Source organism: Candidatus Phytoplasma australasiaticum subsp. ipomoeae (assembly GCF_024425275.1).
Taxonomy (GTDB): domain Bacteria; phylum Bacillota_I; class Bacilli_A; order Acholeplasmatales; family Acholeplasmataceae; genus Phytoplasma; species Phytoplasma australasiaticum.
Map to the genome: position 1 here is coordinate 13,711 of NZ_JALQCV010000002.1, position 57,671 is coordinate 71,381.

Here is a 57,671-nt window from a genome sequence, read left to right on the forward strand (position 1 = left end):
TGGCCTACCTTTAACTGACTTTGTCCTAAAGATTTTGAATTATCAGTTTCTGCATGGCCTACCTTTAACTGACCTTGTCCTAAAGATTTTGAATTATCAGTTTCTGCATGGCCTACCTTTAACTGACTTTGTCCTAAAGATTTTGAATTATCAGTTTCTGCATGGCCTACCTTTAACTGACCTTGTCCTAAAGATTTTGAATTATCAGTTTCTGCATGGCCTACCTTTAACTGACCTTGTCCTAAAGATTTTGAATTATCAGATGTTGTTGCATATTCTAAAGGTTTAGCGCTTTGACTTTGACCATCATAATATTGATTTATCTTTTTATCAATATAATCACCTAATTTATTTAGAAGGCCCTTATCAGCGACATTTCCAGCTATATTACCTAACAAATCAATTGTTTTATTTAATGTAGTAGTAGTAGGTGAATCTAATTTTTTATCATCTATTTTATCAGTTTTTTGATTATTAATGTTTGTGTTATATAAAGAATCAGAACTAGATGGTGTTGAAGCAGAAATATATTCTAAAGAATTATCGAAATTAACACTATATTCATCTTGTTCATGTGAATAGAAATAACATAACTCATTTCCATAAATATTTATATAAATTATGTTAAACCCTCACCCAAACCGCACGGGCATATTCCTATGCATACGGCTTTCCGAGTTAAATTATACATTATTATATGTATATTTTCCTCTGTTTTTCTTCCCCTTGTGTAACAGGAATTACCTGCGCCTTGGTAGGACATGACCCCTACGAGTACTATATCGAGATAGATTAAATCGGTTTTTGGAAAGCGAAATTTACGCTTTCATATTCGAAATTAGCCCCTCACGGAACCAGACAAGCAAGTTTCCAAGCATCTGGCGCCTAATATCTTTGTTATTGCTAACTTAAATAAATTATTACTTATTTATTTTATGACATTCACAGATATTTTATTTTTTTATAAATCAAAAAATTTTTATTTATTAAAAGATTATTAATTAATAATATCCACAATATAGAATTTTATGGCAATTGTTAATAATAAAACTTCTAATTTACCCATTTAACAATAAATTATTTATAAATAAATGATTAAAATATTATTTGTAGATTTCTCGAATAAGTTGGGTGGTTTTTTAGTAATTCTGAGAGTTCTAGCTTTTCAAGTATTATTAATCTTTTTAATATTTTCATAAATCATTATTAATTAATATACATCAAAAAATAATATTAATATAGATTTTATATATCATGAATATTTTGAAATTTTTATTTAATTATTTTTAAAAATAATAACTAGACTCATAAAATCAGAAACCAAAATTCCATTCGGTGAATTTTTCTTCATAAACAAGCGTTAGTAATGAATTCATTTTTTGATTGAATCATTCTAGCTTTAATAATTGAGATACCTAACAAAATAAATATTAGTGACCATTTATAATTAAAAATAATTACATTACTTTCGGGTAAATTAGTACAAATTAACAAATTATTATTTAATAGATTTATCATTTTTTTTAATTAAATATATCGATAATTTTTATTATCAACTGTAACCATAAATATTATTATGTTATATTGATTAACTCTCGTTTATATTGGTTTTTTAGAATTTATTTTTTAAAACTATATTAGAGAGATAATTATTAAAATTCCTTTAAATTGCAATTTATTTTTGATCAATAAATATAAAATATTTAGTAGTATTTATAATCTACATCATTAGAGGAAGTTATTTAAGAATGTCAAAGATATTGAAACTCTTTCGCCATGTAAAGGTTATTACCCTTCGCCGTGGTCAGGTTCTTCTAAAATATTCCAATTCTAGAATTAAACTGACGACTACTGTAAGTTTCGCTTTTCCCTTGAGCCTAACAGCTGTTAGTTTTAACCCTTTGGTGGTGCTTTTAGGGAGATCAAAGTTACGACATAATTCTACGAGAAGTGTTAGGTGCAGTTTACAATTGTTGCCAATTGGAGCATTCATAAAAATATTAATAACAATATTTTAATGAAATTAGTGTAGAAAAGGGTTAGTTTTTTAACCATATTGATAATATATATAATACCAAAAAAAATATCATATATCTTTCCTAATCCTGGTGTCAATACCTTACCAGAATGTTTACAGATTACCACGCTACCTAACCGCTTAGGGATTTTCACCTTCTCCTTAACTTCTGGTCTGGCGCTGACTTATTGACTAGATATTTCGTCTCATCGCGCTTGCGTGCTTTTGCTGTTATTAATTACTCTTTCGAGACAATTAATCAAGCCCACCTTACAGTGTTTACGTGACCTCTGGAGATTATCACTCCAGGCTATGCGTTAAATAGCGGAATTATGCGCATCTTTTGCGCCCAAAAACTCTGTAAGCATTTATAAAATATCTAAGATGAATAAAAATGATTGGGCATAAATGCTCAAATCTAAATTAATAAATACCTTATTAAAAAAAGATATTTGTAAAAAAATCTTAATTACATTTTTATAAGAAACTTATCCAAGGTAGCTATTTAATTATTGGTAAGTGTTAAAGATCGCATGGCTTTAAATAAATCATCTCATTATATTTTTATATTGGTAAAAATATACGAAAAACGTTAAAAAAATACGTTTTAAAAATAAATCATATTTTTTCACGGATAGAACTTAATTGTAAGATAAAGATAATACAATTAACGCGCTAAATATGTCATTAACAAAAAATAATTAATTCAAAATATTTTTTTAAGAATAAACATATTTTGCTGATTTATTTAATTTGTAGCTTTAATTCAAGAAAAACTTCATGCTTATTTTAACTTCGCCTTGCATATAATTTTAATAAATGTTTACATTATATTAAAAATAATCATGCTTCTTGAATATGCTATTTTCCCTTAATGAATTTTCATTCTCAGGTAAATTCAACGGCTTAGCATGCTATCCCTATGCTAGGAGGACCATAATCTCCTAAATTAAACGCCCGAACTTGCGCACCTTATCCTGTGATTGTGTTAATTCTGGAGAATCCAAAATAGATTCGCCTTCTAAGTTTATATCTTCTGATGAACCAACTTCATATGAACTTTCAAAAACACCGGAACAAAACATGATCAAAGGGACTATTAAAACAGAAAATATCAAAAGAGACAAACCTATAAATTTTTTATTAAAATTTAATGGTTTTTTCAAATATAGTTAACCCCTTATTCATTAATTTAATTTTTTTTACAACATTTACTGCATTAAAATAAAATAATTACAATAAATTAAATTTTTATATTATTTAAAATTTTATTTCGTAAATTTTCAAGTTTTTTAAATTTTCATTTTTTCAAATTCTTAATTTTGATAAAGTATATTTTTTTTAATTTAAATTTTGGGTCTTCTATCTTTCATTATCAAAAAAACAAATTACCCACTAATATTATAACTCAAATAATCTTAAAAATAAACTTGAAAAAAATAAGATCTTAGAATTTGATATATCTATATATTAAATAAAATTAATTTTTATTTAAATTGACTATTATATAAATTATAATAAAAACCTTGTTTAGCAAGTAATTCTTGATGACTACCTTTCTCAACTAACAAACCATTTTGCAAAACTAAAATAACATCTGCATTTATAATAGTAGATAAACGATGAGCAATCACAAAAGAAGTTTTATTTTTCAATAATTTTTGCATAGATTGTTGAAAAAGAATTTCTATTTGAGTATCAACAGAAGCAGTAGCTTCATCTAAAATAACTATAGAAGGATTATTTAAAAAAGTTCTAGCGATAGTAATTAATTGTTTTTCTCCTTGGGAAATATTATCTAATTCTTCGTTAATCATAGTATAATAACCATCTGGTTTAGTCATGATAAAATCATGAACATTAACTTGTTTAGCGGCTTGCACTACCTGTTCTTCTGTAGCATTAAAATTACCATAACGAATATTATCCATAATAGTACCACGAAACAACCATGAATCTTGAACAACTATACCAATAATTTTACGTAAATCACTTTTTTTAATAGTAGAAATATCTATTCCATCAATTGTAATCTTTCCAGAAGTTAAATCATAAAAACGAACCAATAAATTAACTAAACTAGTTTTTCCAGACCCTGTAGGGCCAACAATAGCGACCATTTGATCTTTTTTAATCTCAAAACTAACATCCTTAAGAATAGGTTGATCAATATGATATTGAAAATTAACATGCGAAAACTTAACAAAACCCTCTACATAAGGAAGAGTTAAATCATTTTTTACATCTAATTCTTCACTTTCGGATAAAAAAGTAAAAACACGATTAGCAGCAGAAGAAGTAGATTGTAAAATGACAAACATCTGACTTAAATCTCTTAATGGATTCCCTAAACGCCAAATATATTTCATAAATGATTGAAACATTCCTAATTGAATAGTGCCAAATCCCAATTTAAATAATAAATATGGTATTTCCGTATCTTGATAATTTAACAAAAAATAACCTAATATAACAATAAAAGTCATCACAATATAAGTAAAACTATTAATAATAGGCATAACTAATCCAGAAATCCAATTAGATTTAAAAATAGTAGAAGATAATTGTTTGTTTAAATTTTGAAAATCATTAATATTATTTGCTTGTTGATTATATAAAATAATCTCTTTATGTCCGGTATATTTTTCTTGTAAAAAACCAAAATATTCTCCTGTTTTTTCAAATCTTTGAATAAAAACTGAACGAGCTTTTTTATTAATTAACCAAATCACAAATAAAGAACTCGGTATCATTAAACAAATTAATAAAGCGAATCTTACATTTGCCCAAAACATAATAAAAATAATCATCAAAATACTAAAACAAGAAAGAACAAAAGCTACACAAGATTGTTGTAAACCATTAGAAACTGTTTCCAAATCATTAATAGCAATACTCATAATATTACCTATAGTGTTATTTTCAAAATATGATATAGGTAATCTTAACATCTTTTGATAAACACGTTGTCTAATATTTTTAACAGATTTATGAATAATTACAATAATTAATTTATTATAAATAAATCTAGCTATGATACACAAAATATATAATAACAAATTAATAGATAATAAAAGAAAGATATAACCCATATATTCCGATATATTTTTAAAATAACTTAGAAAATATTTACGAAGAAAATCAAGAATAATATTATCTTTATAGATAATTTTCGAATTATTCTTAAAATTATTTTGAATAAAATTAATAATAACATTACCTTCAAAAATCACAATAAAAGCATCTATAGCAGCCACTAAAAAAATCAAAAAAATGCTAATAAAAATTTCTTTACGAAAAGGTTTTAAAAAATAAAATATTTTTTTCAATTTAGAACCTCTTTTATTTTTTGCGAAAATGCAATATTTTTATAAATTTGACACCTATGCATTAACTCCTCATGCTTACCGATATCAATAATTTTACCATCATCTAAAACAATAATCTTATCAGCATTCAAAATAGAACTCAATCTCTGAGCTACTATAATAATAATAGAATCTTTTCTTAAATAACTTAAATTTTGACGAATAGTTAAATCAGTTTGATAATCTAAAGCAGAAAAAGAGTCATCAAAAATATAAATATCCGGTTTTTTTAATAAAACTTTAGTAATAGCTAATCTTTGTTTTTGTCCTCCAGAAAAATTAGAACCTAATTCGCTAACTGGTTCTTGTAATTTTCCTTTAGTTTTATTAATGAAATCATAAGATTGAGCTATTTTAGCAAATTCCAAAATTTCTTCAGAATCTGCATTCGATTTTCCAAAAGCTAAATTACTTAAAATAGTACCTTTAAATAAAATATTTTTTTGAGAAACTACACCAATCTTATCCCTTAAAGAGGTCAAATTATATAATTTAATATCTACTCCATTAATTAACAAACAACCTTTAGTAGGATCTATCAACCTAGGAATCAAATTAATTAAAGTACTTTTTCCAGAACCCGTAGAACCAACCAAAGCAATTAATTCTGAAGAATGAACTTTAAAATTAATATCTGATAAAATCAATTTATCATTTTGATCATATCTAAAATCAACATTTTTAAACTCCAAACTTACAATAGGCTTAGATAAATCAAAATTATATTGTAAATTATTTTTAATTTCAGATTTAGTATTTAATAAATGTTCTATTTTTCTTAATGATACTAAAGCTTTAGGAAACATAGTGAATAATAATAAAAAATTTAAAATCGAATAAAGTATATGATATTGCAAATTAATACAATTATAAAGACCACCTAAATGAAAATCAGCTGGCATACCTAATTTTAAAATGTAAGCACCAAATCCAGTAGTAAAAATAATAGAAATATTTAATAATAAATAAAATAAAGGTTCCATTGAAAAAATTGAATTAAATAAATTAATATTTAAAAAAGCATATTGAGAATTTATGGCATTAAATTTAGAACATTCATAATTTTCTGTATTTAAAGTTTTAATAACTTTAATACCAGTTAAATTTTCACGTAATTTTGAATTTATTTGTTCTAAAACTTTTTGTTTTTGGGTAGATAAAAAATAATTTTTAAAAATAATACAAACAAAAATAATAACTAAAAACGGTATAATAGCCAAAACAATATATGAAAACACCATATAAATACGATTGATCAAAATCAAACTAATAATTAACATAATAGGAGCTACAATTAAAGCTCTATAAAGGCTAGCCATAAAATTAACAATTTGACCGACACAAGTAATACTACAATTCATTAACAAAGGTACACCGAGTTTTTTCATTTCTATAATTGAAAATGTTTGAATTTTTTCAAAAATATCTGTATTCAAATCTTTAAAAACTAAAGATGCTGTTTTCGCAGAACAAAAATTAATAATTAAATTACCAATAATAGCGCATAAAACCAATAATAATAAAGCACAAGTAATAAATAAAAAATTTTGCGAAGAAACAGGATTATCAATGACATAACGACCTATAATCAAAGGAATTCCAATTTCACCACTCGCTATAAACAAAACTGCCACAACATTTAAAAAAAGTATCATTTTATAACGCATAATATACTTAAAAATTAATTTCATAAAACTGATTTTATACCTTCTTAATTGAATAAAAATCAAAAAATTTTAAATTTTTAATAATCTTTATTCATTTGTTTAAATATCAATAAAAATTCTAACATTTTTTTGATATTTTTATATAAAAAAAAATTAATTCATATTACAAAAAAACAAATAAGTTTTTTTGATGTAATGAATTAATTTTTAAAGAAATATAAATTAATTTATTTAAATATTAAAGTAAATCATTATTCATACTATCGATATTTTGATAATTTTTTTCTAATACTTCTTCAACTACAGCGGCTCCAGTAGTTACCATTACAGATGCAATAGAAGCAGCATTTAAAACAGCTTGTCTAGTAACTGCCGTAGGATCCATAATACCATCTTTTACTAAATCTACAAATTGACCCGTTTCAGCATTAAAACCGAAATTTTCTTTTTGTTCTAATTGTTTTTGAATAATCATAGAAGCATCAAATCCTGCATTAGTAGCAATTTGTTTAGTAGGTTCTAACAAACTTTCTAAAACAATACTATAACCCTTACGAACACTTTCATTGGTAGAATTTAACTGACTTAAAGCAGTTTTATAAATTTCTACTAATGCTTTTCCTCCTCCAGGAACAATACCTTGTTCAATAGCGGCTTTAGTTGCATTTAAAGCGTCTTCGATACGCAATTTTTTTTCTTTTAATTCTGTTTCAGTAGTCGCTCCTACATGAATAATTCCGATACCACCAGTTAATTTAGCTAATCTATTAGTCAAATTATTTAAATCATGTTGATTAAAATCCTTCATAGATTTAATATTCGTGATTTGAGACTTAATCTCTTGAATACGCGATTCTAAAGCAGAAGTTTTATTATCAACTACCAAAGTAGTACTACCTTTTTTAATAATAACTTTATTAACTTTACCTAAAAATTTTTCATCTACATCTTTTAATTTCATATTTAAATCTTTAGAAATAAAAGTAGCCTGAGTTAAAATAGCCATATCTTGTAATAAATCTTTTTGATGATCACCAAAACTTGGAGCTTCCACTGCGACTGCATTTAAATAATTACCTTTTTTATTAGCAACTAAAATACTTACCATTTCATTATCAAAAGATTCTGCAATAATCAACAAAGGAACTCTATTACTTAATGAATATTCTAAAATACGATTAATTTCAAATATACTATTAATCTTATGATCGGTAATCAAAATTGCAGCCTGTTCTAATTCTATTAAAGAATCTTTTTTATTCACAACGAAATAAGGCGAAACGTAACCTTTATCAAATTGCATACCTTCAACAACATCCAATACAGTTTCAAAACTCTTAGATTCATCTACATTAACAACTCCTGTTTTGCCTACTTTTTCAATAGCAGCAGCTACAATTTTTCCTGTTTCCGCACTACCAGATGAAATAGTAGCCACATTTTCAATCTCTTCTTGGGTATTAACAGAACGAGATTTAGCTAAAAGTTGCTTAGCTACCACACGAGAAGCTTCTAAAATTCCTTGTTTCAAAAGAACACCTTTAAAACCGCCTGTGTCAAGAGCTTCAAAACCTTTACGAATCATACTCTGACCTAATAAAACAGCTGTAGTTGTGCCGTCTCCAGAAGCATCATTAGTTCGAGTAGCTATCTCGCATATAGCTTTAGCGCCAGCATTATGATAAGCATCTTTAAAACTAATTTCCTTTGTAATAGTAACGCCATCATTAATAATTAACGGACTACCATATTTTTGCTCTAATAAAACATTTTGACCCTTCGGTCCTAAAGTTATTTTAACTGTATTAGCTAATAAATCTATCCCTTTTAAAATTTTTTTTCTTGCTATTTCACCATAAATAATTTGTTTTGCCATAGTCATTTAATACTCCTTTTTTCTATACAAATTAAATCGTTCCATTTTTTAAATATAATTCAAAAATTAAATAAAAGTTTATTAATAATGAACATTATATATAGATAGATTATTTGCGTTTCAACATTAGGATGGGGTTTTTTATAATATCTATTACAAATAGCCCCCATCTAAACCAGATAAGAAAGTTTCCCAGCATCCATCTTGCCATAATTTATCCTCTTTACAAGGCTCGCTGGGTATTACCACTAATTAATTGTTTATTCTTATCTTTTTAAATTGGGTAATGTCGTGAACTGATTGATTCGTCTCATTTACTAATGACAATTCCTCTACATAATACCAAAATTTGTTTATTTGGCCTTTAAATAGGTTATCGATCATTAGTTTTTGCTACTTAAAGTTCTATTAATAAGATTTACTTTAACAATATAAAATAAAAACTTTTTTCTCAGCAGAAAGGAATAATTTTAGATTTGTCTTTGTTGATTAATCACAACGCTGGTTATTGGTTTTTATTTGTTAGATAACACAAAATATTTAAGCTTCTTCTGATGTACTCATTTTGGCAATAATATTTTCTGATTTAACAATTAAATATTCTTCTTCTTGTAATTGTAATTTTTCTCCAGAATAATTTTTATAAACCACTACGTCATTAACCTTTAAATTAGTTACCTGTGGGCCATAACTAATTACAATACCTAAAGAATCTTCTTTACGAGGGTTAGTGCTAATAATAAGTCCAGAAGAAGTACGTTCATCTTGAAATTTTGGCTTCAAAACAACATAATCATTTAAGGGTTGAATTAAAAAATTTGTCATAAATTTCTCCTTTTATTCTTAAGCAATCAAATTTAAATTTTTTTACATATAATTAGGATAAATTAACAAGTTTTAACGATAATATTTATAATTCATGCTTTATTATAGTTTTAATAACTTACACTCAAAAATAATCTAAATAACAATTTCCATACATTTATTTATTAATAAAATCTTGAAAAAGAATTAAAATTTTTAATTTTTAAAAAATAATTGACTTTTAAATATGCATAAGTTTAGTTATTTCAAAAAAGTAAGTTAAAAATTATAAATATTATAAATATAACTATTTTAATAATATAGTCAATTTAATGTCTTAAAATTTCTACCTTTAAAAAGGCAAGTGCACCTATAATTATTCATTAATTATTAAATTAATTATAAACTACTAAAAATTCTAAGATATAAAATTTCATTAAATACAAAAAAATAGCTAAAATTAAAATTTTTAAATTATTAAAATTTTAATTATTTTAATCAACTTATTAATTTCGCAAATAACTTCTTGCTAAGTTTTCACATTATTTAATTTAATCGATCTTACTATTTAATCTTACACTTTCACAAAAATAAATAAAATCACTTTATTGATATCTACATAAATTTCTTTTAATAATTATGCATTCAAAGACATTTATAAAATAACAAAATTATATGTATTTTTGTATGCAATAACTTAACATAATCATTATAATAAATTTTTAAATAAATTAAAGCATTAATAATAAATAAACACATAAAGTACGAATTCATTATAATGCAATTTATAATATTTTTTCAATATAACTTGTACAAAAAAATAAAATTAACTTTTATTTTTAATCAAATCTGTCAACATTTTGACAAAATCTATCATAGACATATTACGTTTTTCTGGATTATTATATTGGCGAACATGTAAATTATTATTTTGTATTTCGCGTTCACCAATAATAACTTGAAAAGGAATTTTTGCTAAATAAGCAGCACGAATTTTATAATTAAAAGTATATTCTTTATCATTAATCTCAACTCTTAAATTATGTTGTATCATTTCTTTTTGAATTTTTTTAACATAATCGATATGCAAAATATTATTAATAGGGATAATGATAATTTGTACAGGTGCAATCCATAAAGGAAAAAAACCTTTATTTTGTTCTATCAAATAAGCAGTAAATCTTTCTATAGTGGATGTAATAGCCCTATGAATCACTACAGGTGTTTTATTTTGATTATTATGATCTATATAAGATAAATTAAATCTTTTAGGCAATAAAAAATCTAATTGAATAGTTGATAAAGTTACTTCATGATTTAAAGCCGTGAATACTTGCACATCCAATTTAGGACCATAAAAAGCAGCATCACCAATTTTTTCTTTATAATTCAATTTTAATTCATTTAAAATATCTTTTAAAATTTTTTCAGAATTTAACCACATATTTGGATCATCAAAATATTTATCTTTTTTAGAAGGATCATGGGTACTCAAATTAAAATAATAATCTTTAATTCCAAAATCTTTATAAACTTCTTCGATTAAATTAATGATTTCAACAAATTCTTGTTTAATTTGTTCTGGCGTAATAAAAATATGAGCATCATTTAACGACATAGCTCGAACTCTTTCTAAACCTGAAACAGCTCCAGAAGGTTCGTAACGATGTAAAAGACCTAATTCAGCTATTTTTAGAGGTAAATCTTTATAACTATGAATTTTTTGACGAAAAATTTCCATATGATGAGGGCAATTCATAGGTCGTAAAATTAATTGTTCACCATCTTGCAATTGCATAATCGGAAACATATCTTCCTTATATAATTCTAAATGACCAGATGTTTTATATAAAGAAACATTAGCAACAACTGGAGTATAAACATGTTGATAGCCATATAATATTTCTTTATCGACAATGTATCTTTCGATAATACGCCTAATAGTTGCTCCTTTTGATAACCAAAAAGGCAAACCAGCTCCCACAGATGAAGAAAACATAAAAAAATTTTGTTCTTTATTTATAAATTTATGATCTCTTTTTTTTCTTTCTTCCAAAGTTTTTAAGTAATTAGCTAAATCGCGTTGTCTAAAAAAAGCAACTCCATAAATACGAGTCAAAACTTTATTTTTAGAATTTCCTTGCCAATAAACACCAGATGTTTTTAAAATTTTAAAATAACGATTAATATTAATATTAGGAAAATATTCACTTTCTTTACAAAAATCTAAAAAATTACCTCGTTGATATAAAAATAACTTTTGCGAAGGTTGAATAGATTGCAAGGAATGCAATTTATAATGATTAAATTTAAATAGGTCTTTAATATCCGAAATAGATAGTTCTTTTTCAGAAATAGGTAAATTTTCTCGAATAATATTAATCATAGTTTTTTCGATAATTTCAAAATCTCGTTCCGAAATTATATTATTAACTAGATCAATATCACAATAAAATCCTTCTTGATTTATAGACTTATTAACTAATAATGAATTAGGATAAATACGAAAAATAGCATTAGCCATAATTAAAGCGCTGTTATTATTTAAAATAGACCAAGAGATACTATCGGATATGGTAATAATATTTAACAAACCATCTTCAGTTAAAGGCTTATCTAAAGTAATTAACTTATTATTAAAATAAGCTGCTATTGGTAAATTTTCAAAATTATTTAAAAATTCCAAATTATTAGAAGTGATAATCTTATTAACGGTAATATTATTAGGAAATAATTGTTTTTGATGATTTTGTTGATATTCAATTTCAATCATATCATATATCCAATCCTTTAAAAAATGTAATTATATTTTGATAAAAATATTCCAAAAAATTAATGTTAAATCAAATAATAAAAGAAAAAATATTTTTTTATCTTAAAAAAATTTTTAAAAAAATAAAATATATAAATAATAAAAATTATTTACCCAAACAAAATTTCGAAAATAATTCATTAATTAAATCATCTTGTAAATTACTACCTAAGATACTTTCCAAAGATTGATAAGCTTCTTTTAAATGAATCACATGTATATCTATAGGCATATTCCTTTTTACATCAGATAAAATATTTTCCAAAGCTAAGACCGCTTGCTTAAGTTGATTAACTTGTCGAAGATTAAACAAATAATCAAAATTTTGTTCTTGAATATTTTGCAAATTAAATTTTGTTACAATTTGTTTTTTTAAATTTTCAATCCCTTCTTGTGTATGATTAGAAACAAAAACAATTTGTGATTTAAATTCAGATGATAATTTCATCTTAATTGGCAAATCTGATTTACTTCCTACAATAATTCTATTTTTATTTTTAGTCATATTTAATAGAATTATATCTTCAGGTTCCAAAATATTATTAACATCTAACAATAATAAAATTAATTCAGATTCATTAATAAATTTTTTAGCAATATTAACTCCTAAATTTTCTAAATAATCTTCAGTATGATGAATACCAGCTGTATCAATTAAACGCAAATTAACACCATTAACATTCACATAAACATCCAAAAAATCTCTTGTAGTTCCTGGAATATCAGAAACAATAGCTCTTTCTTCTCCTAAAAAACTATTTAAAAGACTAGATTTTCCTACATTAGGTTTACCTAAAATTAAAGTTTTAATACCTTCTTTAAGAAAACGAGTTTTACTAGAATTATCCAAAATTTTTGTTAATTTATTAATTAAAAATTCAGTTTGAGGTAAAATAACATTATTAGTAACAGTCGGTATATCATCATATATGGATAGAATATTTGCGTTTCAATATCAAAATTGGTATTTTTGATATCTATTACAAACAGCCCCCATCTAAACCGGACAAGCAAGTTTCCAAGCATCCGGCTTGCCATAATTTATCCTCTTTTGAGCACTAATTTGGTGTCCACCACTTCATTAGTTGCATTCCATTAGTTGCAATAAATTACTGACTTCTTTCGCCCTATGAAGGTCATTAACCTTCGTCCCGGAAGGGCGATTTTCTTTATCTTTTCCAGATAAAGTTTTGCTCCTTCGACTACTAAAAAGTCGCTTTATCCTTGGGCCTAATGATTTTTATCTCATTATCAGTTAATTTAATAACTTTGCCTTTAGGATTCTCCCAGTTACTCTAAATATCCAACCTTGATTCCTTAGGTGAAATAACCATTTTTCAATGGTGAGATTCCAGGTTTTTTTCGTTGATAAACTATCCAATACCAGAATATAATATTGATAGGTTCTGGACTGCTCGGTTTCAGTAGTTTGCGAGACAGGTTAACTTATTTACATCTTCTTTTTTTCTTAGGCCTTTTAAAGCTTATCCTTAGAATCATTTGGTGGCGGAGTCTTCTTGACTAACTACTTCATCGCACCCCCGCTTTTAAGAACTGCTGTAATTCCTTATTCTTTCGTTTAAGAACCATTCTTAACCTTTCAGTGTTATCGCCACTGGTGATTGGTTAAATCACACGATATTTAGGCCTCTTGGGCGCCCATTCTGGATAATCTATATTTACTTCTATACTCACTATTAAATCTAAAATCTGTTTATTTAAACTTTGGATAGTTTTAGATATTTTTTTTTGTAAACCTGCATGAGCCAATTTAATGAATTGAACATTTTGAGCATGAATATCGGGATAGATTAACTCGGTTTAGAAAGTGCATTGATAATTTAACTTTCATATTCGCAATTAGCCCCCCACAGAACCGGACAAGCAAGTTTCCCAGCATCCGGCGCCTAATATCTGATTACAGATATTGAAACTCTTTCGCCATGTAAAGGTTATTACCCTTCGCCGTGGTCAGGTTCTTCTAAAATATTCCAATTCTAGAATTAAACTGACGACTACTCTAAGTTTCGCTTTTCCCTTGAGCCTAACAGCTGTTAGTTTTAACCCTTTGGTGGTGCTTTTAGGGAGATCAAAGTTACGACATAATTCTACGAGAAGTGTTAGGTGCAGTTTACAATTGTTGCCAATTGGAGCATTCATAAAAAATATTAATAACAATATTTTAATGAAATTAGTGTAGGAAGATAAGTTTTAATAATTTAAAACCTTATTAATAATCTACATAATACGATTTAATTTTATTATGTATACTCCCTAATCCTGGTGTCAATATCTTACCAGAATGTTTAATGATTACCACGCTACTTAACCGCTTAGGGATTTTCACCTTCTCCTTAACTTCTGGTCTGGCGCCGACTTATTGACTAGATATTTCGTCTCATCGCGCTTGCGTGCTTTTGCTGTTATTAATTACTCTTTCGAGACAATTAATCAAGCCCACCTTACAGTGTTTACGTGACCTCTGGAGATTATCGCTCCAGGCTATGCGTTAAATAGCGGAATTATGCGCATCTTTTGCGCCCTAAATCCATAATAGCTTCTGCTTGTAATAAATCGATTTTCTTATTTAAGAAAGCTCTTTTACTAAATTCACCTGGTTCTGCTAATCTAAAAAATGGTAAAGACAAAACTCTTTCTAACAGGAGTTTAGTAATTAAAGTTCCTCCGTGAGCCTGAATTTCAATAATATCTTCACCTGTAAACGATTGAGGAGCTCGAAAAATAGAAATTAACACTTCATCTAAAACTTCGCCTAAATGATTTAAAATAAAACCATGATGAATGGTATGAGTGGATACCTCCAATAAATTAGTTTTTTTAATACCTTTAAAAATACTATTAATACCCTCAATAGCTTTATTTCCGCTTACACGAATTACACTAATACTACCTATACCTAAAGGTGTGGCAATAGCTGCAATAGTTTCTTCTTTTAACATTATTTACTCACTTTAATTTATTTTTTTATTTTGTTTATTTTAATATTTAAACCAAATGGTCAATTATTTTTTATAATATGGGATTTTTGGTTAATTTAATAACTAACCTTTAAGAATATCGACATTAATTCTTTAGAGGGGAGATATTTTTTATTTTAACAATAAGTTTTCATATTTCATTTGTTAATAAACTATCCGATAAGGCTTATTGTATATCAATATCAATAGCTTCTGGATTGTTCGGTTTCAGTAGTTTAAAAGATAGACGTTTATCAAATTAAATTTTCTTAGCTTCTTAGGACCTTTCAAGTTAATCCTTAGAATATCATTTTTGACTAACTGCTTCATCACAATCCGCTTTTAAACGCTATTTTAATTTCCTTATTCTTTACTTTAAGGAACTGTTATTATCTTTTTGGTTTATTATCATACTAGTTATTGATTAGATAATTTGATATTTAGGTTTCTTTGATGTTCATAATCTTTAATAGAATTTTTAGCTAATTGAATTACTTGATCAATCTCTTGTTGATTATACACATTCATACCGCAAGCACGGAAATGACCACCACCATTGAATTTATTAGCAATATGATTTATTTTAGGACCTATCGAACGTATACTTATTTTCCAATAATTATTAACCTTATTTTCTATTATAAATAACCACACAGGATGATCTTGAATATTGTGAAAAATATTAACTACACTATTTATATCTTCAAATCTTAACTTAAATTTTTCAATAATTTCATTAGTAATTTTGACATAAATTAAACCATCCTCAGCAACAAAATTACTACACACATAACCTTTAAATCTTAATATATTTATGGGTTGAACAGTAATTTTGGTATCAATTTGAAAAGCATCAAAACCATAACTTAACAAATCAGATACTATCTTTAAAGTTTTATGATTAACTCTATCAAAACGAAAATGACCCGTATCTGTGACCATACCAATATAAATAGGTAAAGCTCCTTTTATACTCAATTTCAAATTATTAATTTCTTTAAAAGTATAAATCATTTCCGAACAAGAAGAAAAATTAGGTTCAATCCAAGAATTTTTTTCGTCTCCATAAACATCTCCTATCAAATGATGATCAATACGTATAATTTTTTTAGCTATTTTATATCTAAAATCACTAATTACATTAGTATTTCCGCAATCCACTACAATAGCTAAAGATTTAGCTATAATATCATCATTAATTTCATCCATTATACCTAAAAAAGAAAAAATAGGATTATTTTCGCCTAAAGCATAAACTTGTTTATTAGGAAAACTTTGTTGAATAATATCTTTCAATCCTAATTGAGAACCATAACAATCTCCATCTGGATTTTTATGCCCAAATATAGTAATGATATCAAATTCATTTATATTATGAAGAATTAAATGATTAATAGATATCATATTGGTATTCATTTCTACTACCTTTTGATTCATTTTTTATTATATTCTCCTAAATTATTTAATAAAACCTTTTTATATTAATCATGGACAATCCTTTTATAAGCTTCCATAAATAAAAAATTTATTTTTTCCTTTAAATTGATAGTTCGATTATCAAGGGCTAAAATTTCTGTAAATAAATCATTTAATATCGAACGAAAAAATACTACATTAGAAAAAATAGGTGTAGTAAAATAAGTATTTTTTTTATTATTATCATAAGTATGCTCTTGAGCAAATTTAACAGATTTATATTTATACAAATCGCGTCTTCCATTTTTTTTATCTTGAATTATTTTTGCATTTAATTCATTATTAAGATCACTATGCGAAGGTATACTTAATAATATCTTTTCTAATTTTTGGATTTGGTCATCAACAAAATTCTTTGAAGGATCAGAATCTAATTTTAATGCGTTTAAGGTGTTCAAAACATCTTCTCGAGTAATAATAAAACCTCCTTTGCCTAATAACATATCCACATAAACATCCTTAGACATTAAATATTTTAAAAATAACCAAGAAGCTAACATTTTATCATTATCTTCTGAATAAAATAAATTAACATTAGGACCTTGAATAATATTTTTATAATCATCCGTATAACTCATACAAGGAAAAGGAGTCATCTCTATATTAAAATCTGACATTTGATTATGTAATAAATCAGAACGTCTAGTAGAAGTAATAAACATACCAGTTTTACGTTGCATAAACATTTCTTTATTACTAATACCAATTAATTTGGAACTAGTTAAAAAACCTTTATTATAAAAATTTTCCTTGAAATATTGCATATTTTTTTTTACATTTTCATCTAACAAAAAACTCTTAATTGAATGTTCATCCTTAGGATAAGATATGCCTTTTTGTTCATTGCTAATAATAATTAAATTAGCTAGACTTTCAGATGTAATAGGAATAAAAGTAGGATCTTGTTTAAGCGATACAATTTTAGCACACAAAGTTTCTAAATAAGGCCAAATTAAATAATCTTTATTATTAATTAAAGCTTTAAAATCGAATCTACCATTAGAATCAATAATTTCTTGACAAGAATCTTTAAAATCGGATTTATGTTTTTCATAAAAAACTTTATTTAAATCATCACGATATTGTTTAAACAAATCGCTATCATAAAACATAACTTCTGTCGATTTAACAAATGGTAAACTATAATGATGATCTTGCCCATCATATACGTTAGGTAATTTTAATTTTTTAGCATAACCTGGAAAAAAATTATATTTATTATTAGATTCTGAGGTTTTGCCAAAATCCTCATCATAATCCATGAAAATATCTAAAGGTACCACTTTAAATGATTTAGAATAAAATTCAATATGATCATCATAAGAAAATGCAATATTAGGTTGTTTGTTAACAGGTAAAGAATTAGCCACGCTTTTACAAATTTGTTCCCAATTAACCTTATTAACATCTTTAACCTTAATATTAGGATTATGTTTTTCAAATTCTCGAATAGTCTCTTTAACAATTTCTAATTCTCTAGGATATAAAGTATGCCAAAAAATAATTTCTACAGGTTTTTTAAGATGTTTAAAATAATTAATTTGAGAATTATGATTTTGAAATTTTTTACTAACCAAATTCTTTAAATTATCATATTTTTTAATAAAAAATTCGTTATCTTGAGAAGTTCTTAAGGAATTAGAAATTATAATGAAAACAATAATAGTGCCAAAATAAATAAATATTTTGCTCACATTACCGATATTTAAAATTTTCGATTTCAAATTAACCTTTAATACCACGTCGACTATCTCCAGATATAATATATTTTTTAAATACAATAAATAAAAATAATAAAGGTAAATTAATCAAAACAAAAATTGCCATTTGAAGATTAAGAGTATCCATAAAAGCTTCTGAATCGAAAATTTTTCTTATCATATTCGTTAATAATTTAGCGCCGACCAATTCTGGCCAAGCATAAGCATTCCAAGCAGCTATAGTCCTGAAAACAGAAATTACAATAACAGTAGGTTTCGTAATAGGTAATAAAATTTTACATAAATATTGAAAATTCGTAATACCATCAACTTTAGATGTATAATAAAGTTCTTTAGGTACGCGTTTAAAAGTTTGAATTAACAAAAATAAATGCACTACATTGATTAAATAAGGAAAAGTCATTGCTAAATAAACACCACCAGGAACAATAGAACCATTACCATTATCCACTAAACCCCAATTAGAAACAGTACGAAAATTTGTCAAAACTAAAGTTTCGCTAGTAATTGACATAGCTAAAAATAATAACATTAAAATAATTCTCTTCAAAGGGAAAACAAAAAAACTTAAAGCAAAAGCTGCTAAAACACAACAAATAGTACCTGCCAAAGTCGATAAAGATACCATAATACAAGTATTAACAAAATATTTCAAAAATTTAAAATCTTTAATAGCGAAAACGTTTTTATAATTAATAAATTGTAAACCTTGTTTAGGCCAACTCAATAAATTATTTTGTATAATATCTTCATTACTTTTCAAAGAAGTGATAACCATAACATAAAAAGGAAATGTTAAAAATAACAAAATAAATATCAAAAATAAATACTTAATAATAATAAAGTAACTAATTTTACTTAACTTATGTTTAATATTACAAACATTTATACTTATATAACGATAAATCTTACTAATATCCATACAATAATTATTACAAATCCACTTTCATCAATTTATTTTCTTTTTTAGAAATGTAAAAACTCATAGTAGTAAAAACAACAGAAATTAATAATAATATCGTAGCAGCTGCTGCTCCTTTAGAATAAGAATTATAATGAGAACTAGATAATTGATTATAAATATAACCTACCAAAGTTTGTACTCGATAATTAGCGTTTCGCCCGAAAACACCTATAACAGATTCATACTCTTTGATAACCATTAAAGTTTCAATGATTAATTGATAAAAAATAATCGGAGCAAGCAATGGTAAAACTATTTTAGTTAAAATACGAAATTTAGAAGCTCCATCGATTTTGGCAGCATCATAATAAGATTTATCAATATCCTGCAAAGATAAAATAAAAACAAATATTTTAAAAGGTAATCTAGCCCATATATTATAAAAAACTAAAACAAAAATTTTATGCGAATAAGGAGCAGCGATGTTAATCCAAGGTTGCGGACGAATACCAAAAAAACCTAAAAAAGAATTAAATAATCCTTCTGGTCTATAAGAAATCAAATTAGTAGTATTATAATAAAAAAAAGAACCAAAAATCATACTCATAATAATGGTATTAGATAATAATGGTAATAAAAAAAATGTTTTAAAAAAATGTTGAACTACATAATTACGAACACTATTTAAAGCTAAAGCAATAATTAAAGATAAAAAAATAGATATCGGAACACAAATAATAACCAAAATCAAAGTATTTCGTAATGCAAAAATAAAATCTATATCTTTAAAAATGGCAATATAATTACTAAAACTAAAAAAATCAGAAATTTTCATACTAAAAGAATCATTAAATTTATCATATTTAGCATTAAAAGAAATAATAATATTTTTAACCAAAGGATAAAAAGTAAAAACAGTTAAAAAAATCAACATAGGAGCTAAATAATACCAATGTCTACGATTTTTATATCCCATAATCTCTAACATTTAAAAAATCCTATTTTCATTAATTTTATCAAAAACAAATAATTTATTTTGTTTAATATCAAAACGAATTTTTTGTTTATTAATTTGATCAGCTTTTAATTGTGTTTGTTGATAAGTAGGTATAATAATTTGAAACGTTTTATGAATGGATTCATTTTTTTTAGCCAATAAAACTAATTCACGACCTAAATTTTCCAAAGCTATACCTTCGATTTCAAAAATTCCATCTTTTTTTAATTCATAACCCTCAGGCCTAATAGCCACATAAACTTCTTTATTATCAAATGATTGAAAACGTTGATCTTGTAAGATCACATTTTCACCTATTTTTAAATTACCACGATTCAATATGCCATGAAAAACAGAAATAAGAGGAACACCTAAAAAAGAAGCTACAAACAAATTAACAGGATTATTATAAATTTCATACGGGGTACCTACTTGTTGAATAGTACCTTTATTCATAACATAAATTTTATCACTCATATACATGGCCTCTTCTTGATCATGAGTTACTAAAACAGCTGTTACATTAGTTTTAATCTGTATTTTTCGTATTTCATCTCTCATTCTAATACGCAAATGAGTATCTAAATTAGATAAAGCTTCGTCTAACAATAAAATACCAGAATACTTAATTAAAGCCCTAGCTATAGCTACACGTTGTTGTTGACCCCCGGATAATTCAAAAGGCATTTTATCTAAATAGTCACTAGTAGATGTTAAAGCAGAAATTTTATCTAATTCTTCTTGAATTTTCTCAGAAGATACTTTTAAGTTTTGTAAAGGGAATGTAATATTTTGACGTGCAGTCATATGAGGATACAAAGAATAATTTTGAAATACCAAACCGACACCTCTTTTTTCTGGAGGAACTTTTGTAACATCAATATTATCAAAAAAAATATTACCTTCAGTAACTGAAATTAAACCTGCTATGATATAAAGAATAGTCGATTTACCACAACCTGAAGGTCCTAAAATACTTACTAATTCTCCTTTTTTTATTTCTAAATTAATATTTTTAACTGCGAAAGTTTTTTTACGATTATGTTTATTAACAAAAACTTTAGAAACATTTGACATTTTAATAAACATATTTTTTATATAACCTCTTTTATTTTGTTTTTTTTAGACTTTTTTGTAAAAAAGAAATATTAAGAAATATTATAATAACTTCTAGGAAAGGCAATAACATCCCTTATATTATCTAAACCCGTTAAATAAAGTAGCATTCGTTCAAACCCTAAGCCAAATCCAGAATGAATGCAACTACCAAAACGACGCAAATCTAAATACCAGTCTAAATCTATTTTATTTATTTGCATTTCTTTCATTTTATCTTGTAAAACTTCAAATCTTTCCTCTCTTTGAGAACCGCCTACTAATTCTCCTACTTTCGGAACTAATAAATCCATAGCCGCAACCGTTTCATTATCAGAATTATTACGCATATAAAAAGCTTTAATATTTTTAGGCCAGTTAGTTACAAAAATAGGTTTTTTAAAAATAACTTCTGTCAAATATTTTTCATGTTCTGTAGATAAATCTTCACCATAAATAGGTTTTTGTTCAAAATCATATGAACTTTTATTAAGGATATTCATAGCTTCTTTATAAGTAATTTGAGGGAACTCTTTAAGATTAACAACATAATTCAATCGACTAATTAAACCGGGTTCAATATTTTTTTCAAAAAAATCTAAATCAAATTTATTTTTTTGTAAACAAAATTTAATAACATATTGCAACATTTGTTGAACTAAAACAATATTATATGATAAATCACAAAATGCCATTTCTGCTTCAATCATCCAAAATTCGGAAATATGACGAGAAGTATTAGATTTTTCTGCTCTAAAAGTAGGAGAAAAAGTATAAACTTTATTTAAAGCTGTTGCAAAGGCTTCAGCTTCTAATTGTCCTGTTACAGCTAAAAAAACAGGTTTTCCAAAAAAATCTTTTTTAAAATCAAGATTTTTTTGATTTGATAAATCTTGAAGATTAAAACTCGTTACTTGAAACAAAGAACCAGCTCCTTCGCCATCATTAGTAGTAATGATAGGGGTATGTATATTAATAAAACCTTTGTGTTGAAAAAAATTATGTATAGCACAGGTTAAAGTATTTCGTAATCTAAAAACGGCTCCGAAAAGTTTTGTTCTCAATCGCAAATGAGGCAATTGTCTTAAAAAAGCTTTAGAATGCGGTTTTGGTTGAATAGGATATTTTATAGAACTAGAGCCCAAAACAACAATACAAGAAGCAACTAATTCAAAATATTTAGAAGAAACATCTTCTAAAGGCATTAAAAATCCTTCTACATAAACAGAAGCTCCAATATTAAGTTCATGTTTAATTTTTTTCAAACAAATAAAATCATTATCTTTGCAAATAATCTGCAAATCTTCAATAAAAGTACCATCATTAATATCAATGAAAAAAATTTTTTTTTGAAAACGGCAATTTTTTAATACGGATAGATTAATTGCGTTTTATTCAGCGATTTGTCTTTGCTGTTTTATTTACAATCAGCCCCCGTCCAAACCGGACAAGCAAGTTTCCCAGCATCCGGCTTTCCATAATTTACTCTCTTGCGAGAACTAATTTCTCCTCGCGGTTAATTAGCTATTTATTCCTATTGTTCTTATTCTTTCTGATATCGTGTGTTTGTTGATTGGTTACCTTTCGGTGACAATCTTCACACAATACCTTTGTTCTTTTATTCATGATACTTTGGTGGTGCGCATTGCGGACCGTACCAATGTGATGAATTTGTAGTTGGGTTGTTTTGTCGCAGTACTCACAATGCTCCGCTTTTAAACGGTCAGTTAGATGCGTACGCGCTTGGAATATATTTTTATTTATGGTAAATATCAGGATTCCCTTTATAGTTACGTAATTTTATAATTTTACCCCAAGAGTAAACATCCCATGGTTCATATTGGGTTTCTCCTTTATTATAATAGGAAATACCCCAAGTTGAACCAATTTTACATTTTTTTCGAACCCTAGCAATTGACGTTTTCCGTTTCCTTGCTAGTGTTTTCAAACAGCTATATTCCGCTAGATAACTTAAGTGAGTCAAAACACTTAGATTGTTAGCCCAACAAAAGTATTGGATAATTCCTCTAACAATTGTCTTATAGGTCCGGATTATTTCTAATTCGTCTCTTTCTGCTAGTGTTTCGTCGTGTTTCACCTTTCCCCTTTTTAACCAATTATATTCATATCCATATTCTTCGGCTTTCGCCTTGGGGATTTGGATTTGAACTTGACCGTTCAAGGAATTCTTGATAGTTTTCCTTTCCCGGGTTTTATTGGTAGGGTTAACTTTTATCATGTAGGATAGAAACCTCGTCCCTTTACTGGCTTTAACAATTTTGGATTTATCCTTACTAACAGTGAGGTTAAGGTCCTGTTTTAGCCATTGCGTTACTTGGTCTTTGATTTTCTCTGCCTGGTTATACTCACCCTTAATGCCGATGATAAAATCATCAGCATAGCGGATGTATTCAACTCTTGGTTTTGGATTTAGGTTGATGTATCTATCAATCCCCAGTTTATGATGTTGGCGTGTTTTCCATGCCTTCCAATATTTTAGGTTACTCTTCTTAATTGGTTTTCCTACTTTAATCAGTTCCTCCATTTTAAAGTCGATGTAATGTAAGTATACATTTGCCAACAGAGGAGAAATTATTCCTCCTTGAGGAGATCCCGATAAAGATTCGTACTTGATGCCATCCTTCATGAATCCGGCTTTCAGCCATTTGTTAATGGTTACGAGCGTTTTATTCTTTTTAATGAACTGGTTTAAGGTTCTCATCAGAATCTCATGATTAATGGTATCAAAGTAGCCTTTTAAGTCAATTTTGACAAAATAATCTATCCCTTTAAATCTTTGTTTGACACGTTTGATAGCATCATGACATGATTTTTTGGTTCTGAATCCAAAACTCCATTCTGAAAAGATATTCTCAAAATAAGGAGTTAAGAGTTGTTCCAGGCATTTTTGCATCAATCTATCCTTGATGGTAGGTATGCCTAAGGGTCGGGTTTTTTTATCATCTTTAGGAATGAAGATTCTTTTAACTGGTTTTAGGTGGTAACCGTTATTGACGTATTCCAGATGGTATCTTTCTAATCTTCCTAGATTGATTCCATCGATGGTTTTGTTGTCGATTCCGGGTGTGCCCGCCCCTTTGTTGGTGGCAATTTTGTTGAACGCCATTAATGTGTTATAAAAGTTATTCATTCCTTGCTGAAGTTCCCTTTTTAAAGAGTAGCCGTTTGATGAACAATATTGAATTTTATCCAATGTTCGCAAAAGTTTAGTTTCTGATGAAACAGTTGTTGACATAATATATCAACTCCTTTCTCTCGATACCATTGAATAAGTAGTAAATTACTTTCTTCTTTCGCCCTATGAGAGTAATTAGCTCTCTTCTTGGTAAGACGATTCACTAAACTATTCCAAATTTAGGTTTACTATTACGACTACTAAGAAGATTCTTTATCCTTAACCATCCAGACTTTCATCCCTGGATTAGTAAACTTAATTACTTAGTTTTAGGATTCTCCAAGTTACACTAAATTTCTACCTTAATTCTTTAGGGGAAGTATCCTCTTTGTAGAGGCTGATTCCAGGTTTCTTTATTTGTTAAACTATCCCATACGTTGGATATATATTGATAGCCTCTGGACTGTCCGTTTAAGCAACTTCCGGAACAGGTCTTAATATTACATCAATTTTCCTTCTTAGGCCATTGCAGGCTTCTCCATAGAATTATTCGGTGGCGGAATCGTCTCGACTAATTTGCTTTCGTCTCAACCCGCTTTTATGGTCTGCTCTAATCCGACATTCTTTCGTTTGTCCGACCGACCATATCCTTTCAGGGTTTAACTGCCCTGGCTATTGGTTAAATAGCTCGAAATTTAGGCCTCTTTGGCGCCCTCCAACCATTAATAGAAATTTTTTTTTTTAAGTAAAATGAATACTTTTCATAAATATTCTTAATAGTTTTATTTTTAAGCATAAAAAATAACATATCTCTTTCGATAAATTCTTTAATATAATATATTAAAATAAAAATTTTATTTTAATTAAAAATTTAAACTAATCATATCATAATAGATTTAAAATAAAGGAATAGTGATCAAATTTATCTTTGTAAATGCAATTTTCACACTAAAAATAGAATTTACAGACAAAAAAAATTTCAGTATTCCAACTCTTAATATCCTAACTATCATTAGTTTAAACAAATTATTACTAATTTATTTTATCACGTTATCATATCTTTTTATCTTTTAATTTTAAGTATAAAAAGATCTAAATTTTTTTAATTTTCAACTAATAACAGTTTGTATATAAAAATTTATTAGATTTGTGTTTTTTAATATTTAAAAAAATAATTATTAATAATTAAAAATGCAATTATAAAAATAATAATATTAATTACAAATTTCATTTTAAAAAACAAAATGCAAATAAGCTTATAATTCATGCAACTTACAAATTATTTTAAAATAATATATATGGTGTTGAAACTATTTTTATATAAAATAATTTTTTAATCAAATTTGCGGTTTAGGTTAATTATTATCTCCAAATCATGTAATCCCAAATTTTTTTGTATTTAAATCATTTTTATAGATCTCATTAATAATAGAAATATAAATCTCACATTTGAGATAATTAATATATTAAAAATAGTAGAATAATTATAAAAAACAAATTCTTTTATTACTAATAAAAAAATAAAAGAATTTATCCTCAATTAATGTAATAATTTCTAAATATTTCTAACTTATTTAAATGATTATATTAATAAAAATAAAAAAATTTTAATCATTTTGTCTAATATAATAACGAATAAATTATAAAATAAAAGCCAATTTTTAAAAAAATTTAAATCGGAATATATGGCAATTATTTAAAATATAGTCAACACTTTATGTATTATATTACAACAACATATATGCATATATGTTTTTAAATTAGCGAATTTTTTAATTAGTTAAAATTTTCACCTTCTCTCTGGATTATAATCGAATTATAATTTTTCAACTCAAAATTTTTTTATAATAAAATTGCATTTTTTATTATAAAATAAATAATCTAAAATAAATATTACTTAATTTAATTAAAAAAATATTATTTTTTTATAAAAAAATAAAAATTAAATAATTTAATAGTCTTTAGATTTAATATCAAAAGATATTAATATTTTGAAAAGTAATTAAAAAACTAAAACTAACTTTCAAATCATTACTACAACCTATAGCAATTTCATATTAGAATTATATTTAATTCTTATTACAAATGTCAAGAAAAAATATAAATATAATTTTAAATTTAAAAAATAAAATTATATACATTTATTTCAATTTTAAAATACCTGATAAGAAATTAATCAATTTATTTTTTTTACTTAAAATAAAAGGATAAATGGAAAATTTTAAATGAGTATAAAAGAAAAATCAACTTCTAATATCATCCTTATAAAATATGTTATAATTAAAAAGTTGATATTATTTTATTTATAAAATATTATCATCTTTAACAATCTACATAAAAAATAAAATTTTATAAATTAAAAAAATGCACATTTCTATATCATATTAGTTAAATAGAAAAATTAAAATTATAAATAAAAATTATATTTTTAAAACAAATAATTTATTTCAATTATCAAAAATAACTTAAAAATTTAAAATTAAAAACTATAAAAATAAAAAATGCATTTTTTTAATTAATTTAATGAATAAAAATATAAAAAGTTATAAAAATTTTAAAAATAGACTTTTTAATTAAAAAATGATGCTAATTTTTTAAAAAAATTAAAAATTTCAATATAAGGATTTTATATGATTACATTAGCCATAGATGCTATGGGTGGAGATTTTGCTCCTAACATAGTAATTCAAGGAACAATAAAAGCTTTAATTTCAAATAAAGATTTGAATATTAATTTATATGGTGATCAAAAAAAAATAGAAGATTATTTAAAAGAAACAACTACAAAAAATATTTTAAATGTTATTAAAACAAGATTAAAAATTATAAATACACCTCTATATTTGTCCATGAATGCTCAAAATATCAGAGAAGCTATAAGAGATAATACTCCTTATTCTATGTTTGTAGCTCTTAGAGATGTTAATCAACTATCATCAATAGATGGTTTTATAACGGCTGGACCAACACAAGCATTAGTTTTAGCTAGTTATCTTATTATAGGCACTTTACCTGGAATAAAAAGAATATCATTAGCACTTATGTTTAAATCTATTGATAATCGCACTCGAATTTTAACAGATGCAGGCGCTAATGCGGAAATAAAAGAAGAAAATATTCTAGATTTTGCTATATGCGCTAATTATTTGGCTCAAATATTATTAAATATACCCGAACCTAAAATTAAACTTTTAAATATAGGTATAGAACCAAACAAAGGTCGAAAAATGGATGTTAATATTTTTAAATTATTAAGTAATAATCCAAAAATTAATTTCCAAGGGAACGAAGAACCAAATAATTTTTTTAATACAGAAGCTGATATTTTACTAAGTGACGGTTTTACAGCTAATATGATATTAAAAACATACAAGGGCACTGCAGAAATGTATAAAAATAATTTAAAAAAAATGCTAACTAATAATTTTTATACAAAAATAATTAGTAAAATATTTTTGTATAAAACTATAAAAAACCATTTTAAAAAATTTAATACAGATAAAACAGGAGGAGCTATATTACTAGGATTAACAAGAATTATTATTAAAGCTCCTGGTAATTCTACAAGCTATTCTTTCTATCACACTATTAATCAAACAATTGATTTAATCAAAAAAAATTTTTTAAAAAAAATAATTGAAAATTTTCAATAAATACAAGGATTATCATGTATCTTCAAAGTTTATTTAAAAGATTAAATATAAAGCCTAAAAATATTAATTTATATATTAACGCTTTAACACATAGTTCATATGCTAATGAACATAATTTAAAACATCACAATAATGAAAGATTAGAATTTCTCGGGGACTCTATTATTAATTTTCTCATGGCTAATTATCTTTATAGAAAAAACCAAGATAATGAAGGTATAATGACTAAAAAAAGAGCTCAAGCTGTTTGTGTAGCATCTCTTTTAATTTATTCAGCCGAAATAAATCTAAAACAATATATTTTATTAGGAAAAGGTGAACGTAAAAGAGGTATATATAACTATTCTATTATTGCTGATGCTTTTGAAGCTTTATTCGCAGCTATATATTTAGATTTAGGTTATTTGCAAGTAAAAAAAACTTTTCATTATATAGTAGTTCCTTGTTTATCTAAAATTATAGGAATTATTGACTTTAAAACGCAACTACAAGAATTAGTGCAAACACGTCATCAACACATTAAATATAAAATTGTTGCTGAAACAGGATTAGCACATGAAAAAGAGTTTATTGCTGAAGTATATTTATCCGAACAATTATTAGGTAAAGGCGAAGGTAAAACAAAAAAATCCGCCGAGCAACAAGCAGCTAAAATAGCTTTAGAAAAATTATCGCAAGAAAGTAAACTAAAATAATGTTAAAAGAAATATATGAAGAAGGATATTTAGATATAGAAAAAATTTTAATTCATAAATATCTAAAACTTAATTTATCAATTAAAGAAGTAAAAATGCTATTATTACTATTTAAACAATATCAACAACCTATTCTATCAACAGAAAAAATAACAAAAAACACTAATTTATCCTTAACAGAAATAAATAATATTTTAGGTAATTTAATAAAAAAAAACTTTTTGTATTTATATCAAAAAGAAATTAATAATCAAGTTCAAGAAATGTTTAACTTAGGCGAAACTTTTAATCAAATCGAAAAATTATATAAACAACCAAAATTAAATAATTTAAAACATAAAAATATTTCAGATATTAGTCATACTATATCTAATATTGAAAAAATTAAAGGAGATGTTTTGAATAGCCAAGAATTAGAAATAATTAAAAAATGGTATCTTGAATTTAATTATCCACAAGAAAAAATTATACAAGCCATTAAACAAGCTAATGCTAACAAAAAAAAATCTATTTTTTACATCAATAATTTGCTAAATTATCAAAATCAGCAAAATATATCGCAAGATAAAAATATAGAAAAAAATCTACATAAAATTTTTGATAAAATAAAATAAAATAATTTATTATTTTACAATAATTTATTATTTTACCTTATCTAAGACTAAAAATATGTTATAATTGAAGGCGATATTGAATCTTTTTATAAAACAAAAGATTTAATAAAATTATATAATAAATAGAGGAGAAGAAAAAGTTTCTTTATGAATCACAAAGAAAATTTTTTACAAACTAAAAACGGCAAAATTACAGTTGGTGTTTTAGCATCTGCAGGTATAGCTTTAGTTGTTTATTTCATAACAGCGAAATTATTGCATTGGGCACCTTTTACAATAAAAACATTAACAGCTAAAGATATTGATAATTTAAAAGTCGAAATTAAAGATTTCACAGGCAAATCAACAAAAGACCAACTTTCTTTAGATGATGCTAAACAAGAATCACAAAAAGTAGTTGATGCTATGAAAAAAATAGTAGATGCATTGGCAGAAAATAACAAAGCAGATATTAAAGATAAAAAAATTTCTGATTCAACAATAACCGCAGCAAACAATTTAAAAACAAAAGCTGATCAAGCATTACAATTTGTTAATGACAATGCTAGTAATTGGATAGATGACAAAGTAAAAGAATTTGTTCCTAAAATGGTAAAAACTAGTGACATTAATGATTTATTAGGTCTAGTTAAATCAGATTTAAAATTATAATAATAAAATCCATTTAAAATTTTAATAAAATAAAAAAAGTGTTCGTTTATGAACACTTTTTTTTATTCTTTTGACGATAAATTGCCGCAGTTAAAATAAAATCTTTAAACAAAGGATGCGGGTTAAATGGGCGAGATAAAAATTCTGGATGAAATTGAACTCCTATAAACCAAATATGATCAACCAATTCTATTATTTCTACAATTGATTCTTGCAAATTTAAACCAGAAATTATAAAATTTTTATCTCGCGTAAACATGGAAATATATTCAGAATTCATTTCGTAACGTTGACGATATCTTTCAGAAATTACGGATTTTCGATAAATCGCATAACTTTTGCTCGACGTTATAATTTTAGTCTTTTTTAAACCTAATCTTAAAGTTCCCCCCATATCAGTATCAGTAATTTTGCACTTAATTACCGGATAAGGAGTGTTTTCATCTATCTCCGTCGAATTTGCTCCGAATAAATTTAAAACATTATTAGCGTATTCCACCACAGCTAATTGCATACCTAAACAAATTCCAAAAAAAGGGATATTTTTACAACGAGCATAGCGAATAGCTTGTAATTTACCCTCAATAGCTCGACCACCAAAGCCACCAGGAACCAAAATACCATCACAATCACATAAAAAGTTGTGTACATTATCACTATTAATATCTTCAGAATAAATAAATTGAATGTCAATGCCTACTTTATTAAAATAAGCTGCATGTTTAAGAGCTTCTACTACAGATAAATAAGCATCGTGAAATGCAGTATATTTACCGACTATACCAATCTTAACAACTTTTTTTAAAATTTTCATTTGTTGAATCATTTGTTGCCATTCTGATAAATTAGCTACTGGTAAATATTCTAAATTAAAAAATTTCAAAATGAAATTATCAATTTGTTGAGCATACAAATTAAGAACAATAGTTTCCACGATCGAAACATTAACATTAGAAAAAATAGCCTCCTTTTTAACATCACATAAAATCGAAATTTTTTCTTTTATTTCTGCCGAAATATCGCTTTCACTTCTTAAAATTAAAATTTGAGGTTGAATACCTAAAGATCTCAACTCCTTCACACTATGTTGTGTGGGTTTAGTTTTAGGTTCTCCTGAAAATTTTAAAAAAGGTATTAAAGTATTATGTATATATAAAACATTTTCGAAACCCAAATCTTGTCGCACTTGACGAATTGCTTCTATAAAAGGTAATGACTCTATATCGCCGATAGTCCCGCCTATTTCCACAATTAAAATATCATATTCCCCAGAATAAACATTTTTTAATATGCGAGATTTAATTTCATCTGTAATATGAGGAATAACTTGAATCGTTTTTCCTAAATAATTTCCTTGACGTTCTTGTTGAATAACGTATTGATAAATTTGACCTGTCGTAATACTCGAATCTTTAGTAAGATTAATATCTAAATATCTTTCATAATGACCCAAATCTAAATCAGTTTCAGCTCCATCATTGGTCACAAAAACTTCGCCATGTTGTTGCGGACTCATAGTTCCTGAATCTACATTAATATATGGATCAAGTTTTTGCATAAAAATTTTTAAATTTCGTTGTTTTAATAAATATCCCAGAGAAGATGCTAACAAACCTTTTCCTAATCCAGAAACTACTCCACCTGTAATAAAAATAATTTTAGTTTTTTTTTGCATTGATAAAACAATTATCCATTCATTATATTTTTTTTAATTCCAATCATCTTTGCGATTAATTTATTGTTTCAATTTAAAACCTATAGTTTCACCTATATTAACTTTAGTTTCTATTCCGATTAGAGAATTATTTAAAATTAACTGATTAAACTTAATTTTATTAGGTTCAATTACTAACACAATAACAGAACCTCCAAACGAAAAAAAACCTTTTTCCTGCCCTTTTTTAAAACTAATAATTGAATGATTATTAATTTTTCCTACTAATAAAGCTCCAATTTCTATCTGTATGATTTCCCCAAAATTTAAAGTTTTTAAAATAGTATATTCGCGACTATTTTCAGAAAAAACATTAAAATATTTAAAAGCAATAGGATTAACAGTATGTAATCGACCTTGAATTTTAACATTATTTTTAGATTGAACACCTTCATCCACAAAAATATATCGATGATAATCAAAAACTTGTAATCTTAACATTACTAAAAAACCATTCAGATATTTTTCAGCTAAATAATCATTTTTTAAAAGATCGCGCAAATGATAAGGAGTGTTCTTAATATTAAAGATACTATTTGCATTAATATTAAAAATACACATTTGACCTTCCCCGGGACTAATAAAAGCAGAAACAGAATTATCAAAATTAATCTTCTTGTAAGTTCGCACAAAAAAATCATTATAAGATTTAAATGAACTCGGATGAAATAAACTAGTATCAATATGATTTTTAACAATAATTTTTTTAACATGAAAACGTGAAAAAATAGATTTTAAATAAAAACTAATTATTTTACTAAAAATACGAGAAATAAAGATTCTCAATAAAAAACGTTTCCACCATTTTTTTTGTATATCCTGATATAAAGATTTTTGTAACCAGCTACTTGTTACATTATTATGCAAATTGTTTGATTTAAAACGTTTATTCACAATTTACTCATATGAAAAAAAATATTTTTGTTTATTAATAAAAAAATAAACATAATAATAAATAATAAACATAAAATCAATAATACTCCTAAAATGTCAGGTTTATTAAATTCCAGTTTATCATTAATAAATAAAAAAGATAATAACACCAAACAAAATACATATATACCAAAAAAAATTTTATTCCAATTTAATATTTGCAAAGGATTAAAATAAAATAATAAAACTAATAAAGGGAAAATAATAGATGCAATAGTTACAGGAACACCAATAAATTTGTTAATATTTGCTTTTTTTTTAGAACTTTCGCTTAAAACATTAAAATAAGCTAAACGAATTAAAGATGCTAAAAGATATAAAAAACTAATTAATATAAATAAAATATCATAATAATTTTTAAAATCTAAATCTTTATAAAAAATTTTTTTATAAAAAGATATACCTATAAAAATTGGTAATATACCAAAACTAATTAAATCAGATAAAGAATCTATTTGAATACCATATCTTTTTTCCTTAAGAGAACGAACTTTTTTACAACGACTAACAATTCCATCTAAAACATCTAAAATGCCAGATAATAATAACAAAACACAAGCCAAAATAATTTTGTTTTGAACAGCGCATATAATACCCATAAATCCACTTAACAAATTTAAATAAGTTAAATAAACAGTATAATTATACATTCCTAAAAACATAATTTATTACTACAACCTTCACATTATATAGAATTTAAAAAAAGTATTTAATAAAATAATTTAATTAATATAATCTTTTCTAATAAAATAAAAAAATTAATAATTTTTGATATAACTATACTAATTTCGCCGATAGCATTTAATTATGGATAAATTATTTGCGTTTTGATATCAGAATTTGACTTTCTGATATATAACCCTTTATCATTTTCCTTTTAAATAATCGTTATTATTTTTTTCAGTATTTATCAGCATTAATGATTGATAATTGATAAAATAACAAGATATTTATTCCTCATTTGGCGCCCAATCATATTCGTTAATATCTTCATTTTTATCTTCTTCTGCATTAACAGAATCACTTTCCTCTCTTAAAACCGCTTCATCATCTCCCAAAACAACATCATCTATATCTTCTAAAATTTCTCGATCAGCTGTCTCATCTGTATGACTAAAATCCGAATCATTTTCTAACCTAAAATCATCATCTAAATTATTAGAATATTTTAAATCTAATAATTCATTGTCAATATCAGATTTTTCTTCATCCGCATAATATTCTTTATCCCATAAATCTAAATTATCAGTTTTAATACCCCACAAATCTTCGCCATGAAATACAAATAATCCGCTAATTACAATATCTAAATAAAGTTGTAAAAAACAATCTTGTCGTAAATTTTCTATTTTTTTTATATCCAAAACCTGTTCTATTAATTGATAAACAGGCATAGGTTTTGGGTTTTTTTGCAAAATATCCAAAGCGATTTCTAACATAGAATATTCTTTAAAAGCATTTTGATTATTACTTTGATTTATCATAATATTTTAAATAACCTTCTTATTTTATTCATTTTTTAACAATCAGAACTATTAATTTATATATTCCAAATAATCACTTAAAGTTAATAATATTTATAATTTCAGTTAAAAATAAATTTGAAAGATTAAAAATATAATTAATTAAAGACATATAATTTAAAAATTATTAAAACTCTAAATATTCCGAAGCTCTCGTAATAACATCGCGAGAAGCTTTATCTACTTGTTGCAAAACATTATTAAAAGATAATAAAATACTTTCTTGTAATAGGTCTAAATTTTTAAGAATTTGAGAATTTTGAATACGTACATCAATTACTTGTTTGGTCCCTTGCATAACAATCATAACGTCACCGACACAAGCAGTAAACTCTCTAGATTCTAATTTTTTTTGTTCATATTTAATAGATTCTTGAATTCTTTTTAATTTTTCGAACATATTACATTCCGTTCCTTATTCTAAATTATTATTTTAATCTGTCAATCAATATTATATTATAACTATAATAAGAATGAATATTTAGAAAATTTTATAATTTAATTATTTTAATCTAACTTTATCGGCACCAAAATATTTAATAGCTAACTGAAAAAATTGATTTTCTTCTGAAAAATCATTAGAATTATTCAAGCATAAAACTTCGAAATTATTAGAGTTATCCATCGTTGGTTTAACTAAAAAATTATTTTTAGAAGCGAATGTAGCATATTTTAAATAAAAATTAATATCTAATTTAGACAATTCTAAATCACACATATGACGAGTTTTTTGATATCTTTCATAAATAGGTAATAATTTTTGTTCCCAATCTTGATGCAAAATTACAAAATACTCTTTCATTAATTTATTTTTTTTATTTAAAATAATTTTTATTTTATTTTTGATATGCGGCTTAAGTAACTGTTGATATTCTTCTACACTTGAACAAGAAATTAACCATTCTTTATTAATATTAATTAAACATAGTTTACTTTTATATAAACAAATTGCAGCCATTTCCAAATTTTTATCCGAAATTTTCATTAATCGGCACCAATTTTTTTTAATTTTTTGAGTTATTTGATTATCAGGTGTTATTAAAATTTGTTTTAATCCATATAAAAAACTATCTAATGTCTTACTAATCATTGAACAAGAAGAACTGGACTTCATACAAGCACATTCAAAAACATCAGAAGTAGGTAGACTAATATTATTTACGCAAGAAGTAGCTAAAATCTTTTTTGTTGATAATAATTCCATAGTATTTGGAAATCTTTTTGCAGTAATATTTTCATTATAAATAATTTCCTGATCTTCTAAAGCATTATTTCCTTTATACAAACTTAAAAATTGTTTTAATTGGATGCATTTAATAATAAAATATTTTTTTTTATGAATAGTATTTTTAATAGTATTTTTCCAATTAAATAAAAAAATAAAAAATTTATCTTTTTCATTAATGCTTAAATTCTTAAATATTATTTGAAAATTATTATCAGTATCTTTCCATTCTTGAATAAACAAAGTTAAAAAAAACCCTATTAAATCTTCCATAAATAAAAAAATATCTACATGTGGTTGTAAAAGGTTGTCTAAAAAATCAATCATCGTAACAACATTACCATATAATATGTAATCGATTAATTTCTTCATTTGAAATTTAGAAACTAATCCTAAAATTTTAGAGACTTCTTCGACACTAATATGACTATTATAATAGTAAGTACTAACTTGTTCTAATCTATTCAAAGCATCTCTCATACTACCTTTTGAAGAAATAGCAATTTGATATAAAGCATCTATATCAATATCAATATGTTCTTGAATAGATATAACTTCCAATTGTTTCCTAATTGCTTCAACTGTAATATGTTTTAATCCGAAATGTTGAGCACGAGAAATAATAGTTTTAGGAATTTTATCAAATTCACTAGTAATTAAAATAAAAATAATTTTAACAGGAGGATCTTCTAATAGCTTTAGCAAAGCGTTGAAAGCATTATAAGATAATACATGTACTTCATCAATGATATAAATTTTATATTTTCCCAAAATTGGTTTATATTTTGAAGTATCTTGTAATTCTCGAATTTCATCTACACCATTATAAGAAGCACCATCTATTTCGATCAAATCTAAATTATTTTTTTGATTAATACTCATACAAGATTTACATAAATTACAACAATCTAAACCAGAATTATCTAAACAATTAATAGTTTTAGCCAAATTTTTAGCTAAAGTTGTTTTTCCTACACCTTTATCGCCACTAAACAAATAACAATGATTTATCCTACAATATTTAATAGCATTTTTTAAAGTTTGAACAATAATATCTTGACCAATAATATTTTGAAAATTTTGAGGTCTATATTTACGATATAAAGATAAATAAGTCATAACTTAATAACACCTTTTTGAATATATAATTATTTTTTTAAATTTTACTTAATTATTGAATTAAATAACCATGAATATTTATAAATTTAATATCAAATAATAGCAATATTAGTTAATATAATTAAAAAATTAATTAATAAATATCTATAATAAGCAAGATTATTTTCTAATTATTAAAAAATTAGAAAAAGTAATATTATTGACTATGATTCTCTGATTAACAGATTTAATAGAATAAAAATTAATTAATTTTAAAGAATATAATCGAATTAAAATTAACCTAGATAAATCTTGAGGCTTTTCTAAACTAATATTCGAAGCTAAATAACAATTTTTATTAAATTTTAAATTTTGAACAAATTTAAGAATATTTTTTTTCGTATAAAAATGATCTTTATTTAACAAAGATTTTTTTTTACTTTCTAAAAAATTTTTCGTTTTTTCTGAAATTAAATTTAATTTATTAATAACCAAACTTTGTTTATGACGACGAGGTTTATAAAAAGAAAATTGATCTAAATTATGAATATAACTAAAATTAAATAAATAATCATATTCGAAAACATAATCATTGATTAATTTAATACCACCAATTAATGTATGTATTAAATGATCTTTTTTATTATCAAAAAATAAAATTCTTTGACAAATGATTTGTAAATATTGTTCGTTTTTGATATCAATAATCTCTATTAATCTATCAGCAATTTTTAAATTTAATTTCATTTGTTCAATTTGTTCTTTTATTAATGTAATATTTTCTTCTAAACTTTTTCGATTAATAACGCATAATTGTTCACTTAAAGTTTTTATATATATATGATAATCTTCTAATTTGTTTAAAAATAAATTAATATATCTGCGATATTTGAAAAAATTATCTGATGTTTTTAACCAATAATAAGAAGAATCGAAAAAATTTTTTTTATAATTTCTTAATAATTGAGACAATAAATATTGTGTATTAATATAATTTTTAGAATTTAACAAATGATAATAAAAACGATAAATATTAGATTTTAAAATTTTTAATTTCCATAGAATATTTTGTGTTTTAATCAAAGCTTCATAAAAATTAGCATAATTTTTTTCAATCAACAAAGATTTTAATAAAGCATAAATACTATAGATATTACCGATTGACTCTGGTTTAACTTGATTAATAGTTTTTTTAAAAAAATGAATCATTTCTAAACTATAATCAAAAAAACTTAAACAATCGGTATTATAACCAATTTTTTCTTCACCAATCCATCCATATTTTTTCAATAAATAAATAATTTTAGAAGCTTTCTGTTTCGCATTAATTATAGCTTGAGAATCCATATCTTCATCCAAAAAAATATTATTTTTATCGCTAAAATAATTTTCTAATACAGAAATAGCTAAATTTTTTTCAATATATCCATCAAATTCGTTATTAGCTAAATCAGCCAAAATAAAAAGACAATCTAAATAAATTTCTTTATGAGAAGAAGATAATAAATTAAAAAAATTTAATGGCAAAATATCAAACAATTTTTGAGACATCTTTTATAATCCAAAAACCTTTCTAATTTATTTATTGCATTTTATTAATTAAAATAAAATATTAATTTAAAATTTTTATTATCAATTATTAAAATTTGTTAAAATACATTGTCTTAAATGATATAAAATATAAAAAAATATTAAAAAAATTAAAATTTAAATAAAGGATTAATAAAATGAAAATTAAAACTATTAGATCTTTTGATCCTAATTACCAAATTTCTAAAGAAATTTGGAAAAAAATTTTTAACGAAATTCGCTTTACACCTTCCTCTTTTGATTTGCAACCATGGCATTTTTTTATTATTAGTACAAGCGAAAATAAAAAAAAATTACAAAAATATATGATAGGTAATCTTCAACAAACTCAAAATAGTTCTGCTATCGTATTATTGTGCGGGAATATACAAAAAGTCGAAAAATCCCAATATATTTATGAAAATAAATTAAAAAATAAAATTATTTCATCAGAGCAAAAAGAAATTATTTTAAAACAAATTAAAAAACATTATCATAATATGAATAAGCAAAAATTAAAAAATGAAATTTTTTTTGAATGCGGTTTAATCGCATGTAACCTCGTTATGACTTTACAAAACTCTAATTATAATACCTGTTTTATGGGAGGTTGCCATTTTAATAAATTAAACGAATTATTCAATATAGACAAAAAATATATACCTATTATTTTAATAGCTGTAGGTCGACAAAATAATAATGATAAAATAACTCCAAATATTAATAATTCATCGCCATTTAAACTAGATATAAATGATTTTGTTAATTTTTTATAATTGTTTAAAAATTAATATATTTATTATTACAAAATATATTAATTAAAAATAAATCATTTTATTAAATTTTTAATGAATTATCAAAAGCATTCGAAAATATAAAATATATAAATAAATTTTCTATTTTTTAAAAAATTATTTTAAAAATTATAAACAATAAATTTATTTAATAAAATTTATAAAAATAAAAAAATTAATTATTTAAAAATATTTCAATTTTTTAACATTATTCAAAAAATAAACAAAATCATTTATTAAAAAATAATATAAAACAATTCGTTATATATTTTAAATACCAAAACATTTTAAAATAATTAAATAATTTTTAAATCAAAAAATATCATTAAATTAATTTTTTTGAATAAAAATATTTTACTTATTTAAGGAATATCTACAAAAAATAATTATATAAAACAAGCACAAAAATATAATAAAATTGGTGGAGATGAGGGGATTCGAACCCCTGTACAAAATTAATTAGTTTTATTTGTTGTACATAATTATTTTGTTTTATATTCTAAAAACAAACAAAAAAATATTTAATAAATTTAAAATTTAAAAATAAAAATCAAATATCCAAGTAAATCAATAATTTACCTAGATATTATCAAAATTAATTAATAAAAACCAAAATAAAATTATATAAATATAATTATATTTAAGCTGTTGCGTGAACCAAACCAGATTCTGTTAAATCATTAACAAAAAAACCGGATTTATAGTCATGTTGACTATTTTTATTTTCTTTATTGCCGTTTATTAAAAACCTCGAACGTTTTTACTTGCGTAACCAAGTTATGACAAATAAAACCTTTTAATTTTGGCGAAACCAATAAACATCCCCATCTATATTTTAATTTAAAAAAAAATATAATCAATAAATAAATATTGATTATTTTTTTAATTTATATATTAATTAAAATATCAAGGTTTAGGTAATAAAGAAGTTAAAAAATCATTATTCAAATTATGTAAAAAAGTAACAGATGAATTAATAAATTTTAACCAATAATGTAATAATTTATCATAATTTGTAATAACAAAATCTGTTTGCTTCAACATTGTATCTTTAAGTTCATCATTTTTTTTATAAACATCAACTATTCTTGCAGCAAAATTAATTTTATTTTGGTAAATAGATTCGTTTTCTAAAGCTTTTTTATATAAAAGAGTACCGCATAAAGCTACAAAAATATTAAAAGCTATAAAAAAAAGCATATTAAATAATTTGAAAAACATAATATAAAACCCCTCTAACAAGTCGTTTCCAATAAAATTATAAGAAAATAAGATATGATTTTAACTATTTTATTCAAACCAAAGAAGAACTAATTTAAAAAAGTTTTTTACAAAATTAAATATCATAAGAAAATTTAAATTATTTTAAACATCTTAAAGTCGCTAATTGTAATAAACTAAAAGGTTTATTATAATGAGGATTAAAATAAGAATCAATAGAAAATAAATTATCTACAGTCATTTGTTTTTGAATACATAAACTCAAAGTATTAATCTGTTCTAACAAATTAGATTTAGATAAAATCTGACCACCTAAAATTTTTTTAGTATTTTTTTCAAATACAATTTTAAAAATAACTCCATTATAATCTGGCATAAATTCAGGTTTATCAGCATCTTTAATAACTTCAACATCATAATTCAATTTCAATTGTGAAGCTACATATTCCGTAATTCCCGTAGAAGCGATATTGAGTTCATATATTTTAATAGCACTAGTGCCTTGAACTCCGGAAAACGCTATTCTATTATGTTTAATATTTAAACCTACAATAGTTCCTGTTTTAACAGCATTTGTAGCCAAAGGAATATATTTATAATCCATTAAAGGATTATATAATACATTAATGCAATCACCGCAAGCGTAAACATCAGGATGGGAGGTTTGTAAAAAATCATTTACAATAAAAGCGCCGTTAGGTGATGTTTTTAAATAACCATTAGCAATACTTGAATTAGGAAGAAAACTAATACATAAAATAACCATTTCTGTAGCAAAAATATCTTTATTAGTTTTAACATGAGTAACTAATCCATCTTTAGTAATAAATTGAGAAACTTTTTGTCCTAAAGCTAAATCAACATGGTGATTTGTAAATTGTTGTTGAGCAGGTTTAGTAAATTCAACATCTAAATATTTAGACATAATCCTATCTTCGGCATCAATTAAAACAACTTTTTTGTTTTGCAAAGAAAAAGCTTCAGCTAACTCAACACCAATATAACCAGCACCTACAATGGTAATATTATTAACATTTTTAGCATATTTAATAATTTCATTCGCATGATCAAAATTTTTGCATAAAAATAAGTTTTTAGAATCAATTCCTTCCAATTTCGGAATTACCGGCCAAGAACCTGTAGATAAAATTAATTTGTCAAAATAATCAAAAAATTCTTCATTAGTTTGTAAATTTTTAACCAAAATTTTTTTTTGATCAAAATCAATCCGCAATACTTCATGTTCTAAACGCATATTTATCCCTAATGTAGACAATTCCTGAGCATTAGAATAAAATAAACCTTTTTTATCTTGAACCACTCCACCAATATATAAAGCTATACCACAGGATAAAAACGAAACATTATTATTTCTTTCATAAACGGTAATATCAATATTATCATATGGATAAGTTTTTCGAATAGTCTTAACAGCTGCAGTGCCTGAATGAGTACAACCAACCACTATAACTTTCATCTTTTTATTCATAAGATCACCTTTTTATCTATTAAAATTCTGTTTATAATTTGCCGTTAATTTAATTTTTATAAGTAATCAATTATAAAAGATATACAATTAAATTATAACATATATAAAACAATTAATTGATAGTTTAAAAGTTACAAAATATCATTCTAGAGGCAATTGTTGAATTAAATTTAAATCATGAAATTTTTTTAAAATAGTTTTATTTAATTTAACTCGTTTTTCAAAATCTTGTTGTGTAAATAATTTTTCACCGCGCGCTTTAACAATATTATTAGCCCCTACTTGGCCTAAGCCATCAATAGTAATAAAAGGCATAATTAAAGAATTAGATGATACTTCCATAACAAAAAGATTAGCTTCGGATTTATTTAAATCAATAGGTAAAAAATTATAACCTCTATCTTTCATTTCTTTAGCAATCTTTAAAGTATGAAGTTTTTCTTTTTGAACTGTTTTCATATCTTTTTCGTTAGATTTTTGTAATATTTGTGCTATTTTATCAGTTGTTAACATCATATTTTCATAATCAAATTGAGAAACTCTAGTAGAAAAATAACCTTTATAAAAAAGTAAAGGAGCATGAACTTTAAACCAAGCTATTCGTAAAGCCATTAAAACATAAGCAGCAGCATGTGGTTTCGGAAAAAGATACTGAATTTTTTGTAAAGATTCAATATACCAATCATTTACATTATGCTCGCGCATTATTTTAGATAAAGCTGACCATTTTTGTCTATCATTATTTTGTTTTCCTTTGCGAACCAATTCCATAATCTCAAAAGAAATCAATTTTTTCAACCCTTTAGAAATTAAATAATTTAAAATATCATCGCGACAAGTAATCAAATCAAAAATACTTTTATTATCTTTCAACTGATCTTGAGCATTACCTGACCAAACACCAGTACCATGAGATAAACCTGATACTTTTACTAAAGTAGAAAAATTAAATTTTTTTTCTTTTAGATAAATTTCATTTAACATATTACGAACAAAAGGTGTACCAAATTCAGGAATTGCTTGAGAAGTTTTGCATTCTTCTTTATTAGCAAAAATTTCATAAACAAGATTATCATCAACAGGAATATCTTGAAATCTACTAAAAGGAAATTCAGAAGGATTTTTAAGAACATCATCCATCAAAAACTTAATCAAAGTAGGATCATCATGTCCCAAAATATCTAACTTAAATAAATTTTTTTCTAAAGCGTGATAATCAAAATGAGTGGTTTTCCATTCCGAAGAAACATCATTAGCCGGAAACTGTATAGGAGTAACATCATATATAGATAATCCACTAGGAATAATAACAATTCCGCCAGGATGTTGACCTGTAGAACGTTTAACTCCTTCGATCATAATCACTCTACGATCTCTTTCATTATCGCGAATTATAATTTGTTTTTCTTCCATAAAAGATTTAATATAACCATAAGCATTTTGTTTAGCAACTGTTTGAATAGTTCCAGCCCGAAAAACACAATTTTCTCCCAACAACTCTCTAAGATAATTATGAATTTGATTTTGATAGTCTCCAGAAAAATTTAAATCGATATCTGGTTTTTTATTACCATCAAAGCCTAAAAAAGTTTCAAAAGGAATATCCTGGCCATCTTTCACAAAAGGTTGATTACAAAAAGGACAACTCTCTTTTGGCAAATCATAACCAGAAAATATAGTTTTAAACTTTTTTTGATATTGTTGTATATCTATAACAAAAGGCCAGGATTGTAAATAATTTTGATATTCAGATGTTAGCGTTTCGGTTATACTCGTTTTCATAATAGTATATTTACAAACAACACAACGATAATGCGGAGGTAGTGGATTAATTTCGGTAATACCCAAAATATTAGCTATTAAAGAGGCTCCAACTGAACCACGAGAACCTACTGGATAACCATCTTCAGTAGATTTTTTAACTAATAAATATGATAAATAATAAATCGCTACAATATTATTATTTTCCAAATTATCTTTAGGCGCAATCACAGATAATTCTTGTTCAATCCTATATTTAATGATAGGATGTAATAATTTTCCATACAAATTCAAAATTTTTTCATTAACAATATTAAGAATTTCTGACCTAATGCTAGAAATTTTTAGATTTTTAACAAACATATCGTCAGGAATATTAAAAAGTTGATCAGAAAAAAATTTAAATTTTTCGATTTGTTGATTCAATAAATGAGTATTATTTATAACCAAATCTTTTTTCAATTTTTCATCAGAAATAAAATTAAAAGAATCTAACATTTCTTGAGTAGTTAAAAAATAATTATCAGGTAAAAATTTTGAAGGATATTTCGAAAGACGATGTAAACCTCCACCAATTAATTTCGCATTAATATAAACTTCACGTAAAATTTTTTCGTAAGGATATAAATAATGAACATCTCCTGTTGCAATAATAATTTTATTTTGTCTTTGAGCTTCTTTAATGATTTTAATAATAGTATCTTTTATTATACTTAATCCATAAGAATTATCTATATCAAAATCCGAATCACCATTTAAATCATAAATAATATGACGATAAGCCTGAGGAGGTTGAACTTCGATATAATCATAATAAGAAATAGCTTTAGCTAAATCATAATTATTTTTATATAAAGCAATATTGAAAACATTACTATCAAAACAACCGCTACCAATTAATAAACCTTCTCTGTATTTTTCAAAATTAGATTTTAATAAACGAGGTTTTTTTATAAAATCCCTTGTTAAGGCATCGCTTATTAAATGAAATAAATTATTATAACCTTTTTTGTTTTTAACTATAATATTAACATGATAAGGTCTCTCAAATTTAATATCTAAAGAACCTTGTAAATCATAAAAATTAAATATTTTTTGCGCTTCTAATTGCTCTAACATTTCTAAAAAAATAAGAGCAGTAGCGCGGGCATCGAATAAAGCGTTATGGTATTGACCTTCTGAATCAAGTTTAATTTTAAAAGATTTAACAATTTTTTCTAAAGAAAAATATTTCAAAATCTTATTGAAATATTTTTGAGCTAAAGTTAAAGTGTCAATAACTGGTAATAAAGGCCAATATAAGCCAATATTTTTAAATGTTTCTTGTAAAAATTCAATATCAAAACTGGCATTATGAGCTACTAAAACACAATTAGGACAATCCCTAATAAAATCTAAAAATTTTGACAAAATTTCTTTAATATGAGGTTTGTTTAATAAAATTTCGTCAGAAATATTAGTCAATCTCTGAATCAAATTACTGATTTTTATATCTTTACCTGGATTAATTAATTCATCAAAATATTCTATAATTTTACCATTTTGAATTTTAACGGCAGCTATAGAAATAATCCGATCCCTAGTTTTAGAAAAACCAGTAGTTTCAATATCTAAAACCACATAATTATGATTTTTCAAAACAAAATCCGAAAATTTATTTAAATTAATTTCTTGATTAGTAATAAAAATTGGTTTTTCTTCGATAAAATCTAATTCAACTCCTAAGATAACTTTAATATTTTTATTGTAAATATATTTATAAATTTCTGGAAAAGCATATAAACCATCATGATCTGTAAAAGTAATAGCTTCATGACCCCATTTTTCTGCTAATTCTATATAATCTTTAGCACTAGTAATAGCATCCAAATTGGACATTTTAGTATGTATATGAAATTCAATTCGCTTTTTGCCAATATAATCATCTGTTTTTTTAAAAAAAATAGATGATTTATCTAAAATCTTATAATCTTTTAAATTAAAATAAAAACTTTTTACTTTATCTTTAATCGGTTTAGATGGTTTAATTTCAATAACAGCTGATATTAAAATTCCTTCACGCAAAACATTAATTAAATCATCACGTTCTCTTTTAGCCTTTTTTATATCTTTAGATAAAAATTTTTTAACTAAAATAGAATCTTGACAACTAATAGGATCTACCAAATAAAAACTAATCCAAAATGTTCCATACTTATCATGATCGATTACAAATTGAATATAACCTTGAATAATAATTTGTGGAAATTTTTTATAAAATAAAAACATTTCATCATAAACAATGGGGATATCTTGAAAATTAAATAAAGGAATATTTTTATTATTTTTTGATAAGTTATTGGAAAAATATTTATATTGATGAACCGTTTTTTCGGAAATAACATCTTTATCAAACTGTAAAAATTCAAAATCAAAATTAAAATTATAAAATTTTATAAATAATTTTTGTAATTGATGCATTTTTAATTTTAATTCTGAAATGTCAAATATTTCTTCTATTTTATTCTCTCTTTTAAATAAACACTTTTTGGTATTTAAATCCAAAATAGGAGTATTTTGAAAAAAAAATATTAATTTTTTATCTATATCTATGCCCGAGTTTGTAATAATTTTATCTAACATATATTGATAATGTTTTTTCCAAATATAATCATCCTTTAACAGATTCCAATCTAGAATACGAAAATGTACATTAATTAAAGGTTGTAATTGTACAAAATTTTCTAAATCTTCACTTAATGGTTTTAAAAAAAAATTTTGAAATTCTTTTTCAAAACATTCAAAATGTGTAGTTTCTTCAGGATATTCTTCTATTTGGAAAAAACAATCCCAACTATTCATTTGTTTATCATCAACCACAACTTCTATTAATGGAAAATTTCTAATATTTTTATTTTTAATAAATTTTATAAATTTTGAATAAAGCTTCATTATCGATCTCAACTTAATTTATTAATTATCATTTTAATTACCCTAAAGTTCCATATATAAAATAAAAAAAACATGAATAGTTATTCCATGTAACTTTAAAAAATAAAATAATTTTTTTGGATGGTATGGTACTGATGATCGGACTCGAACCGATATAAGTTATTCACTTGTTTGATTTTGAGTCAAATGCGTCTACCAATTCCGCCACATCAGCATTAATAATAAATCAATTATAATAAATTATTAATAATACTCACTAACTATAATAAGATTATATCACAACGTCTCTTGAAAAACTATCTGTAATTTTTTCTATCTTAAAAAAAATTAATTAAAAAATCTTCTTATTCAATAGCTTTTAATTTTTAATAAACTTATTAAAATCAAAAAAATGCATTCAAAATTAAAATTAATATTTTTTCACAATTAATTGTTAAATAAATCTATATAATATCAATATTTATTTCAATTAAAAATTAAATAATAATTTTCATATAATTATAAATATTTTTTAAAAAATAATTATTTTTAAAATTTTAGCATTTTTATTATTTTGATTATTTAAAAAATAATATTCTTTATTGGCTCCTAAATAAAAAGTATCCTCTTGTTTCAATAAATAATGTAATTTATCTAAAATTAAAAAAATCTCACCCTCTAAAATAAAAAAAAACTCATGATAAACGGATTTAAATTGTAACTCAGTTTGACCTTGAGGTTTAATTTCGATAATAATTGGTTCTATTTTGAATTTATCTAAATTTTTAAAAATATGATAAATTTTATTTTTTAAATTAGGGTTATTTTGAATATGGAAATCTGTTTTCTTATTGATAACCATTATAGATTCTTCTTGTCGAAAAAAATCTACTGTTGAAATTTTAAAAATTTTTAAAATCAAAAATAAAGTATTTAAAGATGGTAAAATTAAATTATTTTCAATTTGCGAAATATAACCTGTGGTCATATTAATTTTTTGAGCTAATTCTCTTTGAGTTAATTGTTTTTGCAATCTTAAATTTCGAATTTTATCACCTATATGCATATTAGTTTCATTTCCTTATATATCTACAATGAATTAATTAAAATTATATACCAAATATTTTAATTAATTTTTTATATAATCTCATAAATTTAATTAACATTTTTTGTTTTAAAATAATCAAATTTTTCTTATAATCTGTCTTTAAAACTTGTTTATTTTTATAAAATTTATACCACCACAATATTTTTAAAAAAATTAAACGAATTTTTTGAAAAAACAATATTTTTTGTATTTGAATTTTTTGATAAATTTTAATTCTATTAATCTGATTCAATAATTGATTATTACTTTCAATAATTTCTTTATTTTGGCACCAATGATTAAATAAAATTTTATTACGCTCACTTTGTTGTTGTGTTTTCAAAAGATTACTATGATAATTTTGATCTTTTAAATGTTTTTGGTAAAGATCTAATTGATTTTTACATTCATAATTAATTTTTTTATTTTTATCATCATATTTTTTTTTAATTTTATTTTTTTGAATAATGAAATCTTTATCTATGTCAGCTAAAGAATCTTTTAAGTTATCTTGAATTAAATCTATTTGCCATTTCATTTCTTTTAATTTAGATTTATTTTGTTTTTCATATAAGTTAATTTCATTACGAATCTGTTTTTCTTGTTTTTGGTATTTTATTGTTATATCTTTTAAACTATCATCACGTATTACTTGAGTAATATCAAAAAATACCTTTGAAATACGATCAATAATATATTCGCCTTCTTGTAATAAAAAATAATCTTCATCTGATTGAATTTTTTTTATATGAGAAATTTCTGCATTAATAACATCATACTCTCGAACAAAAAAACTTCTAGGTAATTCTAAATGATTATAATAAGATAACCATTTATTTTTAATTTTATTTAAATAAAATGAATATAAAATGCGATAACCAAATTTAGTATTAGAAAAACTATTAAGTTTACAGGTAAGCTGAAAAATTTGATATTGTAATAAATTATTAGTTTGAATAAAACAATTTTGTTGTTTTTTTAATTGGCTAGTTATGTGTTTTTGTAATTGTTGTTGTTTATTTTGTTGATACTCTAAATATTTCATTTTTTTTTTAAAAAAATTTCCAATTGTTTCATAAATTTTCATTTTTTTTTCAAAAAAAACTAAAAAATTTGTATTTTTATCAAGGTTTTTTAATTTCATCTTATGCATTAATACACTAATAAAAGAAATGTTTTGATTATAAAAATTTAAAATTACTTGATTTAAATTAATTTTTTGTTTTATTCTATTAATTTTTAAATTTAATAAATTAATTTTTAAAATATAAAGATATTTAAAATGTTCATCTATAATTTTATTTACAAAAATTTTATTTAATTGATAAATAAATTGTAAATTAATTACAGTAAAATCATTATTAATTTTTTCAAAATAAAAACTTTTAAAAATATTAAGTTGTTCTTTAATTTTTTGCAAAACTTTTAAGTGCGTTTGATTTTGTTTATTTAAATAATTATTAAATAATGTAATATTGATTAAATTTTTTTGTTTAATAAAATTATTTTTAGCAATAATATCCCGAATTTTAATTTTAGGTATTTCGATTTTATACAAATAATTTTGTTTTTTTTGTTCATAAATAATATTTTTTAAATTTATTTCATATGCTTTATGATAATGCAAATTATAAAGTTGTTCTTTTAATTTTTGTATTTCTTGAAAATTTTTAAAAATTTCATGATCATATTTCATTTTTAAAGGGATTTTTTTCATTTGTAATTGCATTTTTAATAAACATTTGCGTTTTTGATTTTGTTTTTGTAATTCTAATATATCTTTTTGATATTGTATATCATTTAATTTTTCAATTAAAATAAATTTTTTTTGTAAATTTTCATAAGATAATCTTTGTTTATTTTTTTCATCTATAATTTCTTCTTGTATTAATCCATATTTTTTTTTTATCTTAAGTAACGTCAATTCCATTTCCAAGTTATCAATTTTTTGCAAATAATTGTTATGAATTAATTTTTGTTCTTTATTTTTAATCAAATTAAGATTATCAATTTTGAAGTTATTTATTTTATTAAAAATTTGTCTGTTATATTCGACAACATTTAACTTACAATTATAAATAAATTTAAATTTCATATATTGGAAACGCCAATCATATAAACGCATCAAATACATTTTTTGATATATAAAAAAATCTCGCATCAGATTTTTCATAATAGAATAACTATTGGAAAACATTGGAGTAATAAAAAAAAATCCTCTTACATATTCTTCCCAAATTTTTTGTCTTTTTTGTAAAATTATTTCGTATTTTTTATTAAATTCTGATTTAAATTGATCAAAAATTTTATTATGCATTTCTATTTTTTTTTGCAATAAATTAAAATAATTTTTAATTTCTTCTGAAAAATAATTATTTTTTTGAAAATTTTCTTCTTGCAAATGTTGAATTTGATTTTGATAAAAATTTTTCATATTTTCGATAGAATAATTTAAAATATCTTTTAATTGTTTAATTTTTTGATTTAAAATAATAATTTTTTGATGAAAAAAGTCATAAATATCCGAAATATTTTTATGATATTTTTGATTAAATTGAGAATATTTTTCTATAAACAAATTATTTTGTTCAATTTGCTGTTGTTGTAATTCATTTTCCAATAAATTTAACTTTTGAAATGCCATCTTATATTTATCATTGAGTTTATCTTTGTTAATATTATATTCAGTAATGATGTTACATTTTTGCAAAATACTTTGTTGTTTTCTTTTTTTAAATTCTTGATTCAAAGAAATTTCTTTATTATTAGTAATTATTCTAGAATTTTCTAATTTTTTACTTAATTGTTGTTTTAAATTATCTACATTATAATGATAATCTATATTTAACTGTGGGATATTAGAAGCAAATTGAGGAGTTAAATTAGTATGAGGAACAGCGCTATAAATAGGTAAAAAAATTAAAAAATCTTTCATATAATTATCATTAAATAAATTGATTTGTTGAATTTCATGACATAAAATAATTATATTATTAATTAAACATTTAACCATAGGATCATAATTAGGTTCTAATGAATTATTTAAACTATTAAAATTATTATTTTTAAATTTTTTTCTATGCATTATAACCAAACAACCCCTTAAAGAGATATTATCACTTGAACTTATTATATATTTGATTTTAAATTTTAACAATATAATTCCATAATATAAATAAAATAATAAATGCTTTTGTTAAAAAAATTTAAAAATAATATTTATTGATTAATCATTATTTTTAAATATTATATCAATATTTCTAATTAATAAAAAAAGTAAAATTTAAATTAATTTACAAATTTAATATAAAATTAAAATTTAAATTAATTAAAAATTAATTACTTTTTTTAATCTAATTAAATAATAAAAAATATTTTTTTAATAAAAATTTGTTTTTGATGAAATCGTTTTTAATTCGCCATCAGCTTTATAAATATATTGTTTATCCACAACATTATTTTGTTTATCCAAAACTTTTTCATCCATAAGTAATAAATCATCTTTATTTTGTGATTTTTGATAATGTTTATAAGAATTATTAATTTTATCTTCACAACGTTTATCTACAATTATTCCATTTTTATAGACATCAGAACACCAAACTTGTTTTTGTACATCATATGTATCAATTCTAAACACTTTATTATTACCATCTTTATAAACAATTTTAGTTACTTTATTAGCTAACAAATCAGTTTCTTTTTTGATAGTTTTAGTAAGAACACCATTATTAAATAACCTTATAATAGTAGCTTGTTTATTATCAGATAATTCAAAATATTCAACAATAGATTCAATTATGCCATTTTTAGTAGAATAACCAATTTTTTTTCTCAAAAATGGTATATCCGAACCATCAATAATATTATAGCTTTCTTTAGAAATAAGTTTGCCTGAATCATTATAAATATTTACATTTTTATTAATAACTTTTTTTGATTTATTATCGTAAATATATTCAATAATAGATGAAATATTATTTAAATTTTTATATTTAGTAACTTTCATCAAAAGATCAATAGGTTGTTGTTGATGCAAACTATAATCAACATTATATTCCTCTATTTGAATAATTTGCTCTAAATGGTTATAAATTTTTTTAACTTTATTAATAACTTTTGATTTATCATAAATATATTCAATATTATATAATTTAACACCATCAATATTGTTGTATTTAGTAACCTTTTTTATAAAATTTTTTTTATTATATTCCTCGAACATAATAGGGAACTGATCATACGAATGTTCATATATTTTCAAACCTACTAATTCACCATTATTAAAAATTTTTTTTCGTAAAGCATTTCTAAAACTGTCAAATAATTCTTGATCAATCGAAAATGATGATTTTTCGGAAATAAATTTTTTTAAATCATCATTATATTTATTATTAGAAGAAAGTTTATTGTCAGAAAATAATTTAATTTCATTAGATTGTTGTTGTTTTTGAGAATTAGCATAAATGGCAAATAACATTCCACCAATCAACAACAAATTAAATATGGATACAATAATTCTATAATTAAAAATTTTTTTAATATTCATATAAAATATTTTTATATTCCTTAACTAAATGGACTTATTATAAAACAAAAAAATAAATAATCGAGATAAAATTTTTTAAAATTTATCTCGATTAATTTTACCAAATAAAAAACAATAACTCTACAATAATTAAATGAACATTTAAAATAATAAGTTTACAAAATAATAATTATCTATTTATTATTATTTTTTCATATTATTTTATTATTAAATTAAACTAAAATTAAACTACTATAAAGTTGATTATAAATTTGACTAATTTGATTGTTACTAAATCCGAATTTCATTAATTTTAAAGAAAAACTCAAATCTTTTCTAATATCTTCTGCTAACATGGATAAAATATTATGATCTGATAAATAAGATTCAATAATCATTTTTCTTTGTTCGGGAGTAAAAAATTTATCTGGCTCTTCATCAAAAAACACAACAAAATCATGCTCATTAAGCTCCATTAATTTATACCATTCAATTTTTTCACCTTTTAAAACTGCTCGGATATATTCATGAAAAAATCGATTTTTAAATTCAAAATAAAAAGCTAGTTGTTCCCAAGTAAATCCAAATTTTTTCAATAACTGAAAACTATTAGGATTTTGTCTAATATATTCTTTTAAAAGCATTCTAATATTATAATTAGCTAAATAAGAGTTAATAATCAATTTTTTTTGTTTAGAAGTTAAAAATTTATCAGAATCTTCAGTAAAAAATACCGTTAAATCTTTAATATTTAAATCTTTTGGATTTATATATAAATTTTTTTTCCCTTTTAAAACCTTATTAATATATATTGCAAAATTTTTATTTTCAAATTCAAAATAAAAAGATAATTCTTCCCAAGTAAATCCAAATTTTATCAATTGTGAAAAAAGATCATGATTCTCTTTGATACATTCTTTTAAATCTGATCGAATATCATAATTTTTCAAATAAGATTTAATAATTCTATTTCTTTGTTCTTTAGTAAAAAATTTATCCGGTTCTGCTTTGAAAAATACCATTAAATCCCGACTATGAATAGTACCTAATTCACGCCATACAATATTTTGACCGTTTAAAATCTTTTGAATATATTTATGAAAATTTGGATTTATAAATTCAAAATAAAAAGCTAGTTGTTCCCAAGTAAATCCAAATTTGATTAATTGTGAAAAACGAATAGGGGTATTATTGATATAATCTTTTAAAAGCATTCTGATATTATGATCAGCTAAATAAGATGTAATAATTGCGTTTCTTTGTTCAGCATTAAAAAATTTATCCGGTTCTTCTTGAAAAAATGAAAATAAATCTTCAGAATTTAAATTATTCCAAGTAACTGGTTGACATTGCAAAACCTTTTCAATATATTGATAAAAGTGTGGATCATTAAAATATCTTCGACGAAAAGCCGAAAGTTTATTATTTGTTCCAATATCCTCTATTTTTTCTTGTTGAGATACTGAAGAGTCTTCTATATTATCAATTGAATCAAATTCTTGTTCTGAAACATCATTAGATTGAACATTTTCTTGTTCATCCGCATTAAAATTATCATTTTCTTGAAAATTTTGAGCATTTATTTCGTGATTTTCTTGTGAAAATGGTTCTTCTATAATCGGTTGATCTTGAAATTGCTCGTCACTTAATACAAAAGCATCATCTCGCTGAATATTAGGATCTGATTTTTGCACCTGTTGTTGACCTGCAGAACGTTGTTTTTGATCTTTTTTACCATCTTTACGAACATTTGAATTTCTGTTATTAGTATTCGTACTTACAACATATTGATCATTATTGTCATTATTTATATTATCATAATTAACAACATTATTGTCATCATTGTCATTATTTATATTATCATAATTAACAACAATAACTCCTATTAAAAAAATACTACTAGTAATGCAAAAAACCATCACAAGGTAAGAAATATTTTCCCATAACTTATTCATGAAAATTCTATATTAATCCTTTTCTGTTTTCGAATAAAAAATAATAAATAAATGATGATAATAACTAAATGTATCTTAATCAATATCAAATACAATCGAGAAATTACTTAAATTATTTTTAAACGAACATAAAACATAAAATAATTAATAAAAAAATAAATAAATTTCATAAATCTTAAAGAATGTAAAAATAAATCTTAAATTAAAAATAAATTTTTCATAAAAAATTAAAATTTATTTAATCAAACAAAAATTAACTAGATATAACCGGAGCGAACAACTAAAATTATTCCAAAATCCCATTTAAAAATATTAAAAATAATAATAAATTTATTTAAAATAAAACCAATACACTGATTACAAATATCTAAATTTTGTCGATTAAATTTTATCATTATATATCTGTGCTTCCTATTTGAATTAAAATATTATAATCAAATAATTCAATTTACAACCAAAGATAATAATTACAAAAATTAAATTTAAATAATAAGATAAAATATTAACTAAAATCAACAAAAATTATATATTAACCAAATATATTGATAATTATAAATTCTAAATCATAATTAACAAACAAAAATCAAATTAAATTAATTTATTAAATAATAAATTTACTCTAGTTCCCAATTGATTAGGTAAAACAATAACATGTTTATCTTTTAATTGAAATTTATCAAAAACTTTATCATTTATAAACTCTTGACGATAATTAGGACCTTTCATAACAATAAAACTACCTTTAACATTTAATAATGGATAAATTAAATTTAAAATAACGTTTAATTTTCCTAAAGCTCTAGTTATAAGATAATCATATCGAAAATTATGTTTTTCTACTTTTTGATGATAAATATAAACATTTTGCAAAGATAATTCTTTAACTAAAAAATTTAAAAAAATAGTTTTTTTATATGAAGATTCAATTAAAAATAAATTTAAATGAGGAAATAAAATTTTTAAAGGGATTCCTGGAAAACCTGCTCCTGTACCTATATCACACAAAGAATTAATTTGATCAAAACGAACTAAAGAAGAAACCAACAAAGAATCATAAAAATGTTTAATATATATTAAATCTGGTTCTAATATTGAAGTTAAATTCATTTTATTATTGAAATGCCGCAAACAAATAGAATATTTATCAAATTGCATCATTTGTAATTGGTTTAATTTGAATTTATTTTGTAACTCGAATTTATACATGAGAATCACTATACTTTTGCAAATAAATTAATAAAATATTAATATCAACAGGATTAACTCCAGAAATACGTGAAGCTTGAGCTATATTAAAAGGTTTAATTTTCGTTAATTTTTCTTTAGCTTCTTGAGATAGGTTTTTAATAATTTTATAATCAATATTATTAGGTATAACTTTTTCTTCTAAATGAGAATTTTTTTTAACTTCTTTTTCTGATTTTAAAATATAATCTTCATATTTAATTTGAATACCCACTTGTTCTAAAACATCAACAGAATATTGAGATGCAAAAAAATTATTTAAAATATCTTCTTTTAAATCAGATCTTTTTAATAACTGATATAAACTAATACGACGAGAATCAGAATTAATGTTAAATTTATATAAACTATCCGCATCCAAATAAAAATTATGTAACTTTTCTTTTAAATAATTGATTTGCATTTGCTTGTTTTTTAACCAATCAAAAGTTTTATGATCAATCAATCCAAATTTAAAACCATAAGGCATTAACCTTAAATCTGCATTATCATGCCGTAATAATAAACGGAATTCAGCTCTAGAAGTTAATAAACGATATGGTTCATACGTTCCCTTATTAATTAAATCATCAATTAAAACGCCAATATAAGCTTCATTTCGTTTTAATATAAAAGGAGATTTATTTTTTAGTTTTAAAGCGGCATTAATTCCTGCAATTAATCCTTGACAAGCAGCTTCTTCATAACCACTAGTACCATTAATTTGACCAGCCAAAAATAAATTTTTAATTTTTTTACTTTCTAAAGTATGAAAAAGTTGATTAGGATTAAAAGCATCATATTCAATAGCATAAGCATATTTAATAATTTTTGCTTTTGAAAAAGCTGGAATAGTTTTTAAAATTTTTTCTTGTACTTCGGCAGGCATACTCATAGAAAGTCCTTGTAAATACATCTCATCAGATAACAAACTTTCAGGCTCAATGAATAATTGATGTCTATTTTTATCATAAAATCGTACTATTTTATCTTCTATAGAAGGACAATAACGAGGACCAGAGCTACAAACATAACCACTATACATAGCTGATTTATGTAAATTTTGACGAATTAATTGATGAGTATTTTCATTAGTATGCGTTAAAAAACATAATTTCTGTACACCTAAATTATCAATAACTGGAGGAGAACTAAAAGTTTGTAAAACTTTATCACCTGATTGTTCAACAGTTTGAGTATAATCTATAGTATCTTTATGAACTCTCGGCGGAGTGCCTGTTTTCAAGCGAATAACTTCCATTCCAAATTTTATTAATTGTTTACTTATGTTATAAGTAGTAGGAGCTTTATTAGGACCCGAATTGATAACTTGAGAACCTATTAAAATTTTACTTGTTAAATAAGTTCCTGTAGTTAAGATAACGATATCACTATAGATAACTTCACCATTAGTTAATTTTACTCCCTTAACACATAAGTCATTTTCTGGAATAATTAAATGTTCTACTAAAGCCTCCATTAAAGTTAAGTTAAGAGTTTTTTTAAGCGTTTCTAAAATAAACATAGGATATTTAATTTTATCTATTTGGGCTCTTAAACTCCTTACAGCTGGCCCTTTAGAAGTATTAAGCATTTTCATTTGAATTTGACAAATATCAGCAGCTTTACCCATGATACCACCTAAAGCATCAATTTCTCTAACAACAACACCTTTAGCCGGGCCACCTATAGAAGGATTACAAGGTAAAGATGCTATTTGTTGTAAATTGCCAGTGATTAATAAAGTTTTATGCGATTGTTTTGCTAAAGCTAAAGCAGCTTCTACACCGGCATGACCACCACCGACTACAATACTTTGGTAATATTTCATTTCCAGCATACCTTTCTGAAATAATTGTCATTTTTTAAATTAAATCTCTAATAAAAATAATAAATTTCTTCATTTTTTGTTTTTATTTGATATAAAATTTAAATATTCTTGATGTTCTAATAAAATTTTTTCCGTTTTTTCTTTACCTAGTAATATTTCAACATTATTTTTAAATTCTTGTAATAATTTTTGTTTCTTCTTCAAGAAAAGATTATTTTGATATTTAATCAAACAAAAAGAGAAAGTTAAAAATAATAAAAAAAACAAAAATATTAAAAATAATTTTAAATTACCTAAAAATAAAGATAATTTAAAACATACAATAGTATTAATTATATAAAATAA

The 57,671-nt window shown here is 23.6% G+C and carries 36 protein-coding genes, 1 tRNA gene and 3 pseudogenes (1 of these 40 running past the window's edge); 6 read left to right on the plus strand and 34 right to left on the minus strand.

All coding sequences use genetic code 11. The features are described from left to right. A partial coding sequence (locus NQK76_RS00120; RefSeq protein ID WP_255872574.1) for a hypothetical protein occupies positions 1–398 on the minus strand: 398 nt, incomplete at its 3' end. Between the two features lie 2,582 nt (positions 399–2,980). On the opposite strand from NQK76_RS00120, the gene NQK76_RS00125 reads away from it, so the two are divergent. Then, a complete protein-coding gene (locus tag NQK76_RS00125) occupies positions 2,981–3,193 on the plus strand; it encodes a hypothetical protein (RefSeq protein WP_152908761.1) in 213 nt (70 codons plus the stop codon). Positions 3,194–3,504: 311 nt separating this feature from the next. On the opposite strand, the gene NQK76_RS00130 is transcribed toward NQK76_RS00125, so the two are convergent. The 15 genes and pseudogenes from NQK76_RS00130 to NQK76_RS00200 all read right to left on the minus strand — a co-directional run bounded on the left by NQK76_RS00130 (position 3,505) and on the right by NQK76_RS00200 (position 24,971). Next, entirely contained in the window at positions 3,505–5,346 is a 1,842-nt protein-coding gene (locus NQK76_RS00130) for an ABC transporter ATP-binding protein (RefSeq protein ID WP_213680476.1), read from the minus strand. Next, positions 5,343–7,076, minus strand: a complete 1,734-nt coding sequence (locus tag NQK76_RS00135) for an ABC transporter ATP-binding protein (protein WP_004995090.1) — start codon at positions 7,074–7,076, stop codon at positions 5,343–5,345. The genes NQK76_RS00130 and NQK76_RS00135 overlap by 4 nt, the downstream gene beginning before the upstream one ends. Before the next feature lie 214 nt (positions 7,077–7,290). Beyond that, positions 7,291–8,928 carry a chaperonin GroEL gene (groL, locus tag NQK76_RS00140; RefSeq protein WP_004995093.1) on the minus strand — a complete coding sequence of 546 codons (1,638 nt, stop codon included), beginning with the start codon at positions 8,926–8,928 and terminating at the stop codon, positions 7,291–7,293. 540 nt (positions 8,929–9,468) lie between these two features. Beyond that, positions 9,469–9,753 (minus strand): GroES family chaperonin, encoded by a 285-nt coding sequence (locus tag NQK76_RS00145; protein ID WP_004995094.1) that lies wholly within the window; start codon positions 9,751–9,753, stop codon positions 9,469–9,471. 805 nt (positions 9,754–10,558) lie between these two features. After that, a complete protein-coding gene (gene thrS / locus NQK76_RS00150; RefSeq protein WP_004995096.1) occupies positions 10,559–12,505 on the minus strand; it encodes a threonine--tRNA ligase in 1,947 nt (648 codons plus the stop codon). Positions 12,506–12,650: 145 nt separating this feature from the next. Next, positions 12,651–13,484, minus strand: coding sequence for a GTP-binding protein (locus NQK76_RS00155; protein ID WP_082396467.1), 834 nt, complete (start codon positions 13,482–13,484; stop codon positions 12,651–12,653). 686 nt (positions 13,485–14,170) lie between these two features. Further along, positions 14,171–14,314 (minus strand): hypothetical protein, encoded by a 144-nt coding sequence (locus tag NQK76_RS00160; protein ID WP_158637925.1) that lies wholly within the window; start codon positions 14,312–14,314, stop codon positions 14,171–14,173. 773 nt (positions 14,315–15,087) lie between these two features. Next, a pseudogene (locus tag NQK76_RS00165) lies at positions 15,088–15,504 on the minus strand (tRNA uridine-5-carboxymethylaminomethyl(34) synthesis GTPase MnmE); the annotation flags it as partial. 435 nt (positions 15,505–15,939) lie between these two features. Continuing rightward, positions 15,940–16,959, minus strand: a complete 1,020-nt coding sequence (locus NQK76_RS00170; RefSeq protein WP_004995098.1) for a DHH family phosphoesterase — start codon at positions 16,957–16,959, stop codon at positions 15,940–15,942. 44 nt (positions 16,960–17,003) lie between these two features. Further along, entirely contained in the window at positions 17,004–18,740 is a 1,737-nt protein-coding gene (locus tag NQK76_RS00175; protein WP_255872575.1) for an extracellular solute-binding protein, read from the minus strand. Beyond that, positions 18,724–19,641 (minus strand): carbohydrate ABC transporter permease, encoded by a 918-nt coding sequence (locus NQK76_RS00180; protein ID WP_004995101.1) that lies wholly within the window; start codon positions 19,639–19,641, stop codon positions 18,724–18,726. Before NQK76_RS00180 ends, NQK76_RS00175 begins: the two co-directional genes overlap by 17 nt. A gap of 10 nt (positions 19,642–19,651) precedes the next feature. Further along, positions 19,652–20,611: a carbohydrate ABC transporter permease gene (locus tag NQK76_RS00185; RefSeq protein WP_004995102.1), complete on the minus strand. Its 960-nt coding sequence runs from the start codon at positions 20,609–20,611 to the stop codon at positions 19,652–19,654. Further along, positions 20,612–21,709, minus strand: coding sequence for an ABC transporter ATP-binding protein (locus tag NQK76_RS00190; RefSeq protein WP_255872576.1), 1,098 nt, complete (start codon positions 21,707–21,709; stop codon positions 20,612–20,614). A gap of 59 nt (positions 21,710–21,768) precedes the next feature. Next, positions 21,769–23,085, minus strand: a pseudogene (gene asnS, locus NQK76_RS00195) (asparagine--tRNA ligase); the annotation flags it as partial. A 154-nt stretch (positions 23,086–23,239) separates the two neighbouring features. Further along, positions 23,240–24,971, minus strand: a pseudogene (locus tag NQK76_RS00200) (reverse transcriptase domain-containing protein). 2,510 nt (positions 24,972–27,481) lie between these two features. On the opposite strand from NQK76_RS00200, the gene NQK76_RS00205 reads away from it, so the two are divergent. The 4 genes from NQK76_RS00205 (at position 27,482) to NQK76_RS00220 (ending at position 30,464) form a co-directional block, all read left to right on the plus strand. Next, entirely contained in the window at positions 27,482–28,504 is a 1,023-nt protein-coding gene (locus tag NQK76_RS00205) for a phosphate acyltransferase (RefSeq protein ID WP_255872578.1), read from the plus strand. Between the two features lie 14 nt (positions 28,505–28,518). After that, positions 28,519–29,199, plus strand: a complete 681-nt coding sequence (rnc, locus tag NQK76_RS00210; protein WP_004995113.1) for a ribonuclease III — start codon at positions 28,519–28,521, stop codon at positions 29,197–29,199. Further along, on the plus strand, positions 29,199–29,813 hold the full coding sequence (locus NQK76_RS00215) for a DnaD domain protein (RefSeq protein WP_004995116.1): 615 nt from the start codon (positions 29,199–29,201) through the stop codon (positions 29,811–29,813). Before rnc ends, NQK76_RS00215 begins: the two co-directional genes overlap by 1 nt. Positions 29,814–29,960: 147 nt before the next feature. After that, positions 29,961–30,464 (plus strand): hypothetical protein, encoded by a 504-nt coding sequence (locus tag NQK76_RS00220; RefSeq protein ID WP_255872579.1) that lies wholly within the window; start codon positions 29,961–29,963, stop codon positions 30,462–30,464. Positions 30,465–30,510: 46 nt separating this feature from the next. Here the strand turns inward: NQK76_RS00220 and pyrG are convergent, their stop codons facing one another. From pyrG to NQK76_RS00255, 7 genes are all read right to left on the minus strand, one after another. Continuing rightward, positions 30,511–32,139: a CTP synthase gene (gene pyrG / locus NQK76_RS00225; RefSeq protein ID WP_255872580.1), complete on the minus strand. Its 1,629-nt coding sequence runs from the start codon at positions 32,137–32,139 to the stop codon at positions 30,511–30,513. A gap of 60 nt (positions 32,140–32,199) precedes the next feature. Further along, entirely contained in the window at positions 32,200–33,072 is an 873-nt protein-coding gene (locus NQK76_RS00230; protein ID WP_193622159.1) for a phosphatidylserine decarboxylase, read from the minus strand. Next, positions 33,069–33,773: a CDP-alcohol phosphatidyltransferase family protein gene (locus NQK76_RS00235; RefSeq protein ID WP_213680399.1), complete on the minus strand. Its 705-nt coding sequence runs from the start codon at positions 33,771–33,773 to the stop codon at positions 33,069–33,071. The genes NQK76_RS00230 and NQK76_RS00235 overlap by 4 nt, the downstream gene beginning before the upstream one ends. A 288-nt stretch (positions 33,774–34,061) precedes the next feature. After that, a complete protein-coding gene (gene rpoE / locus NQK76_RS00240) occupies positions 34,062–34,595 on the minus strand; it encodes a DNA-directed RNA polymerase subunit delta (RefSeq protein ID WP_054598467.1) in 534 nt (177 codons plus the stop codon). A 166-nt stretch (positions 34,596–34,761) separates the two neighbouring features. Continuing rightward, positions 34,762–35,034: a YbaB/EbfC family nucleoid-associated protein gene (locus NQK76_RS00245; RefSeq protein ID WP_004995129.1), complete on the minus strand. Its 273-nt coding sequence runs from the start codon at positions 35,032–35,034 to the stop codon at positions 34,762–34,764. Positions 35,035–35,136: 102 nt separating this feature from the next. Further along, the gene (gene dnaX / locus NQK76_RS00250; protein WP_004995130.1) at positions 35,137–36,978 is read right to left on the minus strand and encodes a DNA polymerase III subunit gamma/tau; all 1,842 of its coding nucleotides are present in this window, start codon (positions 36,976–36,978) and stop codon (positions 35,137–35,139) included. 159 nt (positions 36,979–37,137) lie between these two features. Further along, the gene (locus tag NQK76_RS00255; protein ID WP_004995132.1) at positions 37,138–38,508 is read right to left on the minus strand and encodes a Wadjet anti-phage system protein JetA family protein; all 1,371 of its coding nucleotides are present in this window, start codon (positions 38,506–38,508) and stop codon (positions 37,138–37,140) included. 176 nt (positions 38,509–38,684) lie between these two features. Here NQK76_RS00255 and NQK76_RS00260 point away from each other — a divergent pair, with 176 nt between their 5' ends. Continuing rightward, complete coding sequence (locus NQK76_RS00260) at positions 38,685–39,302, plus strand: nitroreductase family protein (protein WP_213680395.1); 618 nt, start codon at positions 38,685–38,687, stop codon at positions 39,300–39,302. A 924-nt stretch (positions 39,303–40,226) separates the two neighbouring features. On the opposite strand, the gene NQK76_RS00265 is transcribed toward NQK76_RS00260, so the two are convergent. From NQK76_RS00265 to NQK76_RS00315, 11 genes are all read right to left on the minus strand, one after another. Continuing rightward, positions 40,227–40,541 (minus strand): hypothetical protein, encoded by a 315-nt coding sequence (locus NQK76_RS00265; RefSeq protein ID WP_213680394.1) that lies wholly within the window; start codon positions 40,539–40,541, stop codon positions 40,227–40,229. A 139-nt stretch (positions 40,542–40,680) separates the two neighbouring features. After that, entirely contained in the window at positions 40,681–42,018 is a 1,338-nt protein-coding gene (locus NQK76_RS00270; RefSeq protein WP_213680405.1) for an FAD-dependent oxidoreductase, read from the minus strand. A 153-nt stretch (positions 42,019–42,171) separates the two neighbouring features. Next, positions 42,172–46,722, minus strand: a complete 4,551-nt coding sequence (locus NQK76_RS00275) for an exonuclease domain-containing protein (protein ID WP_255872581.1) — start codon at positions 46,720–46,722, stop codon at positions 42,172–42,174. Positions 46,723–46,848: 126 nt separating this feature from the next. Beyond that, positions 46,849–46,936, minus strand: a tRNA-Leu gene (locus tag NQK76_RS00280). 297 nt (positions 46,937–47,233) lie between these two features. Next, positions 47,234–47,767 carry an XRE family transcriptional regulator gene (locus NQK76_RS00285; RefSeq protein WP_004995143.1) on the minus strand — a complete coding sequence of 178 codons (534 nt, stop codon included), beginning with the start codon at positions 47,765–47,767 and terminating at the stop codon, positions 47,234–47,236. 43 nt (positions 47,768–47,810) lie between these two features. Beyond that, positions 47,811–50,873, minus strand: a complete 3,063-nt coding sequence (locus NQK76_RS00290) for a hypothetical protein (RefSeq protein WP_255872582.1) — start codon at positions 50,871–50,873, stop codon at positions 47,811–47,813. A 294-nt stretch (positions 50,874–51,167) separates the two neighbouring features. Continuing rightward, positions 51,168–52,337, minus strand: coding sequence for a hypothetical protein (locus tag NQK76_RS00295; protein WP_255872583.1), 1,170 nt, complete (start codon positions 52,335–52,337; stop codon positions 51,168–51,170). Positions 52,338–52,549: 212 nt separating this feature from the next. Then, positions 52,550–54,271, minus strand: a complete 1,722-nt coding sequence (locus NQK76_RS00300; RefSeq protein WP_255872584.1) for a GNAT family N-acetyltransferase — start codon at positions 54,269–54,271, stop codon at positions 52,550–52,552. Between the two features lie 588 nt (positions 54,272–54,859). After that, a complete protein-coding gene (rsmG, locus tag NQK76_RS00305; protein WP_255872585.1) occupies positions 54,860–55,477 on the minus strand; it encodes a 16S rRNA (guanine(527)-N(7))-methyltransferase RsmG in 618 nt (205 codons plus the stop codon). Further along, complete coding sequence (gene mnmG / locus NQK76_RS00310) at positions 55,470–57,326, minus strand: tRNA uridine-5-carboxymethylaminomethyl(34) synthesis enzyme MnmG (protein WP_255872586.1); 1,857 nt, start codon at positions 57,324–57,326, stop codon at positions 55,470–55,472. Before mnmG ends, rsmG begins: the two co-directional genes overlap by 8 nt. 69 nt (positions 57,327–57,395) lie before the next feature. Beyond that, positions 57,396–57,671 carry the 3' end of a hypothetical protein gene (locus NQK76_RS00315; RefSeq protein WP_004995154.1) on the minus strand. 360 nt of this gene lie beyond the right edge of the window, so 276 of the gene's 636 nt are visible here — the last part of the coding sequence; the start codon falls outside the window, past its right edge — the gene reads right to left on this strand; the stop codon is at positions 57,396–57,398.

Excerpts from the sequence above, each read along its gene's own strand:
- NQK76_RS00135 (WP_004995090.1), bottom strand. The coding sequence starts at position 7,076 with ATGAAATTAATTTTTAAGTATATTATGCGTTATAAAATGATACTTTTT.
- groL (WP_004995093.1), bottom strand. The coding sequence starts at position 8,928 with ATGGCAAAACAAATTATTTATGGTGAAATAGCAAGAAAAAAAATTTTA.
- NQK76_RS00145 (WP_004995094.1), bottom strand. The coding sequence starts at position 9,753 with ATGACAAATTTTTTAATTCAACCCTTAAATGATTATGTTGTTTTGAAG.
- thrS (WP_004995096.1), bottom strand. The coding sequence starts at position 12,505 with ATGATTGAAATTGAATATCAACAAAATCATCAAAAACAATTATTTCCT.
- NQK76_RS00170 (WP_004995098.1), bottom strand. The coding sequence starts at position 16,959 with ATGAATCAAAAGGTAGTAGAAATGAATACCAATATGATATCTATTAAT.
- NQK76_RS00180 (WP_004995101.1), bottom strand. The coding sequence starts at position 19,641 with ATGGATATTAGTAAGATTTATCGTTATATAAGTATAAATGTTTGTAAT.
- NQK76_RS00185 (WP_004995102.1), bottom strand. The coding sequence starts at position 20,611 with ATGTTAGAGATTATGGGATATAAAAATCGTAGACATTGGTATTATTTA.
- NQK76_RS00190 (WP_255872576.1), bottom strand. The coding sequence starts at position 21,709 with ATGTTTATTAAAATGTCAAATGTTTCTAAAGTTTTTGTTAATAAACAT.
- NQK76_RS00205 (WP_255872578.1), top strand. The coding sequence starts at position 27,482 with ATGATTACATTAGCCATAGATGCTATGGGTGGAGATTTTGCTCCTAAC.
- rnc (WP_004995113.1), top strand. The coding sequence starts at position 28,519 with ATGTATCTTCAAAGTTTATTTAAAAGATTAAATATAAAGCCTAAAAAT.
- NQK76_RS00215 (WP_004995116.1), top strand. The coding sequence starts at position 29,199 with ATGTTAAAAGAAATATATGAAGAAGGATATTTAGATATAGAAAAAATT.
- NQK76_RS00220 (WP_255872579.1), top strand. The coding sequence starts at position 29,961 with ATGAATCACAAAGAAAATTTTTTACAAACTAAAAACGGCAAAATTACA.
- pyrG (WP_255872580.1), bottom strand. The coding sequence starts at position 32,139 with ATGCAAAAAAAAACTAAAATTATTTTTATTACAGGTGGAGTAGTTTCT.
- NQK76_RS00235 (WP_213680399.1), bottom strand. The coding sequence starts at position 33,773 with ATGTTTTTAGGAATGTATAATTATACTGTTTATTTAACTTATTTAAAT.
- rpoE (WP_054598467.1), bottom strand. The coding sequence starts at position 34,595 with ATGATAAATCAAAGTAATAATCAAAATGCTTTTAAAGAATATTCTATG.
- NQK76_RS00245 (WP_004995129.1), bottom strand. The coding sequence starts at position 35,034 with ATGTTCGAAAAATTAAAAAGAATTCAAGAATCTATTAAATATGAACAA.
- dnaX (WP_004995130.1), bottom strand. The coding sequence starts at position 36,978 with ATGACTTATTTATCTTTATATCGTAAATATAGACCTCAAAATTTTCAA.
- NQK76_RS00255 (WP_004995132.1), bottom strand. The coding sequence starts at position 38,508 with ATGTCTCAAAAATTGTTTGATATTTTGCCATTAAATTTTTTTAATTTA.
- NQK76_RS00260 (WP_213680395.1), top strand. The coding sequence starts at position 38,685 with ATGAAAATTAAAACTATTAGATCTTTTGATCCTAATTACCAAATTTCT.
- NQK76_RS00265 (WP_213680394.1), bottom strand. The coding sequence starts at position 40,541 with ATGTTTTTCAAATTATTTAATATGCTTTTTTTTATAGCTTTTAATATT.
- NQK76_RS00270 (WP_213680405.1), bottom strand. The coding sequence starts at position 42,018 with ATGAAAGTTATAGTGGTTGGTTGTACTCATTCAGGCACTGCAGCTGTT.
- NQK76_RS00275 (WP_255872581.1), bottom strand. The coding sequence starts at position 46,722 with ATGAAGCTTTATTCAAAATTTATAAAATTTATTAAAAATAAAAATATT.
- NQK76_RS00285 (WP_004995143.1), bottom strand. The coding sequence starts at position 47,767 with ATGCATATAGGTGATAAAATTCGAAATTTAAGATTGCAAAAACAATTA.
- NQK76_RS00290 (WP_255872582.1), bottom strand. The coding sequence starts at position 50,873 with ATGCATAGAAAAAAATTTAAAAATAATAATTTTAATAGTTTAAATAAT.
- NQK76_RS00295 (WP_255872583.1), bottom strand. The coding sequence starts at position 52,337 with ATGAATATTAAAAAAATTTTTAATTATAGAATTATTGTATCCATATTT.
- NQK76_RS00300 (WP_255872584.1), bottom strand. The coding sequence starts at position 54,271 with ATGAATAAGTTATGGGAAAATATTTCTTACCTTGTGATGGTTTTTTGC.
- rsmG (WP_255872585.1), bottom strand. The coding sequence starts at position 55,477 with ATGTATAAATTCGAGTTACAAAATAAATTCAAATTAAACCAATTACAA.
- mnmG (WP_255872586.1), bottom strand. The coding sequence starts at position 57,326 with ATGAAATATTACCAAAGTATTGTAGTCGGTGGTGGTCATGCCGGTGTA.